This window comes from Pseudoalteromonas sp. ABE4_541 (assembly GCF_056312285.1).
The window spans coordinates 115,343-173,013 of the sequence record NZ_JBSVEM010000002.1 but is presented as its reverse complement, the minus strand read 5'-3'; the positions used below and the strand labels follow the sequence as shown (position 1 = coordinate 173,013).

48 protein-coding genes and 1 pseudogene (2 of these 49 running past the window's edge) are annotated in these 57,671 nt (G+C 42.3%); 21 read left to right on the top strand and 28 right to left on the bottom strand.

What is annotated here, in order from left to right; all coding sequences use genetic code 11:
* Both gcvH and gcvP read left to right on the top strand, forming a co-directional pair.
* Positions 1–50: the end of a glycine cleavage system protein GcvH gene (gcvH, locus tag ACW689_RS03400; protein ID WP_476288495.1), read on the top strand. Its footprint begins 340 nt before the window's first position; only the last 50 of its 390 coding nucleotides appear in the window; its start codon lies beyond the left edge, outside the window; it ends in the stop codon at positions 48–50.
* A gap of 173 nt (positions 51–223) precedes the next feature.
* Positions 224–3,115, top strand: a complete 2,892-nt coding sequence (gene gcvP / locus ACW689_RS03395; RefSeq protein WP_476288494.1) for an aminomethyl-transferring glycine dehydrogenase — start codon at positions 224–226, stop codon at positions 3,113–3,115.
* 342 nt (positions 3,116–3,457) lie between these two features.
* Here the strand turns inward: gcvP and ACW689_RS03390 are convergent, their stop codons facing one another.
* A complete protein-coding gene (locus ACW689_RS03390; RefSeq protein ID WP_476288493.1) occupies positions 3,458–4,198 on the bottom strand; it encodes a hypothetical protein in 741 nt (246 codons plus the stop codon).
* A gap of 206 nt (positions 4,199–4,404) precedes the next feature.
* Here ACW689_RS03390 and ACW689_RS03385 point away from each other — a divergent pair, with 206 nt between their 5' ends.
* The 3 genes from ACW689_RS03385 (at position 4,405) to ACW689_RS03375 (ending at position 6,380) form a co-directional block, all read left to right on the top strand.
* On the top strand, positions 4,405–4,914 hold the full coding sequence (locus tag ACW689_RS03385) for an REP-associated tyrosine transposase (RefSeq protein WP_476288492.1): 510 nt from the start codon (positions 4,405–4,407) through the stop codon (positions 4,912–4,914).
* 181 nt (positions 4,915–5,095) lie between these two features.
* Entirely contained in the window at positions 5,096–5,278 is a 183-nt protein-coding gene (locus tag ACW689_RS03380; protein WP_476288491.1) for a hypothetical protein, read from the top strand.
* 103 nt (positions 5,279–5,381) lie between these two features.
* A complete protein-coding gene (locus ACW689_RS03375; protein ID WP_476288490.1) occupies positions 5,382–6,380 on the top strand; it encodes a hypothetical protein in 999 nt (332 codons plus the stop codon).
* Positions 6,381–6,532: 152 nt separating this feature from the next.
* Here ACW689_RS03375 and ACW689_RS03370 read toward each other — a convergent pair whose 3' ends face one another.
* The 5 genes and pseudogenes from ACW689_RS03370 to ACW689_RS03350 form a co-directional block, all read right to left on the bottom strand.
* Positions 6,533–6,841, bottom strand: a complete 309-nt coding sequence (locus ACW689_RS03370; RefSeq protein ID WP_476288489.1) for a hypothetical protein — start codon at positions 6,839–6,841, stop codon at positions 6,533–6,535.
* Between the two features lie 196 nt (positions 6,842–7,037).
* Positions 7,038–8,864 carry a hypothetical protein gene (locus tag ACW689_RS03365; protein ID WP_476288488.1) on the bottom strand — a complete coding sequence of 609 codons (1,827 nt, stop codon included), beginning with the start codon at positions 8,862–8,864 and terminating at the stop codon, positions 7,038–7,040.
* Positions 8,865–9,252: 388 nt separating this feature from the next.
* Positions 9,253–9,753 carry a hypothetical protein gene (locus tag ACW689_RS03360; RefSeq protein ID WP_476288487.1) on the bottom strand — a complete coding sequence of 167 codons (501 nt, stop codon included), beginning with the start codon at positions 9,751–9,753 and terminating at the stop codon, positions 9,253–9,255.
* Positions 9,754–10,315: 562 nt separating this feature from the next.
* A pseudogene (locus tag ACW689_RS03355) lies at positions 10,316–10,588 on the bottom strand (TonB-dependent receptor domain-containing protein); the annotation flags it as partial.
* Positions 10,589–10,699: 111 nt separating this feature from the next.
* Positions 10,700–11,821 (bottom strand): TonB-dependent receptor plug domain-containing protein, encoded by a 1,122-nt coding sequence (locus ACW689_RS03350; protein WP_476288486.1) that lies wholly within the window; start codon positions 11,819–11,821, stop codon positions 10,700–10,702.
* A gap of 265 nt (positions 11,822–12,086) precedes the next feature.
* Between ACW689_RS03350 and ACW689_RS03345 the strand changes: the two genes are divergently transcribed.
* Positions 12,087–12,215, top strand: a complete 129-nt coding sequence (locus ACW689_RS03345) for a hypothetical protein (RefSeq protein ID WP_476288485.1) — start codon at positions 12,087–12,089, stop codon at positions 12,213–12,215.
* Positions 12,216–12,276: 61 nt separating this feature from the next.
* On the opposite strand, the gene ACW689_RS03340 is transcribed toward ACW689_RS03345, so the two are convergent.
* A complete protein-coding gene (locus ACW689_RS03340; protein ID WP_476288484.1) occupies positions 12,277–14,877 on the bottom strand; it encodes a TonB-dependent receptor in 2,601 nt (866 codons plus the stop codon).
* A gap of 99 nt (positions 14,878–14,976) precedes the next feature.
* Between ACW689_RS03340 and ACW689_RS03335 the strand changes: the two genes are divergently transcribed.
* Positions 14,977–17,076: a winged helix-turn-helix domain-containing protein gene (locus ACW689_RS03335; RefSeq protein WP_476288483.1), complete on the top strand. Its 2,100-nt coding sequence runs from the start codon at positions 14,977–14,979 to the stop codon at positions 17,074–17,076.
* A gap of 5 nt (positions 17,077–17,081) precedes the next feature.
* Here the strand turns inward: ACW689_RS03335 and ACW689_RS03330 are convergent, their stop codons facing one another.
* Together ACW689_RS03330 and ACW689_RS03325 are read right to left on the bottom strand one after the other, a co-directional pair.
* Positions 17,082–18,440 carry a TonB family protein gene (locus tag ACW689_RS03330; RefSeq protein WP_476288482.1) on the bottom strand — a complete coding sequence of 453 codons (1,359 nt, stop codon included), beginning with the start codon at positions 18,438–18,440 and terminating at the stop codon, positions 17,082–17,084.
* Between the two features lie 310 nt (positions 18,441–18,750).
* The gene (locus ACW689_RS03325; RefSeq protein WP_476288481.1) at positions 18,751–21,330 is read right to left on the bottom strand and encodes a TonB-dependent receptor; all 2,580 of its coding nucleotides are present in this window, start codon (positions 21,328–21,330) and stop codon (positions 18,751–18,753) included.
* Positions 21,331–21,735: 405 nt separating this feature from the next.
* Between ACW689_RS03325 and ACW689_RS03320 the strand changes: the two genes are divergently transcribed.
* A complete protein-coding gene (locus ACW689_RS03320; protein ID WP_476288480.1) occupies positions 21,736–21,984 on the top strand; it encodes a hypothetical protein in 249 nt (82 codons plus the stop codon).
* A 110-nt stretch (positions 21,985–22,094) separates the two neighbouring features.
* Here the strand turns inward: ACW689_RS03320 and ACW689_RS03315 are convergent, their stop codons facing one another.
* Entirely contained in the window at positions 22,095–22,547 is a 453-nt protein-coding gene (locus ACW689_RS03315; protein ID WP_476288479.1) for a hypothetical protein, read from the bottom strand.
* Between the two features lie 554 nt (positions 22,548–23,101).
* Between ACW689_RS03315 and ACW689_RS03310 the strand changes: the two genes are divergently transcribed.
* Positions 23,102–24,562: a hypothetical protein gene (locus ACW689_RS03310; protein ID WP_476288478.1), complete on the top strand. Its 1,461-nt coding sequence runs from the start codon at positions 23,102–23,104 to the stop codon at positions 24,560–24,562.
* Positions 24,563–24,667: 105 nt separating this feature from the next.
* Here the strand turns inward: ACW689_RS03310 and ACW689_RS03305 are convergent, their stop codons facing one another.
* Entirely contained in the window at positions 24,668–26,536 is a 1,869-nt protein-coding gene (locus ACW689_RS03305; RefSeq protein WP_476288477.1) for a winged helix-turn-helix domain-containing protein, read from the bottom strand.
* A 171-nt stretch (positions 26,537–26,707) separates the two neighbouring features.
* A complete protein-coding gene (locus ACW689_RS03300) occupies positions 26,708–27,793 on the bottom strand; it encodes an MBL fold metallo-hydrolase (protein ID WP_476288476.1) in 1,086 nt (361 codons plus the stop codon).
* Positions 27,794–27,918: 125 nt separating this feature from the next.
* Here ACW689_RS03300 and ACW689_RS03295 point away from each other — a divergent pair, with 125 nt between their 5' ends.
* A complete protein-coding gene (locus tag ACW689_RS03295) occupies positions 27,919–28,167 on the top strand; it encodes a DUF3297 family protein (protein ID WP_476288475.1) in 249 nt (82 codons plus the stop codon).
* A gap of 36 nt (positions 28,168–28,203) precedes the next feature.
* Here ACW689_RS03295 and ACW689_RS03290 read toward each other — a convergent pair whose 3' ends face one another.
* From ACW689_RS03290 to ACW689_RS03270, 5 genes are all read right to left on the bottom strand, one after another.
* Entirely contained in the window at positions 28,204–28,737 is a 534-nt protein-coding gene (locus tag ACW689_RS03290; protein ID WP_476288474.1) for a GrpB family protein, read from the bottom strand.
* 72 nt (positions 28,738–28,809) lie between these two features.
* Entirely contained in the window at positions 28,810–30,039 is a 1,230-nt protein-coding gene (locus ACW689_RS03285) for a sensor histidine kinase (RefSeq protein ID WP_476288473.1), read from the bottom strand.
* Positions 30,027–30,731, bottom strand: coding sequence for a response regulator transcription factor (locus ACW689_RS03280; protein WP_476288472.1), 705 nt, complete (start codon positions 30,729–30,731; stop codon positions 30,027–30,029). Before ACW689_RS03280 ends, ACW689_RS03285 begins: the two co-directional genes overlap by 13 nt.
* Positions 30,732–30,776: 45 nt before the next feature.
* Positions 30,777–31,610 carry a MipA/OmpV family protein gene (locus ACW689_RS03275; RefSeq protein ID WP_476288471.1) on the bottom strand — a complete coding sequence of 278 codons (834 nt, stop codon included), beginning with the start codon at positions 31,608–31,610 and terminating at the stop codon, positions 30,777–30,779.
* Between the two features lie 338 nt (positions 31,611–31,948).
* Complete coding sequence (locus ACW689_RS03270) at positions 31,949–32,818, bottom strand: LysR family transcriptional regulator (protein WP_476288470.1); 870 nt, start codon at positions 32,816–32,818, stop codon at positions 31,949–31,951.
* Between the two features lie 107 nt (positions 32,819–32,925).
* Here ACW689_RS03270 and ACW689_RS03265 point away from each other — a divergent pair, with 107 nt between their 5' ends.
* Positions 32,926–33,522 carry a LysE family translocator gene (locus tag ACW689_RS03265; RefSeq protein ID WP_476288469.1) on the top strand — a complete coding sequence of 199 codons (597 nt, stop codon included), beginning with the start codon at positions 32,926–32,928 and terminating at the stop codon, positions 33,520–33,522.
* A 65-nt stretch (positions 33,523–33,587) separates the two neighbouring features.
* On the opposite strand, the gene ACW689_RS03260 is transcribed toward ACW689_RS03265, so the two are convergent.
* A complete protein-coding gene (locus ACW689_RS03260) occupies positions 33,588–34,436 on the bottom strand; it encodes a fibronectin type III domain-containing protein (protein WP_476288468.1) in 849 nt (282 codons plus the stop codon).
* 176 nt (positions 34,437–34,612) lie between these two features.
* On the opposite strand from ACW689_RS03260, the gene ACW689_RS03255 reads away from it, so the two are divergent.
* Positions 34,613–34,915 carry a hypothetical protein gene (locus ACW689_RS03255; protein ID WP_476288467.1) on the top strand — a complete coding sequence of 101 codons (303 nt, stop codon included), beginning with the start codon at positions 34,613–34,615 and terminating at the stop codon, positions 34,913–34,915.
* A 66-nt stretch (positions 34,916–34,981) separates the two neighbouring features.
* On the top strand, positions 34,982–35,839 hold the full coding sequence (locus ACW689_RS03250; protein WP_476288466.1) for a DMT family transporter: 858 nt from the start codon (positions 34,982–34,984) through the stop codon (positions 35,837–35,839).
* A 197-nt stretch (positions 35,840–36,036) separates the two neighbouring features.
* On the opposite strand, the gene ACW689_RS03245 is transcribed toward ACW689_RS03250, so the two are convergent.
* From ACW689_RS03245 to ACW689_RS03225, 5 genes are all read right to left on the bottom strand, one after another.
* Positions 36,037–36,828 (bottom strand): calcium-binding protein, encoded by a 792-nt coding sequence (locus tag ACW689_RS03245; RefSeq protein WP_476288465.1) that lies wholly within the window; start codon positions 36,826–36,828, stop codon positions 36,037–36,039.
* A 9-nt stretch (positions 36,829–36,837) separates the two neighbouring features.
* Positions 36,838–37,407: a calcium-binding protein gene (locus ACW689_RS03240; RefSeq protein WP_476288464.1), complete on the bottom strand. Its 570-nt coding sequence runs from the start codon at positions 37,405–37,407 to the stop codon at positions 36,838–36,840.
* Positions 37,408–37,598: 191 nt separating this feature from the next.
* Positions 37,599–39,872 (bottom strand): catalase/peroxidase HPI, encoded by a 2,274-nt coding sequence (gene katG, locus ACW689_RS03235; RefSeq protein WP_476288463.1) that lies wholly within the window; start codon positions 39,870–39,872, stop codon positions 37,599–37,601.
* A 227-nt stretch (positions 39,873–40,099) separates the two neighbouring features.
* On the bottom strand, positions 40,100–43,240 hold the full coding sequence (locus ACW689_RS03230) for an ABC transporter substrate-binding protein (protein ID WP_476288462.1): 3,141 nt from the start codon (positions 43,238–43,240) through the stop codon (positions 40,100–40,102).
* Between the two features lie 228 nt (positions 43,241–43,468).
* On the bottom strand, positions 43,469–44,320 hold the full coding sequence (locus tag ACW689_RS03225; protein WP_476288461.1) for a GNAT family N-acetyltransferase: 852 nt from the start codon (positions 44,318–44,320) through the stop codon (positions 43,469–43,471).
* Positions 44,321–44,627: 307 nt separating this feature from the next.
* Here ACW689_RS03225 and ACW689_RS03220 point away from each other — a divergent pair, with 307 nt between their 5' ends.
* Positions 44,628–45,485, top strand: coding sequence for an alpha/beta hydrolase (locus tag ACW689_RS03220; RefSeq protein ID WP_476288460.1), 858 nt, complete (start codon positions 44,628–44,630; stop codon positions 45,483–45,485).
* 20 nt (positions 45,486–45,505) lie between these two features.
* Complete coding sequence (locus tag ACW689_RS03215) at positions 45,506–46,180, top strand: alpha/beta hydrolase (RefSeq protein ID WP_476288459.1); 675 nt, start codon at positions 45,506–45,508, stop codon at positions 46,178–46,180.
* Positions 46,181–46,230: 50 nt separating this feature from the next.
* On the opposite strand, the gene ACW689_RS03210 is transcribed toward ACW689_RS03215, so the two are convergent.
* Positions 46,231–47,427: an acyltransferase family protein gene (locus tag ACW689_RS03210; RefSeq protein ID WP_476288458.1), complete on the bottom strand. Its 1,197-nt coding sequence runs from the start codon at positions 47,425–47,427 to the stop codon at positions 46,231–46,233.
* A 126-nt stretch (positions 47,428–47,553) separates the two neighbouring features.
* On the opposite strand from ACW689_RS03210, the gene ACW689_RS03205 reads away from it, so the two are divergent.
* Entirely contained in the window at positions 47,554–48,414 is an 861-nt protein-coding gene (locus tag ACW689_RS03205) for a LytR/AlgR family response regulator transcription factor (protein WP_476288457.1), read from the top strand.
* A gap of 65 nt (positions 48,415–48,479) precedes the next feature.
* Here the strand turns inward: ACW689_RS03205 and ACW689_RS03200 are convergent, their stop codons facing one another.
* Complete coding sequence (locus ACW689_RS03200; RefSeq protein WP_476288456.1) at positions 48,480–48,767, bottom strand: YciI family protein; 288 nt, start codon at positions 48,765–48,767, stop codon at positions 48,480–48,482.
* Positions 48,768–48,862: 95 nt separating this feature from the next.
* Between ACW689_RS03200 and ACW689_RS03195 the strand changes: the two genes are divergently transcribed.
* Complete coding sequence (locus tag ACW689_RS03195) at positions 48,863–49,210, top strand: winged helix-turn-helix transcriptional regulator (RefSeq protein WP_476288455.1); 348 nt, start codon at positions 48,863–48,865, stop codon at positions 49,208–49,210.
* On the opposite strand, the gene ACW689_RS03190 is transcribed toward ACW689_RS03195, so the two are convergent.
* Positions 49,203–50,153 (bottom strand): alpha/beta fold hydrolase, encoded by a 951-nt coding sequence (locus ACW689_RS03190; RefSeq protein ID WP_476288454.1) that lies wholly within the window; start codon positions 50,151–50,153, stop codon positions 49,203–49,205. The two genes, ACW689_RS03195 and ACW689_RS03190, sit on opposite strands and share 8 nt — an antisense overlap.
* A gap of 200 nt (positions 50,154–50,353) precedes the next feature.
* Here ACW689_RS03190 and arfA point away from each other — a divergent pair, with 200 nt between their 5' ends.
* Positions 50,354–50,533 carry an alternative ribosome rescue factor ArfA gene (gene arfA / locus ACW689_RS03185; protein ID WP_476288453.1) on the top strand — a complete coding sequence of 60 codons (180 nt, stop codon included), beginning with the start codon at positions 50,354–50,356 and terminating at the stop codon, positions 50,531–50,533.
* Between the two features lie 26 nt (positions 50,534–50,559).
* Here the strand turns inward: arfA and ACW689_RS03180 are convergent, their stop codons facing one another.
* On the bottom strand, positions 50,560–53,625 hold the full coding sequence (locus ACW689_RS03180) for an efflux RND transporter permease subunit (RefSeq protein WP_476288452.1): 3,066 nt from the start codon (positions 53,623–53,625) through the stop codon (positions 50,560–50,562).
* A complete protein-coding gene (locus tag ACW689_RS03175; protein ID WP_476288451.1) occupies positions 53,618–54,703 on the bottom strand; it encodes an efflux RND transporter periplasmic adaptor subunit in 1,086 nt (361 codons plus the stop codon). The genes ACW689_RS03180 and ACW689_RS03175 overlap by 8 nt, the downstream gene beginning before the upstream one ends.
* A gap of 148 nt (positions 54,704–54,851) precedes the next feature.
* On the opposite strand from ACW689_RS03175, the gene ACW689_RS03170 reads away from it, so the two are divergent.
* The 3 genes in view from ACW689_RS03170 to ACW689_RS03160 are tightly spaced (at most 26 nt apart) and all read left to right on the top strand, a layout consistent with a single transcriptional unit that may run on beyond the window.
* Positions 54,852–56,951: a winged helix-turn-helix domain-containing protein gene (locus ACW689_RS03170; protein ID WP_476288450.1), complete on the top strand. Its 2,100-nt coding sequence runs from the start codon at positions 54,852–54,854 to the stop codon at positions 56,949–56,951.
* A 21-nt stretch (positions 56,952–56,972) separates the two neighbouring features.
* Positions 56,973–57,626 carry a nicotinamide riboside transporter PnuC gene (gene pnuC, locus ACW689_RS03165; RefSeq protein ID WP_476288449.1) on the top strand — a complete coding sequence of 218 codons (654 nt, stop codon included), beginning with the start codon at positions 56,973–56,975 and terminating at the stop codon, positions 57,624–57,626.
* 26 nt (positions 57,627–57,652) lie between these two features.
* Positions 57,653–57,671: the 5' end (the start) of an MmcQ/YjbR family DNA-binding protein gene (locus ACW689_RS03160; RefSeq protein ID WP_476288448.1), read on the top strand. The gene runs 362 nt beyond the window's last position; the window shows 19 of its 381 coding nt (coding positions 1–19); its start codon is at positions 57,653–57,655; the stop codon falls past the right edge of the window.

Below are 57,671 nucleotides of genomic sequence, written 5' to 3'. Positions count from 1 at the left end.
AAAATCTTCTAAGCGCTGAAGATTACGCTAACACTATCGACGAAGACTAATCGTTTTACGTCTGTTTAAAGGCCCCATTTATTGGGGCTTTTATTGTTATCGTAGAAATTTTTTTGGCCCATGTGCCATATCGCATGGGCTGATTTAGTTTTGTTACTCTGCCGTTACCAAGGCCATTTGTGACAAACACACTTTTTAATTTGGATCATAGGAATCTGGACTAATGTCAAACGCCAAATCTCTTGAACAGTTAGAGCAAAAGCAAGATTTTATTCGTCGCCATATCGGCCCAAGCCCGGCGCAAGTAACTGACATGCTAAACGCTCTTGGGGTATCGAGTGTTGAAGAGCTGATCGGTCAAACTGTACCTGCGGCTATCCGTTTAGAGCAAGGGTTAAACATCGGTGAAAGCCGTACTGAAGTTGAAACGCTTAGCTACCTAAAATCAGTTGCAAGCCAAAACAAAGTATTCAAGTCGTACATCGGTCAGGGTTATCACCCAACGCATGTACCAAACGTGATTTTACGTAACGTACTTGAAAACCCAGGTTGGTACACGGCATACACTCCATATCAGCCAGAGATCGCACAAGGCCGTTTAGAATCATTACTAAACTTCCAGACTCTTACGATTGATTTAACAGGCTTAGACCTAGCATCTGCTTCACTACTTGATGAAGCAACTGCAGCGGCAGAAGCAATGGCGCTAGCTAAGCGTGTTGCAAAAGCGAAAAAAGCCAACATCTTCTTTATTGCTGATGACGTACACACGCAAACGATTGACGTCGTAGCAACGCGTGCCGAGCAGTTTGGTTTTGAAGTGGTAGTCGGTCCTGCGGTTGACGCTGCAAACCATGACATTTTTGGTGCATTATTCCAGTACCCAAGCACAACGGGTGAGGTAGTTGATGTACAAGAGCTAATCGCTCAAGTACAAAGTAAAAAGGCGATTGCCTGTGTTGCTGCGGATATCATGAGCTTAATGCTACTTAAAGCGCCGGGCAAACTAGGTGCCGACGTAGTGCTTGGTTCTGCACAGCGCTTTGGTGTGCCTATGGGCTATGGTGGTCCTCACGCGGCCTTCTTTGCAACACGTGACGCATACAAGCGTTCACTACCAGGTCGTATCATCGGTGTATCAAAAGACCGTTTAGGTAACGATGCGCTACGTATGGCAATGCAAACACGTGAGCAGCACATCCGTCGTGAAAAAGCCAACTCAAACATTTGTACAGCGCAAGTATTGCTAGCCAACATGGCCGCATTCTACGCGGTGTATCACGGTCCACAGGGCCTTAAAACAATTGCTCAGCGCATTAACCGCCTTACAAGCATCCTAGCGACAGGCCTTAAGTCTAAAGGCGTTGCGCTAAAACACGATACTTGGTTCGACACGCTAACGGTTGTAGCTGATAACAAAGACGACGTAATCGCACGCGCATTAGCGGCAGAAGTGAACTTTGCAACAAACCACGCTGGTGAATACTCAATCTCTGTAAACGAAACAACCACACGTTCTGATGTAGCACAGCTGTTCGACATCGTGCTTGGCGAAGGTCACGGCCTAGACGTTGATGCACTAGATGTACAAGTTAGCAAAGACGACATCACAGGTATTCCTGCAAGCCTCGTTCGCGATGACGAAATTTTAACGCATCCTAACTTCAACTCGTACCACAGCGAGACTGAAATGTTGCGTTACATCAAGCGCCTTGAAAATAAAGACTTGGCGCTTAACCACTCAATGATCTCATTAGGTTCATGTACCATGAAGCTAAACGCGACCGCTGAGATGATCCCTGTAACTTGGCCTGAGTTTGCAGAGCTACACCCGTTCTGCCCACTTGATCAAGCCCAAGGCTACCAAGTGATGATCAACGAGTTGCATGACTGGTTGGTAGACATCACAGGTTACGATGCAGTTTCACTACAACCTAACTCAGGTGCACAAGGTGAATACGCGGGTCTTATCGCAATTCGTAAATATCACGAATCACGTGGCGAAGGTCACCGTAACATCTGTTTGATCCCAAGTTCAGCGCACGGTACTAACCCTGCGTCTGCACAAATGGCCAGCATGAAAGTTGTGGTGGTTGGCTGTGATAAGAACGGTAACATTGATATGGAAGACCTACGTGCGAAAGCCGCTGACGTATCAGAAAACCTATCTTGTATCATGGTGACTTACCCGTCTACACACGGTGTTTACGAGCAAACCATCAAAGAAGTGTGTGACATTGTTCACCAGCACGGTGGTCAGGTTTACATGGACGGCGCAAACATGAACGCGCAGGTGGGTGTAACAAGCCCAGGTTCAATCGGCTCTGACGTATCGCATCTTAACCTACACAAAACTTTCTGTATTCCACACGGTGGCGGTGGCCCAGGTGTTGGTCCTATCGGTGTTAAGTCACACCTTGCGCCATTTATGCCTAACCACAGCGTGATCAACGTTGCGGGTACAACAGAAGGTAACGGTGCAGTTTCAGCAGCACCTTACGGCTCAGCGGCAATCCTACCTATCTCTTGGGCATACATTGCTATGATGGGCAGCGAAGGCTTAAAGCAAGCAACAGAAATGGCGATTGTGAACGCTAATTACCTAACTGAAAAACTAAGTGAGCATTACCCAATCTTGTACCGTGGTCAAAACAACCGCGTGGCGCACGAGTGTATTGTTGACTTACGTCCAATCAAAGAAGCCTCTGGCATCACTGAAATGGATGTGGCGAAGCGTCTGCAAGACTACGGCTTCCACTCACCAACTATGTCGTTCCCAGTAGCGGGCACCTTGATGATTGAGCCAACGGAATCTGAGTCTAAAGTTGAAATTGACCGTTTCATCGAAGCGATGGTGTCAATTAAGGGCGAAATCGACAAGATCATCTCTGGCGAGTGGTCAATCGAAAACAACCCATTAGTATTTGCACCACACACCCAAGCCGACGTACTTGGCAACGAATGGGACCGTGCATACGACCGCTTCTACGCGGCATTCCCAGTCGCAAGCGTAGCAAAAGACAAATTCTGGCCAACGGTAACTCGTATCGATGACGTATACGGCGACCGTAACCTAATTTGTTCATGCCCAGCGGTTGAAACTTACGCAGAGTAAGGGTTGGGTAAAAGCTGAATGTAGATAAAGTTTGGCTTTTATTAGAATTTAAAAACCGCCTTGTGAAAGCAAGGCGGTTTTTTTGTGGTTGGTGCAAAGGATTAACGGCAGCGAACGTAGTGAGTGCGTTTCCTTTACGCAGGTGCAATTAAGTGTAAGAGGTTAGCGACTTGAGCGAAGCGATTACGTTCTTTTTACGCAGGGTGCAACGAGATAGTTTAACGACTGTTACGAGAACCTCCTCTGTCGGATGGCGGCGCTGCGCGCCTTATACCGACCTACGAGTTTGATGTGTAGGTTGGAAAAGCCGAAGGCGCCTTCCGACGATTAGAAGTTACATTGTCATAAAGAGCCACTCTCATACGGTTCATCTTGTTCAGGTACAGTTAGTTTGAAATCTTTCATATCTATAGCATGCGCATATTTTTTGATAATCTGTTTTGCTTTTGCATAATTATCGCCGTGGTTTGTGCTTCTTAATATATGAATATCCTTATCCAATTGAACTCCATCTACTTTTTCACCAAAGTTTGAGGCAAGCATCATTACTTTAGCTATCAATGAGTCAACGTCGCTTTTCGCTTTCAATACTCTTTCCCTAAAGATAGGAACAAGCGCTTCACTGTACTTATTTATACTAGCTAAATCGGCTTCAGAATAACGGGGAGAGTTGATATTTACTCCAATAGATTGAAAGAAGCTCTTTGCGCCATCTTTGTCTTTAACGCCGAATTTTTTCTTGTCTCCTACTTGTTTTTTTCGGAGATCTTGATAGATGGCTAACGAATTGTTTGTACGATTAATGATAAGTTGATGATGAAAAATAGCAGCGAGAGTTTCTAGAAAGTCGGTTGCTTTTTGGTGGGCTTCTTTGTCTAACCAGTTTTTGCTGGTGATGTAGGCAGCAGCCACAAGTAAGAATGTAAAATACGCAATCAATGCGGTACCTAGGGCTACAAGCATATCACTGACACTACCCCAATGGCCATTCTGTACATGGGTATCATAGAAGCAAATAGACCCAAGGATAAGAATGGCGAAAATAATGAAAGACCCTATCGAAATACCAATAAACTTTTTCATCCAGTCCTCTGATTTAATTGTATTATTAATTCTAGTGTAGGTTGGTAAAGCCGAAGGCGCCTTCCAAAAAAGGTGTAAAGGGTTTGCGATTAGGCTCTTTTTAAGCAAGGCACAATGGGCCCATTTAACCATTGCTAAGGGACTCTCAATCGTCGGATGGCGCTTCGCTTATCCGACCTACAAAAAAGCAATCACAAGGAGGTGGTATGCGGTATCGGCGCAATTATGTGGCGGGTGGCACGTATTTTTTCACGGTGAATTTGTTAAACCGCAACAGCGCATTGCTGGTGGAGCATATTGATGTTTTGCGGGAGTCTGTGCGTTGGGTGAAACATCGGCAGCCGTTTGATATTAATGCTTGGGTGGTGTTGCCCGATCATCTGCATGCGGTGTTGACCTTACCTGATGATGATCATGACTACTCTAACCGTTGGCGTGAGATCAAAAAGCGTTTTTGTAAATCATTACCAAAAACAGAACGGCTAACAGATTCACATAAACGAAAAGGCGAGCGGGGTATTTGGCAACGACGTTTTTGGGAACATACCATCCGCGGTGAACGTGATTATTGGCACCATGTTAATTACGTTCATTTTAACCCCATGAAACATGGTTTGGTAAACCGTATTATTGATTGGCCGTATTCGAGTTTTCATAATGCGGTAGCGCAGAGGATGTATGAGCCAAACTGGTGTGGTGAGGGGTTAAAATTGTAGATTGGAAAAGCCAAAGGCGCCTTCCAACGGGAATGTAAAGGGTTAACGACAGCGAGCGAAGTGAGTATGTTTCCTTTATACAAGGTATAAAGAGCCCGTTTAACCATTGATAAGGGACTCACCATCGTCGGATGGCGCTTCGCTTATCCGACCTACAATAAAGCAATCACAAGTAGGTGATATGCGGTATCGGCGCAATTATGTGGCGGGTGGCACGTATTTTTTCACGGTGAATTTGTTACACCATAACAGCGCATTGCTGGTGGAACATATTGATGTCTTGCGGGAGTCGGTGCGTTGGGTGAAACATCGACAGCGGTTTTATATTAATGTTTGTGGTGAGCAATTAAAGCTTAAGTTATAACTTGAAAAAACCGAAGGTACCTGTCAATAATTGCTTTAGGGTTTTGCCAGAGAGCACTATGCTTATTTAAGCCAAGGAACAGATTAAAAACAAGAGAGCGGAAATGGAATCTTTACTAAATATATTTGAACCGATATTAGAAAGTTATGAGGTTTTGGGTATCGGGATCACGCTGATTTTGGGTTTTTTAACTCAGTTCTTCCCTATTACTAAAGAGGTTAACACCGCAGATGGTGACACTAAAAGACGGCTCACTCCTTGGGGTTGGAGTGTTGTTCCTTTAATGGTGGTTTCAACGCTTTTGGCCGTGAAGGCACACATAGAGGGCGAACAAAAAAAAGACCAAACTAGTTCCGAAGAAACAGAACGAGATAAAACAATGCGGTTGTTAATTTTAAACAATGGTATTGAGTCTAGAAAACATCTTGAAGAGAAGTTGGCTATGACTGAAAACAACATTGCGATGCTTGAAAGTCACACCAATGCTGTGTTGCAAAGGTTAATTGGCATGAGTGAAGCGGTTAGTAAATTAGCCAATCAAACAAACACGGAGAAAGAAAGTGGCGAGAATGAAGAGGCACTAAAAACTTTGGTTGCGCAAGCTAATAAAAATAAAGAACTGCTTGAGCAACTTAAAAAAGCTAACACTGCGCCTGATAAGTACAACTATGTGGCACAATATACATCATTTGATATTTCTAAGTGTGTGAACTCACAAACCAAGGGAATCTATTGGGACTTGGCGATTAATGGGTCGCAATTTGATGTGGTACAGCCGAGCGAGGCTAAGGCTACATTGAATAATAATAACGGAGCAAAGCAGTTTGCAATTAAACAAAATGCGGCCATTGAAGTAAAAGACGTGGTATCCGCATCACAGCAGTTTTTATTTTCTGGATATATTAGAGAGTATACAGGGCGCAGTTTTTTTAAACGCAATTATTTGTATCGATATCCTAGTACATTTAATCAGATAGTGCATTTCAATATGCCTGATAAACCCAGTGGTGAGCCTGTTGAGCAGTTGGTACCAATAAATTTAATCGCTGATGATTCGTGCCAAATTAAACTTATGGCAAAAATCACACGCACCAAGTTGTAGGGGATGTGGCCTGCCAACAAAGTGCTAAGGGCTAAACTTGAGCGAAGCGATGACACTCAATTTACGTAAGGAGATAGCGTTATTTTAACAACCTCAAGTAACGCCCCTTTAGGATGGCTAAACCGCCTACGAACTAGCCGGCCTACAGCACTTTAATCCTCAGGCCCTTGCAACGTAAACGTTAAGTGCTTGCGCATGTCTTTTAAAATCACGCCTTTTTTGAGCATCGCGGCGCTTAAACGTTTTTGCCATTTGAGTAAATCGGGTTTGGCGGCCTCTAAAGTTTGCTCATCTTCAAACTGAAAACACAAAAGCAATGAACCTGGGAACAGGTGATACTCCACATCAAACCAGCATTGCATCATACCAGGGATCTCGCTACGGGCTTGCTCTTCGAGCATATCGGCGACATTGAGTACCAAATTTTGTTGTTTTTGTTGAACTTTGGAGAGCTTCTTCATGAGTGTTCCAAATTAACGGCTAAATACAGCGACAAAGGTGAATTATAACCGAGCACTTGAAGGTGTGGAAAGTAGTAGGTTGGAAAAGCCGAAGGCGCCTTCCAACAAAGGGGCAAAGGGTTAGACGAAGACGCTGTTAAAGAAAGAAGCTGCATTAACAGCTTCTTTCAATTTTGAAGCAACTTAATAGATGACGTTAGTCACGCTTATCTAACTCAATTGTGTATATTCTTTGTGGAGCGTAAAAGGTGTAAACAATGGCAAGATGCGAGTCTATTAGCTCAATATAAATATCACCATCTGCGAAAATCTCCCACGCAAAATCGTTTGTGACCAGATAGGCTTCATCTGTGCCTAGTAACCACAACTGCCCCCTTGATTTTATTGATTCATTTTCACCAACATATACCAATAGAAAGCCCTGATGAGCATGGATAGGTGTGATCTGTTTGGCAGGTTGACCTTGTGCGTACTTAAGTTCAAGCAACGAATTGTTGTAGTTTATATAGATGGGAGACTGCGTATTTAGGCGTTTTTTAAGTTGCGCTTCATTTTGCACTTTATCACCCTGTCGTAAATATTCGAGTGTTGCAAATTCCACAACTCGGTTTTTTTCCTCATTTACCTTGAGTGTTTGCTCATGTTTTTTGCCTGCAATAAGCAGCTTAAGATCACCGCCAATCCAGTCAGGGGAAAGCTTGTTAAGCTCAGTGGTGTCAAATGCGTTTGACGAGCCCTGTTGTGCAAATTGGTTTATCCCATCGGAATTACTGACGAGCAAGTACTGATTTTCATTGTGCTGCCATAGGGTGGCACTTGTGACATCGGCAAGCGTTGTAATTGCCCCGTCGCGTTCTGCCAAAAGTCCATCTAAGTTATTGACGACTAACTGGTTGTTAATATCAAAACCGAGAGCATAATTGTTGTTGTCAAACTTAAAAAGTGGGGTGGATGCTGGGCTAACAATCGCACTGCTTAACGGTTGAGCATGAATATCGCCGTCTTCAAAGGTAACATAGGACAATTGTTGCGGGTCATGTTTATCGGCAGTAACAAGATAGGCGTTGTCATTGTTGTGTATGATATCGCTCACAATGATTTGTTCAACGTCGGTTTCACGCTCACCTTTGTAAAAATTGACACTTTCCCAAGTTCCTTCGACCAATTTATGGATTTGGTTGTGAGTGTAAGACAGGGCATATAATGTATCACCATTAACCAGTAAACTGCTTGCGTTAATATTATACTGTTGGAAATTACTGCCATCGATTGCCAAGATAGAATGCAGGTTATTTGTTACTTCGGCGGACTCGATAAACCAAATTTTATCTTTAAACCATAGGTAGTACGGAGAGATTGCGATCCGTTCTCCAGTTACTTCTTTGCTATCGAAAATAAGCTTTTTATGGTCTTTGTTATATACCTTGAATAGCTTTCTGTCAGAGTAAGCCACGCTGTAAGGTGTGCATTTAAAACCAGTTACACCTTGTGCTTCACTTGCTTCACAATCTTGTGGCCCACCAAAAGATACAATTTCATAGTCGCTTGATGGCGTTTGTTTTACCGTATGTATGTTGTCCGCGAGTGTAAATGTTTCTTCACCATATTTAACAGTAATGGGGTACATCAGCTCAGTTGCTTGTGTAAATGCAATATACCCATCATTGAGTTCACAGCTGATAGTATATCGGTAACTTGTCTCACTTGTGTTTGTTAGTGTGCCGCCACAAGTCATATTGTTTGGTGTGTTATTGAGCGTTGGTTCTTCGAACTTGGTAGCGTGCTTTGAAAGCGTCACTGCCTCACTGTTAGCCAAAGATAGAGTTGTTCCCATCCAAGAGATAGCGGTACCTTTTGCTAAAAAGTTAGACTCGATGTTTAAGGTATAGCCGGTCTCTTTGTTTGACTCAGCGCCAAGTTGCGTATTTGCGTCAGTTTGCGTGTTCGTTTCTGTTGAAGAAGAGCCACCGCATCCATTCAAAAGTATCGCCAATACGCCAACAAGCAATGTTCTATTTTGCAAAATAATTCTCCTATTCTTATTTGCATGCAATGGTGTGTTTTAGAGTAAATACACCAGGGGCGCGGATAGTAGCGTGTAGATATATGGTACGCAAATTAAACAGGTTTAAAATCACTCAAAATTAGATGGGTTCACTAAAAAGTACGATAAAGCGCTACTTTATTTGTTTTTAAAATGATCTTTTTGGTTCTTTAGTATGATTTTATAAGGTTCGGAACGACTAAGTTCATACTTAAGGTGCGTTAATTGAACAGCGCTTTTGTAAGGTTTACTTGTTGTACAGCTGAGTTGAACATTTGGTTTTTTGTTAGAAAAATAACACGACATTATTTGTTAAATCGGTACAAAGCCAAAGGGGAAGGGTTAAAAAAGAAGTGAGTAGCAGTACCTAATTTGAGCTTACTGTCACAGTAATGGTGTCGGAATAAGTGCCAGCGTCGTCTAAACCACTTGTTTGTGGTGTTATTTTAAGCGAAGTTTCTTTCGTGTCACCTGACAGGCCAGTGCCTGCTGCGGTTGCAAGATGGGTATATGCGCCTGCTTGCAAGTCAATATCGGCGGTATCACCAATATTCAGTGTATAAGCAAGTTTGCTCCTTTGAGCATTGTCAGAAACTAAATAACCCCCATTGGCTGATGTGTACTGCGTGGTGGCATTTTGTCCAGTGTTACACCAAACATTTAGTACGCCAATTTCTTGAGTTTGCGCTGTCGCATCAAGGTTTAACCCGCTTATATTATTGGCGCCACTATTTGTTTTACATGCGGGTTCAACGGTACCTTCAAATGAAAACTTAGCTTCGTTACTTGCAACGTCAGTTACCGCTGCTAAGCAAGGCAGAGCAGTAGCAAGTGAGATGGTCAGTAGCGATTTCATTAGAGTGTTCATGGCGTCCTCCTGCCATTAAGTACAGCACTTGTATTCTAATTTGCAAGGTATAAAGAAACAATCAGTCAAAAGTCCTGCTTCACATCATTAATTTGTGTGATTGTTGAGCTTTATGAAGTGAATGGAGGCTGGTTAGTCACAAAACTAGAGTAGCGGTTTAATACCTATAATTAATAGATAAAAAAATACTGAACCCTTCGCGAGCGGGTAGGGTGTTTAGAGGGTAAAACACAGGCGTATCATTGGGTTGATAAACGTTTTCATTTAAGAGATTTTTCAACTCAAGCGATAGATTTAACTTGTCATCATTAAGCACAAACTTGCGCGTAACTTTGAGCGTTAGCCAATCGTAGCCATTGGCGGGTGGATTGACTAACTCTCGGTTTGAGTCAAACTAAATGTTGTCGTGATACTTTGAATAACTGAGCAAGTAAGTGCCAATTTGCCATTGAGTATCGTGATAGGCTAACCCCATCTTAATGCTGTTGTTGGGTGATAAATTAGTATTGTGAGTATTTGCTTTGTCTTTATTGCGCTGGTGGCTGGCGGACAACTCCGCATACTAATTTGCAGCGAGCTGGTGTTTATACTCAAACTCAACACCATATGAAGAAATTTCCCCACTATTTTTATTTTCTAGTGCGAAGTTAGGATCGTCTGAAGGCCTGAGTAAGATCAAATCATGCTCTTTACTTCTATACATCGTGGCCGTGAAAAGTCGCTCAGCGGTTTGATAGAAAAGCTGTGCTTCTATTGTGTTTATGGTTTCCGAGTTTAAATCAGGCGTCCCTTTTTGAATGCCCGGTGTTTCAATTGTGCGTTCGCCAGAAGACGGGTGCCGAAATGCTTAAGCGTGACGCAACTTAATACTCCACTCATCATTTAAATGGTAGCTCAACCCAAATCTCGGAATAAAGTCGGCTTGATCATCAATATTGTTGATCAGTTATATGGAGGTTACATACTGCCCACCCAGTTTCACACTCAATTTCGGTGTGACATCGTATTTAAGTTGCCCGTAGATGCTGGCATAGCGCTCTTTGGCATCTGGAATGGTGCTAGCACCGTACACACGACGATGCTCATGAGTGCTACCAATCAATAATGTGGCATCATCACTAAGTTGGCCCGTTAGGTTAAATTCAAGGAGCCGAATGTTCAAAGGCGAGCGAATGCGTATCAAACTATCTGCAACACCATTACTGCTCCATTCCATTGTTTTTTTGATATTGGTGTAATGGCTATCAAGCTGCCAATTATGATTAAGCTGATACTGATAACTTAAGTTGGTAAGGGTAGTCGGATGACGTTTTGACCAAGGAATATATCGCGCTTCTGGACCATCCCAAAAATTGGCAAACTTATCCTGTACGTTTCTGAAATGAGAAAAAGAGAGTCCTTGATAGTCTAAATTGACATGAATTGTTTTATCTTCTTGAAACGCTTTTTTACTGTATGTTGCATGCGTGATTGGATCGGTGGTTTTAGCATCCCAACCTTCTGTATCGGTATAAAGTAGGTGTATTGCGGCTTTAAATTCATTGTGTTGGTATAGGTAACTACCATCAAGCTGTTGCGTGGCAAAACTACCCCATGTGATATTTTGCTGTGCTTCCCAACCATTCTCGGATGGTTTGCGGGTAATGATGTTAAATACGCCTTGATAAGCGTTGGTGCCATATAGCACAGAACCTGGTCCACGAATGTATTCTATGCGTTCAATTGATGAAAGTGGCACGGAAGTGTAGAGGCTGTGTGCACCTGATAAGTTTCCAAAAGGCCTGCCATTAATCAGTCCGAGGTGTTGCAATAAGCCTGTCCAAGGTTTACTTCCTCTGGTGGTGATCGCGGTAAGTACACCATAATTGCTATTTACAGACGCGATACGTTCAAGTACTTCATATAGGTTTTGCGCGCCAAACAGCGCAATTTGCTGGCGAGAAATGACGGAAATACTGGCGTTGGTATTACGCAGTGACTCGGCTTGTTTTGAAGCGGTTGTTATTTGCATGTTCAATAAATCTTCCAAAGACAGCTCAAAAAGTGCATCGGCGTTATCATCAGCCAACGCACAATTGCAAAGTAGCGTGGTAAACAGTAGGGAGTAGGATGGAAGCCTTAAGGAATTGAACATGTGGATTAATATAAAAAATAAGATGCTTAGACAAAGGTAGCAGAGAATATAGAGGCTTCAACGTCTTACAAGCGTGTTTAATATTCAATGACAAAGCATTTTACATATTGTGCATACTTTTTATGCGGACTATGAACTTATTCATATGTACCTAAGTTAGATTTTTTAAGGGTTTTTAAACTAACGATAAGGAAATAAGATGAAATCAAAAATCAGCCAATCAAAACTCATTGATATGAAGCAATTAAAAAAAGTCTGTGCGGGTTCAGGTAGTGGAGATGGTTTACAACCGCTAAATTCTGGTGGGTCAGGCGGTCAGCCTCGCTAGCAGCACGTGGGAATGACTGCATTCCTCCACAGTAATGTTGTCTAGGGCTGCGAAAGCAGCCCTAAAACTGATACCTTAACCCCGCGTAATAACGCCTGCCATTTAAATAAAGCCCAGTTGGCGCATATTCATTTCTGTCAAAGGTATAGACCTGTTCATTGGTCATATTAATTAGCTCAAACTGAGCATTGATTTGGTTAGTCAGTTTGAATGTAAAGCTGCCATCCAGTTGCCCATAATCGTCCATCATGGTTTCGCCCACACCGGTGGCAAATCGAGTGCGGTAGTTATAACTTAAACGCGTACTAATTAAATGATTCTCATAGTAAGCGGTTAGGTTGGTGCTGTGTTTTGATGTGCCGGGCACTTTGTTTTTTAAATGGCTGGTGGCGTGATCACGCTCACCATCAACAAAGGTATAATTGGCGATAATACCAAATCCGTAAGCGAGGGCTTGTTGATAGCTAAGCTCGATACCTCTAATGCTACCACCCGCGCCATTATTGGGTCTGTCGATAGACATTAAAATACCTTCGTGATGCTCTAATTTGCGCTCAAATTCAATGAATGACTCAACATCTTTGTTAAAAACCGCAATAGAAGCAAGGCCTGCATCGGCAAAATACCATTCTAAACTGGCATCGAATTGAGCGGCACGATAGGGGTCTAGATTGGCATTACCACCTTGCCCTTGTGCTTGCGTGACGTTGTAGTTGGTTGATGGCATTAAGTGGTGAAATTGTGCCCGAGACATAACCCTTGCCATGGCAAAGCGGCCGACGAGCTCATCATTAATATCAATCTTAACGTTGGCGCTGGGTAGAATATCTGTATAGCCTCTTGATTCTCTTAGCCACTTGTAACTGTCGGGCGATTCAATGGGCGAGGCGATACGTTTAAATGCGCTAGAATCTTGATTAGTTCTAACTACACGTACACCGATGTTCGCGGCAAATTGTGTTCCTGATAATTGTAATTGACCATAGCTTGCCCAAGTTTGTTCACTGATATTAAAACGGCTCGCTTTTTCAACTTGTTGTTTGAAGTCCAACTTATCAAAATCACGGGCAAGTATATTGAAGTCAGCAAAGCTGTATTGCTTTAAGGTTTGTTCATTGCCAATACCGTCTAAGTAGTTCTTTACAAAAGGTGCTGGGTAGTCTGCCAGTGTTGAGCCAAGTTGACCTGCAAGGCCGTCCAGTCCTGCATTTACTGAACGGTGACGAACAAAATCTCGTTGGTGATCTTTAAGTTTGATACCAAATTTAACGCTTTCAATCTTTTTATAGTTAAGATCGGCAGTAAAATCAGCTTGCGCAAAGTAGGCTTTGTCTTCTCCATTTTGGCTGTCATTTCTGGCTTGCGTCAGAAGCCAACGGTTTGCTTCTAAAGGGGACGTTGCGTAGTTGGCTATGATGTTACGTTTGTGGGAGGTATTGACGTAAAACTCAGTATTGGCCGAAAATTGCGAGGTTATGTCTGACTTTGTGCCGCCATCACCCTGACTAACACCAGCTTGAAATTGACTCGACCAATAGATGCCATCGTATGTTAAATCAAGGTGCACGCTGTTGGTACTAAGCTGAGAGTCACGCCAAATGGCTTCCATACTGGTATTAAAGGCGCTCTTGGCTTTTAGATACTGAGCACTGACGAGGGTATTATCTCGCACACTTAAATTGTTTATGGCCCCACCTAAATCAATAGACTTTGCGCTTTGCCATAAAAAATTTTGATTGGTGTTATCAGCATCAAGGCGCGAATAAAGTAAGTGAGTATTGAGTCGCCAGCGTGGTGCAAGCTGAAAAGCACCATCAAATGTATAGGCTTGCAATTCTCTTTTTTGTTGGAATACCGCTGAGCCACCGCCACCTGGAAACCATAGTGTTTGATGCGGATTGTTATCAGCTTGAGGCGTTGCAAACCAGTCTCCGTTATCACTTTGGTAGAGCGTTCTGTCATGCCAACCCCAAGATTCTAAACCATCTCTTCGAAGGCTGCGTTCTCGCCGAGTCGCTGTAAATAGCAAGGCGTAATTGCCGTTGTTGCCATGGTAGTTATAAATGGCGGAAAGCTGTGGATCGAGTTTGTCACTTAGATCGTTATACTGCAGCTCGCCAGTTACCACACCGTAGCCGGGTGGGGTTAGCAGTGGATCGCGCGTTTCGATATTAATTGCCCCACCTAAGGACCCTTCATCTTGGGATGCTTGTGGCGTTTTAAACACCTCTAAACGGGAAACGATTTCGCTGGGTAATAAGGTAAAATTAAAACCTCTGCTAGGCAGGCTTGAAATCCACCAGTCGGCAGAAGCGAGATATTGGCCGTTTAAATAGGTCCTATTTTGTTCTGGCGTTGTGCCTCTAACCCCGATGCGCTCTCCTTCACCTTGTGCTCTGGATAAAGAAATACCCGTAATACGTTGTAACGCTTCAGCAACATTTTTGTCTGGAAACTTGCCTATATCTTCAGCACTGATAGTATCGGATACTTGTTGCGTGTGGCGTTTAATGCTGAGAGACTTGACAACGCTGTCACTAAAGGCGCGAATTTCTATACGTTCAAGTGTATTTTCTGTACTTTGGTTTTGCTCAGTAGCAAAACAAGAGTTCGTAATAACAATTGCGCTACAAGAAATTGTTCTAAATAGAAGTTTTGACATACTGTTCAACTTAAAATACACGCTAGTTACCTTTAGTTGATACTCATAATACGCTTTTATTACAAGCCTAACCACAGTTAGACACAGTTTTAATTATTGATGGTTGAGAATCTAAGTAATCGCTTTTTAATCAATGAAATAGTTGTCGATTTGGACAATTTATCATTGCAAGTTGATGGACAAGCTAGAAGCATCGAAGCGAAGCATGCAGCCTTGCTGCGTCTGTTGATTTTCAATAAAGGGCGGGTGGTGACGCGAGAAGAAATACTCGACTCCATTTGGCCGGGTGTTGTGGTGAGCGATAATTCCGTCAGTCAACTAGTAACACAGCTTCGTCGCTTGTTAGACGATAGCTCCTCCACACCCCAAATTATAAAAACGGTGCCTCGCTTGGGCTATCAGTGTATTGCTCAGGTTGAAAATGCGCCGACCTTGTTAGAAAAGGTCGAGCAATTGTCACGAGGTCGGGGTTTGCAGTTCGCTTTGTTGGGCTTTCTAAGTGGATTCGCGATAACGTTGATGAGTGTCATAGCCATAAATTACTGGCAAAGCCATTCAGAATTTAAATATTTAAGTGCAACACGGGCGACGTCTTCTCCAGGGGCTGAAGTATTTATTCGTTTTTCTCCCAATGGCAAGTATTTGGTTTACAGTTATCTGGCTGAAGGAGCAGACCAATTTGATTTAGCTGTGTATGACATCGAAACCAAAGTGACTCACACAGTCAAAAGTAGCGGTTATAGTGAAGAGTCTGCGAGCTGGTCGGCGGACGGTAAGTGGTTAATTTACTCCCGCTCTGATCCGGTATCTTGTGAGGTACGTGTATTAAACACCGAAGGCCCAATTGAAACTTGGCGTTTAGCCAAAGATTGGGTGTTAGATAGTTGTAATAGTGCACAAGACTCCGCGCCATGGCTTGAATATCAAGCTGGCCGTTTTGTAACAAAAGCATGGGACAAGCACGGATCTTATTTGCAGTCAGTGCAGTTATCTTTTGAACAGGATATGCCGCGTATTATCGATAAGAAAAAGTTGCCGTTAAGAGGCATCATGCATTATCACATCAGCCACAATAACTTGCTTTACCAAACACAAGAACAAGGCGTATATCAAGTCAGCCTCAATAAGTTAGAGCAAGCTGATATGTTTGCGAAAAAAATTTCAAAACAAAGCTATGCGGCGATAAGTCAAGGTTACCTAGAAAATACCGCTATGGTTGCAGGGCAGCACGTTGCCTTGTTGCAAGGTGATAATGAACAAGTGTTTTATGAAGGTTATGGCTCAATCTCTGAATTAGACGTCAGTCCCAAAAAACGTATATCGGCACATACTGAGGGGGTGGCGGAAGTGAACTTTTTTGAACTTGACCTCACTCAATCAGAACCAAGCACGCAAAAGCAGCTAACGTCGCCTGCAAGAATGGATGTAGTGGCGACACTATCGCACGATGGCAGTCACTTCGTATATGCTTCTGTTAATACCAATAATATGTCAGCTCACCAATATGAGCTATGGCATAAACCCGCTTTTCGTCCTACTTCTAGCTTACTTGGCGTGCTACCTACAGGTGAAATTCCGACGCTTTTGATGATGTCGCCTAATCATGACTTTTTAGCCGTTTTGTCAAAATCGGAAAAAGTATTTTTGGTTAGCGCGTTTACAAAAGAAGTAAAAAAAGTGATTGATGGTTTTGACCAAGTCGCCAATATTTATTGGGCGGAGGATGGCAAGACGCTGTTTTACACAGCCAAGGTGATAAGTGATGATGATTGGCAAAATTGGCGATTTGATTTATCACAAGGGCGGAGTGAGCAAGTCGAGCTGAGTACGCACCAACTGGTGAAAGATTTGGTCATGCAAAACGCGAGTTTTACAGAGTATGAATCTCGTATACAAGAAATGCTGGTATCTGCACTGGCAAATCAATTTGATGTAGAGCAGCTGCGCGTTTCTATAGCCTTATACCAACCCGCAGTTTATCAGCATGGGATCTATTTCGTTCTTAAAAATGGCCATCAACTTGTTCTTTATCGTTATATTCATAGTGAACATCGGGCGCAAAGGGTACAGTCTATCGGGCTAAACCTATACTCTGGGATGACACAGTTACAGGTCTTGGCTAGTTTAGATGGACAGAAGGTCATTTTTAATCGAGTTAACAACGTAGAAAGTGACATTGTGTTACTGGAATATGAGTAGTTTGACTAATCTGAATCGCTTTTTACAGTTTCATTTGTTTTATTCAATGCATTTAAGAAAGTACTAATTTCTTGGGTGTTCCAGTTTCTTGCTTTAGCAGAGTTCAGTGCTTGGGTGGCAAGCGTTTTAGCTTGCTCGTTAGACGGTGCAAGTTTTGCGGAAAGAAACAGCAAATGTGGGTGCTTTGCGTCTACTTGCAATCCTTTTTCAAGCCAGATAGTTGCCTGTGACAAGCGTTTAGTATCTGAAAAGTGCGTATTCACTAGGGCGATAATTGAACGTAAATGACCCTCAGAAGCGGATTCTTCAAGAAGCTTAATGGCTTTAGCGCGTGATACTGTGTTGTTTTTTTCAAGCAACACAGTGGCAAGCCGGTATTTTGCCACATTGATTGTCTCAGAGGCGTGCTCTAGCCATAACGTTGCTAAAGTGTTCGCTTGCGTGTTGAGTAGTCGATTTGCGATACGATACTGAGCGAGCGGTGAGCCGTTTTTAGCTGCGGCGAGTAAAAGATCATTGGCAGGGTACTCAGAGCGCCAGTGGTAGCGTAAGAGTTGATAAGCATTGTAATCTTTCATGCTGAGCCAATTGGCTATTTTATATTGCACCTGTGCAATACCTTGCTCTGCCGCACTGATACTTTGTTTAAGCTCAGATTCGTAACTCTTTTTTTGTGTTGCGAGTGTTTCTTTGTATTGTTTACCTTTATAGGTGGTGAAGTGATAAATCAAAGTATGGTTTTGTTTTTGGCCGCTATAGCGCCATTTTTCCACTGCGTTCAGTAAGCTGGCGGTAAAAACGTGTTTTGGATAACTATCTATCACTTCAATATTGGTTGCTTTACCACTGCCATCCACGTCAAATTCTAGCCAGACCCATCCTTCAATGCCTTGACGTACTGCTTCTTGCGGGTAGTCAGGTTGCACATCGTGTATTTTTGTTAGAACAGAGGGACTCGGTTTATGAGCAAGCAAGCTTAGGGTGGGAGTTAAGGCATAGGTTGCTTGCAATTGCGCTTTTCGTGCTTTGAGGGCCGCTTTTAATTGTTTGGGCGAGCTTGATTGCTGAAATACAAGGTGTGCAGTTTGTGACGCTTCTTCGATACCGAATTCGCTCGCCAGCGATAACCAAATAAAGGCGTCAGTGATGCTTTTTTCGATGCCCTGACCATACAGGTGCATAACGCCTAAGTTAAACATGGCATCCGCATTGCCAAACTGAGCAAGGCGCTTAAATTGTTGATAAGCAGTGGTGAAATCTTCATTTTGATAAGCAAGAGTCGCGCTATACAAGTCTGCACGAGCAAAGGGGCTTAGACTAACGAGTAAGAAACAAATAAGCCGTGTAATGAGGTTATTTAGCATTTTGTAATGGCTCATCCTGTGGCTTGTATCGTTTTGAATATGATGGAGTTAGGGGGTTATATAACCATACTATCAGCAGAATTAAAACAATACATGTGCCATTTAACTGTGTCCTTACACAGGCGCGCATTTGTGTGTGTAGGCAAAATGAAGAAAGCTGATAGCAATGGCTACCAGCTTTGAGCACTCCGGGCAGGGAGTGCATTAAGTCGAACCTGTGTTAGCACGGATGCGACTTAAAGCTGTGTGATGACACGTTCACTTTTGTCAAAATCTACATAATTAAAGACTCTGAGCTTACGAGAAAGTTTCAGAAATTAAATCTAATACCTGCACTGTAACGCCTTCCATCCGCATAGACACTTGTAAGTGCTTGTTCGACGCCTTCTTTTTGATAGCTGAATATGTGCTCGTCAGTCAGGTTGATGGCTTCAATAACCAATGCGATGTGTTCATTGTAATTGTAGGTGAAGTTTGCATCTACTTGACCATAATCGTCGATGTAGCCAGGCCAATCGCGCCCAGTGTCATATCCGGTTCTGAAGTTGTATGAAATGCGCGTGCTAATGAATTCATTTTCATAGTAAGTGCTCACATTGATAGTGTGCTCAGAGTTACCAGGAATCGTAATATCATTGCCTTCGTTGTCTTTGGCTTCGCCATCGACATACGTGTAGTTGGCGGCCACGCCAAAGCCTTCATACAGTTCTTGTTGATAACCAAATTCTAGCCCTTGAATACGACCCGCCTTACCATTAACTGGGCGACTTATCAGGATCTCTTTACCTTCATGAACTTCAAGTGCTGGTTGGCTTTCTATAAATGATTGAATGTCTTTGTAGAAAAATACTGCTGAGAATAAGCCTGCATCACTGAAATACCATTCAATCCCAGCGTCAAACTGCGTTGCTCGATGCGGGTCGATATTTGGGTTACCACCCGTGCCAGTTTGCGTTTCAAGGTTATATGATGTGGATGCGGTCATATCGGCATAATCTGGACGAGATATGACTCGTGCAGCGGAAAAACGCATGAGTAAGTCGTCATCTAAATCAATCGCTAAGTTGACGCTTGGCAATACATCAAAATAGTCTTTTTCTTGCGTTGTCCAGATCTCAGCACCAGATTCTCCAGCATACGCAGAAGAGGTTTGCTTGGTGTTAACTAGGCGAACGCCTAAATTACCGCGTAATCCGTCTGCATCGAGATTGGCTTTGACATAAGCGGCGGTAATTTTCTCATTGATGTCGAAGGTACTGGCTTTGAGTACGCGATAATTCCAGCCCAATGCATCACCTTGCTGGCGGACTTTATTCGAATCTGTGATTGCGTAGCTGCGCGTTGTGCCATTTGAGCCTAGACCAGAGAGGTAATCTGATGGCATTGTTTGCGCGTAATCGGCTAGGTTCCAGTTTAAGTCTGTACGGTTGTCTGTGGTATGTTTGGTATTAAACCGGCTGTGGTCGCGGTATTTTACGCCCATTTTAAGTTGGCTAAAAATGGCGACATCAATCGGCCGTTTAAAATCGGCTTGAAAGTAGGTCTCATCGTCTTTTGCATCATTAGAGTCGTAGCGCAAAAAGCCTAAGTTCCATTTTTTACCATCGTTCGGAGCGGCGCTGTAGCTCGTGCGTATGTCTTCAACGTTTGATGCATCAAAGCTGTGTACATAGTTTCCTACCCAACCTACCGAGCGATCTGCTTGAGAGCCCCCTGTACCTTCTGTGTAACCAACATGATATGACGATGACCATAGTTCGCCTTGATGCTCGACTTTTAAGTCATACGATTTTGTTTTGATTTCAGAATCGCGTATTTTGGTTTCGTCAAGAATATTATTACCATCTGGCGATAACCCCATTGTGCCGCCAACGACTAACTTGCCGACCGAGCTGTGATCAATAATGGTGATATCGCGATATTTTGAGTTGTTATTTTCAGGAAGCCAAAGAAAGTTCTGGTTGGTATTGTTGGCCTCTAATGTTGAATCTAAGGCATTAAATGCGATATCTAAATTGTCATTAGGACGATATTGTAGGGCGAGGTTCACCCCAGTGCGAATTCGCTCTTGTGTAAACATGGCAGAGCCACCGCCGCCAGGACTATAGACTTGTTTGTGTTCTGTACCATCTTCTAAAGTAATATCACGGTATGTCCATGACCATGCCTCAATACCATCTCGGCGCAGGTTGCGCTCTTGTCGTACAACAGAAATGAGTGCACCAAAAGACTCATCGTCTGTTTTGAAGTTATACATGGCTGAGAGCTGCGGGTCGGTCTTACCAGAAATTTCGCTGTGCTGAGCAATGACGGAACCGGCAATTTTATTTGCGTCTAACTCAAGTGGTTTACGTGTACGAACAATAACGGTACCACCAATAGAGCCTTCATCAATGTCTGCTTCGGGTGACTTGTAAACTTCCAGACCGGAAATGATCTCAGAAGGCAGCATGGTATAGTTAAAACCACGGTTGGCGGCTGAGTTGGTCCACCAATCGGCAGAGCCAACGGCTTGACCGTTGAGTAAGGTGCGGTTTTGGCTTTCTCCGGTACCACGGATACTGACTCTCTCACCTTCACCATACTGACGTGTGATAGAGACACCGGTGATACGTTGCAGCGACTCAGCAACGTTTTGATCTGGAAATTTACCAATATCTTCAGCCGTCACCGCATCGACAATTGCATCTGAATATCTTTTGGTATTGAGTGATTTGACGACGCTGCCGCGAATACCTCTTACTTGAATGACTTCTACTTCATTGCTATTTGCATCGCTAGCTTGGCTATTATCCTCAGTGGCGAATGTATACATAGGTGTAATCAGGCTAGAGCTGATTAATGCTTGGCTGATTAGCACAGCGAGCTTTTTCTTTTTATTGCGGAACATGTTATCCCCTTGGGTGCTTAGAAACTTTTGTTGTGATTGACCACGCTAAAAATTAAACACTGCGAAGAGTTGTTAAATCTTGAATTGCTATGAATAGTTGTGATTTGTCTTTTCTCTGTGTTTATAAAGGTTTAAGTATTTGATTTTTAAAAATATAAATTTTATTTTTGGTTTGGTTTTACGCATTAAGTTAATTTTACTTATCACGTGGATAGATTTTTTTGTTTACATTCACAAGTGCAAAGGTTGGATACTTTAGTGAATCAGCAAAAAAGAAAGTGTTTTATTAAGTTGTTAAGCCAACAAATAGAACCGGTTGCCCTTTGGTTCGTTTGAACTTGATGATTCAACCACATGCAAAAAATTGCTATTCTTAGCGTCTTATTTGAATTTAGAGCAAATAACATGATTAACGATAACGACATCATAAATACTCTAGAAGAGCTTGAGTCTTTTTTACGTTTGGTTGAAAACGGTGGTTTGGGTTTGCAAAACGCAGCAGGTGTAGCATTAGCAAAAAACAATAGCGATGGGCGCCCATTCGTTGCTGTTCTTGATGATAATCACCAGTTGCTACTGGGACGCTGGGTAACACAGGAGGTGTTTGATAATGGTAAGGATTTAGTGCGAAATGGGGTGAAAACGTCTCATTAATGGCGCATGGAAAGAGAATAAATATCATATGATGTTTATTCTCTATTTTGATTTACTGGTTTTTACAGTACTCTAACCTTAGTGTGCTAGCTTGCTTTTATTTGGTTTTCCTAGCATCCAGATGTTTCTATAACAGTCGTCACGTCTTTGACATTACCGAGTTTAGCAAAGTTAAAGAGTAGGTAGTTTTTACCTAGTTCAGCTTTAAAGTCAAATAAGTTTAGAGACTTTGGAGTGCGCTCAAATAAAAAAGACCCTTCTGAGCGTGCAAAAATTCGACTTCCATTTAGGTAAACTTCAAGTTGCGTGCCATCACTTTGCTGATACGTACCTGTGTACTGTTGCAACTGCTTTTGTGTGAACGGGTCAGGTGTGGCAAAGTCAGACTCAAGCACTAACGCAATTTCCTCAGATAACCATTTTTTAGATGTTTGATAGCTCTCAAAACTTAAAAAAATGTGTTCAATAACTTCATCTTCAGCGATTTGCTCAGGGGCCATACCTTGTTGATGTAGCGTTGCTATACGGTTGGTGTAATCAATATGTTTTTGTCTAATTGCCAACAGTGTTTTTTTGTCGCTTAAATAAAATTGAGCGTTTTTTGAAGTGTTAGCACTTGAGTGTAAGCTTTCTCATAGCGCATATTTTCATGGGATATGATGGCCGCCCCTCGTTCAGCGAAATAACGGTTAGCATGGTGATTATATGGGTCTGAGTCACTATTGATCACATATTTTCTGGGCTATCAGTAATTTTTTTATTTGTTGTTATCGTTAGATGAAAATCCGTCCAATTAATGCGCTCTTAGCATGGTTATATACAGTTTACAAATCGCTTTAGTTAAAAGGAAATGAACAAGAAAGTATCACCAATAGCTGGAATGTCACTGTTGCGATTCGGGTCAAGTAAGTCTCTTTTATATGATTCTATTGTATTCGATACGATTGAAATGGTGCTTGGTATAATTTTTCTAGATAATATTGGTAAGTTTATTTATTAAAATCAACTAGTTAAATTTATTCATTTTCTATTCTTGGACTAATAGAAGATGAATAAGACTTTTCTTTCTCACGCTAGTTACGCTCACACTTGATTCTAAAATTAAGTGGAGACAAAGATGATAAACAAAATTCCCCCCGTCATTTTCTGGTTTTTAATCCTGCTCAATGTGCTGATGACTTATAGCCACGCAAGTACAAATGACCCCGATGAGCTGATCAAGGAAGTGATTAGTGCTTATGGCGGAAAAACTTTAACGCAAGCTCACAGCTTAAAAATTATCGATCACAACAAGGGGCCTTGGCCCGGAGAAAGTGAAAACCCTGGGTTGCCTGAGATTTGGCGTATTAATGAAGAGCTCACTATTGATTTTAAGCAAAAGCGAAAAAGCTTACTTTCTTATCGAGTACCTAGGACAACTTTGGACCTTGAAAAATGGATTTTTGATGGCGAAGCAGGTTTTAGCTACGACATTTTTCATGAGAAATATGCACGAGAAGACTGGGTGTCTTTCAACATTCTAGGTGGGTCAATTGTGCGTTCTAGTGACACTATGCACGCTAAACACTTGCACAGTGAGTTAAAAGAAGCGACCTATGTGGGTGATGAGTATTTTCGAGGAAAAGTACATCATAAGCTAACCGCTACATTCAACTTTGGTGAAACGTTCACTTATTATATTGATAAGCAAAGCAGTTTAATAAGCAAAGCCCGCTGGCATCACCCTGCGGCTGATTTAATCTACGTATTTTCAAATCATCAAGTTAGTGATGGTTTGCATTACTCGAGTGATATGAACTTTTTTGTGAACGGTAAGCTGCGCCTCACTTCTGTTTTGCGAGGGTTGGAACTGAGTCCAAACTTAGCCGAGGCTTTTAGAAAATTTGATAGCTTTAAGCCTTGGGGTGAAACTTATGATAATCGCGATTTTACAGTAAGGAAAATCGCGAAAGGTGTTTACCAATCTGGTCAAGGCCGCTCCATGACCGTTTTTATAGAACAAAAAGAGCGCTTTATTGCCATAGGTGGCGCAGATGCTCTAAAGGATAATTTTGCACAGATGAAAGAGTTTTCAAATAGCAATAAGCCACTGGGCTATTTTTTGGTTACTCACCACCATAGGGGAAACTTAAACGGACTTAAAAACCCTTTAGAGCTGGGTGCAAAATTAGTTATAGCCAAGGCACATCAAGAAACTGTTGCTGAGTCATTATCGCAACCCCTGTCTGATCAGCAACTTGTGATTATCCAAAACAGAACACCTTTTATGCTTGGCGACTTAACTATTTTTGATATACCAACAGCGCATTCACAGCACTATCTCTTAGCTCATTTGCCAAAGCAGAAAATAGTGATAGCTGAAGAGCACTATGAGACAAATCTAAAAACCGCCAAACCACGCATTTATAAAGATATGAAAATATTCGGTAACGTTTTAAGTGACTTGAACTTAGAAATTGACTACTTAATTGATATTCGCAGTTGGCGGACAATCAAAATGGCAGAATTTACACAGTGGATAGCTGACTTTAAGGAAAAAAGTTGTCCTGCGGGCTATGCAATTTGCGCTAAGGGTTAATTATTAATTAAGAGCGCCGTTGCACTGTGTTTATGCACATTAAAGTAAGAGTAAGTGCCCAAACATGCCAGATAGGAAGTGTCTGGCATGTTAATTAGGTTTGTATTACTGGTTATTTATAGAAACGTGGTTTTCTTGCAGCCACCGCTCATTTGCATTTGTTTCTAGATAAGCGAGATATTCAGCTTGCGCTTTAGGGTTATTATTAGAAAGCCTATACAAGGCAAGTGCTGATTCAATAGCGGTTCTTGTATCGTAATCTATTCTCGCTTGCTCAAAAGCACGCTCATACAACTCAATAGCATCTTGGTTTTTGTCTTGAGCAAGCAATACACCAGATTTTAGAAATAACTTTTTGGCGCTCATAGTGCTTTTGCTAAATAAAGCATTGGCTGCTGTAAAATTATCATTTTCAATATATTGTTTTACCAATAACTCCATGGCGGCATCATGTATCCAGAAGTTATCGGCTGTACGCTGTAACTCCAGTATTCTTTCTAAATAAACGACATAGTTATTTGGTGTTATGGTTTGAGATTGCTTCAAAAAACCTTCTTGCTCTTCATACTGAGAAAATAACGCTAAATGATAATAAACAGCCGAGAGGTTTGAATCGTCTAGCTTGTGTCTGAGTAGCAAAGCTTGTGCTTGATTTAAGTGGTAATATTTTTTGTCATGATTGGATGCTTTTTGCGCTAGTATTGAAGCCAAAATATGTAGCTTGAACTGCATGAGAGGTTGCTTGTTATCTCCTGATTCAAAATGGTTTAGCCCATTATTTAGGGTTTGATACATAACCTCATAGTCCATTTCATCAAAAGCCAACCAAGCTTTGGTTTTTACATATTCAAAATGCAATGGTGCGACTGCAACATGCTTTAGCGCTTTTGACATGGCACTCAAACTATTATGTGATTGTAAATGTTGTCCTCGCATTTTGTAGATTTTGCCGACTAGCCAATGAGCTTCCGCTTTGTAGGGGCTTGCCTCATACATTGAGTCTGAACGAATAAGCTTTTGTAAATAGCTCAGAGCAACATCATCTTGGCCTGCATATTGGTGATACTTTGCAGCTAACAGCATTAAGTCTTTATCGTTGGGCATTTCTTGTCGCATGGAGCTTATTTTACCCCAGTCTAATTTGCTGCTATGAGGTGTGAAAAGCCCCATAGAGTATAACTGCTGTAATCGTTCAGAAATTGCGTTAGGTAGTTCAGTCAGAGACTGAGTTTGAATATAACCTTGCCACTGCAGGGTTTGATTTGATAAACCATAGTGAAAAATTGCGTATTGTTTTGATAGGTATAATTTCCCCCATATGTGCCATTGTTCTGGAGGGGCATTTAATTGCTTCACTGCCAATTGAGGCGTAGAAAAAATTTGACTAATTGATAGCTGGCTTACTTTACTTTTGACAGTGAATTGCGCGCTTTGCGACAGCGCTTTTGTCAATATTTCATTGCCTTGTGATTGATTTTCTACATACTTAGAAATAAGCAGGTTGACTTCAACTTGCTCGTTACTTAGCTTAAATGGTTGAACTATATATACCGTCATTATCAAGGCGAAAAATGCAGCAACCATAATAAAAAAAACTTGTGGCTTCGGAAGTCGCTTGCGCGTTGTTTTTGATGGCAGGGCTTGTTCATTGGTTAAGTTATCGGTTTGCGTAATGACAGGTTGGGTTAAAACCTTTAGCTCCCATTTATAACCCTTTTTTGTAAAGGTTTTTATGGTATCTGCACCCAAAATAGCTCTTAATTGGCTGATGGTTTGAAATACAACTTGTTCAGACACAACTTGGTTGCCCCAAACTGCATTTAAAATCACTTCTTTACTGTGTATTGACTCCGTATCAGATAGGAAAAAATCAAGCATGGCAGCCTGATTTCTTTTTAGTGGGATTAACTCTTCAGCCTTATACAATAACTGTTTTTCAGTATCATATCGAAAGTTTTCAAAATATAAGTACATGCTCTGTTCAAAAAAGTGTTTAGTAAAAAATGCCTACAAGCGGAATCATTTTATTAAACCGTCTTTCCCTAATTTGAGCAACAAAATCTGGGAAGTCTAAATTTATAAGGCCCATATCACTCTCATTGAACAGGCCTTAATGACTCAATTTTTTATGATGTTTTGTCTTGGTTAGAATTGAATGCTTTCGCCTTCATTCATCACATGCAAAGGCACCTTGGAATCCATTTTTTTATACATATGCAACAAGCGGAACAACGCTGAATGTGAAGTGCGGTCACCCATTTTCCAACTTGAATTGCCGTAGCCCCATGGGATCATCGTTTTGCACCCTAGCTCATTGGCAGCGGTGAGCGCGTCTTCGGGTGTGGTATGTACTTGGCGATACCAATCAGGGTATTGCTCACTAAAATAAGAGGCGATGGGTAAAAGGCAAATATCCATGTTTCCGTACTTGGCAGCGATATCTTTAAAATGCGGTGAGTAGCCGGTATCACCTGCAAAGAATAGTTTTTTACCTTGATATTCCAATACCCAACCACCCCATAAAGTGGCGTTATTATCTTCATATAAAAACGGCACCCATAGGCGGTTGCTAAAATGGTGCGCGGGTACGAAATGAGCGGTAACTTCACCCACTTGTTTACTGGCATACCAAGCCATCTCGGTGACTTTGTAGCCATTGTTAGGAAAGTGCTCGGCAAAACCAAGAGGTGCCAAATACTGGGTTTGGCTACCAATCGTTGCAATGTCATCTTTATTAAAATGATCGTAATGGATGTGAGAGTACATCACGGCATCTGTTTTTTGCAGTTCCAGCGCTGTCAGTGAGGCAGGTGGCTGGCGATTAAAACCTTCTTTTAACCGAAACGCCCAATTCACAGGCCAATCGAACTGCTCAGAAACAGGGTCAAATAGAAATTGCTGACCGTTTTCGGTCGTAATTTTGAAGCTAGCGTGGCCGTACCATTGCACATTAAACCCTGTGTTGAGGAAAAGTTGAGGATGAGGGCCTGTGTATTGGCAATCTTCCATATCTGCTTTACACGCAATTTCCTTCGTCGGTGGGTAGCAGTGAGCGTCACAGGTTATGGGGTAATCTTTAATGTCGCGATACAGATTTGTATATCTATCTTCATATCCCGCAGTGCTTGCATGCTTAACTACGGATGACTTGGGCGTTAATTTTTCTACATCGTTGCTACTGCATCCTGCCAACGCCAAGGTCAGCGCGCATAGCCATGGTAATTTATTCATTGTTTATCCTGTTATGATTGTGCCTCAAAGTGTAACAATAATAAAAATAACGATGCAATCTGCGCTTGAGCGTTTTATCACTATTCCCTACAATAGCCGCACTTAATTTTGATAAGAAAGACATTATGACAGACACAACTTCAAGACCAGACATTCCAGATCAGTTGTCTATTAATCCACGTAGCCGCTTTTACAATGAAGAAGTGTTGAAACACGAAATTGGTGTTCGCATTAACGGTAAAGAGCGTAATGATGTTGAGGAGTATTGTATCAGCGAAGGTTGGATCAAAGTGGCGTCTCCAAAAGCGCTTGACCGTCGCGGTCAACCATTACTGTTAAAAACAAAAGGCACGGTCGAAGTTTTCTATCGTTAATTTTGTGTGGAGCAGACGCCTGTTTGCTCCATCTGTTCAGATATAGTTCTTAGCCGCTTTCCACGCTAACGCTTTCGCTTCATACTCTTTCACAAAGCTATCTTTATACTCACAATACACATCAATATCATGGTTGCACATTGCTGCGCCTTGTTGCTTTAGCAAGCCGTATTCAGTTGCCACTTTTGGATGGGCGATGAGATAGTCTCTAAAGGCAAGATGTCTTTTGGCGGCGTGGGAGCCATGCAAAAAAGCATGAATTTGGTGGGTTCTTTGCTCGTCACCTTTTTGAAAATAGCGCCTGCCAGCTATCCCGTATTCACCTTTTGCAACATAGCCTATCAACGCCATCTGATGATTATCATCATCGAGTGCGTCTAGGCAATTCACTTCAATTAAAATATCAATAATGGGCTTTGCACATAACCCTTTTACAGAGGTGCTGCCGATATGGTGAATGGCGATGATGTTTTTCATATTCAACATGCATTCTAATTCGGCTTTTTCTTTGGCAAACATATCATTCCAATTGGGCTGATACTCACTAATTGTGATAACTCTAGAAGCCATTTTATTCTCGCAGGTAATAAAGCAATAGCTTATCGCACTTTTAACTAAGCGAGCATCTTAATTTCTTTGTTTTTATGCTTTTACGTGTTCACTAAATAAAACAGTAGATGAAAAGTCTGTTTCGGTTTGCTGAAAGTCAAAGTGCCAATTCTGTTGCTCGTAAACTCTTTTTACAATCATAATGCCTAATCCGAAGCTAGGTTCATTTGCTGGCAGGTGATTATCATGCGCCCGTTTATTGTTAATGTGACAGTACCCCGCACAGATTGTGATATTGATAGTGTCGACTGAACCATGCTGGATGGCGTTTTTTATTAAATTATTGAGCACCATTTCTAGTTGCGCTTTGGGGTAGGTATGCTCGTTTAACTGTTTGGATGCAACCTTGATAAATTGTTTTTTTAACTTCGCTTTTTCTTGCCACAGCTCAACAACACCGTCTATTGCGTCAACGAGGCTAATATATTCACAATGCGTGTGATTTTGCTCTCTGGCTAAGTTGAGCAGGGTATCTATCACTTCCTCCATATTGGCTGTAGCACGCTCAAGCCGAGCAAGAGGTTTGCTTAAAGGGTCGCTTGTTTTAACCTGTAGCCTTAATAGTTCAATGGCACCTTTACTCACCATAACAGGGGTACGCAGTTCATGGCTGGCAAACTGGCTGAACTCTTTTTCTCGTTGAATAAACTCTGATAGGCGTTTGCTGTACTGCGTGATGGTTCTATTGAGCAGGCCAATTTCATTGTCTTGCAGTGGTGGCAGTATTAGAGGGGCGTTTGGTGTTTTTGTATGCGCAGATAGGGCCCTTATCAATTGATACATTGGCGTAAGGGAGCGTTTTAATATAGTGCGCATAAACAGGAGCGTGCATAGCATTAAAATTAAAAAACTTACGAAGATGGTATGCAGTAGCTGTCGCTCAATACTTTCGTCTAGTTCAAGTTCATGCACATTGTAAAATAGGTAGGCATTTCCTGTATCTCTCGCAATAACCGCATAGTGATAGTCTAATTCACCAGGGGGCTCAAGTTCATAAATACCAGGCTCAGTTGCGCTAACGTATTGAGCAATTTGGGGGTCAATGCTTTCTTTATTTAGGTAGAGTTTATAGGCTGTGGGGAGTGCTATGTCATTTCTTGATAAATCTAAGTACTTTAATTGCGCGGCGAGTTGCGCCTCGAAGATATAGTCTTCGGTCATCTTACTTGCAGCAAAGATCATGACTAAACTAATGGCAATGAGTGTGCAAAAGCTGACTATAAAAGCAAGCTTGACTCGCTGACTTAAATTTAGGTTGCGCATAATTGTTCATGCTCTTTAATGACGAGTTGATATCCACGCCCATGGCGAGATTCAATAACGACTTGGCTGGTGCATTGAGACAAGGATTTACGTAAGTTATAAATATGACTGCGTAAAATATCATTGTCAGGTACTTCATTAGGCCACAGGGTATGTTGTAGTTGATGTTTAGGTACTAGATCTGGAAATTGCTGAGTTAACTGCCACATAATTTTGAATGTAGTTGGGTTGAGGTTCAGTATGTTATTGTCGATCTCTGCTTTTTGCTGCTTTTGATCGAGAGTTATGTTGTGTAGCGTCAATAAATGGTTATAACGCTTGCGGTGACGTCTTATCAACGCGTTCATACGCGCATATAATTCAGGCATCGCGAACGGCTTGATGATGTAGTCATCAGCGCCACTGTCAAATCCAAGCAATTTATCGTCTAAGGTATCTTTTGCCGTCAGCACAATGATTGGAATATCCAGTAAATGCTGTTCTCTGAGGGTTTTTGTTGTGCTAAGCCCATCGAGCTTAGGCATCATAATATCCATGATAATAATGTCATAATTGTTAGTCGTAATAAGCTGTATAGCCATTTGCCCATCGTAAGCAAAATCTACAATATGGCCATGTAACATTAGGTAATCACTGATGTTTTCAGCGATGTCTATATTGTCTTCTACGAGTAGAATGCTTAGTGGACCCATGACTACCTCAGCTTACTTTTACGTGTCAATATCATACGTTAGTTTCTAAAATTTATACACAATAGTCAGGCCCGCTTCAATTTCAGTATCACTGCCTGCTTTAATTAAAGGGCTATTTGACACTTTGCCACTGTATTTTTCATAATCAGCCGAGATATTGATTAACCAACTAGGATTGGGGAGGTACAATACACTTAGTCCGATCCCGTAAGACTTGACGCCTGACGACAATTGATAAGCTGAGTATTTAGTTGTATTTGCTTGTTTGTCGGTGATCCCAAATTCAGTTTGCATATGGTCGCTATTTGCAAAGCTCACATCGGCATTGAACTCCAAAGTGTAGAAATCGTCTTGTATTAATTTGTAGTGCATAGTTACAAATCCGACATGTCCTTTATCGGGTTTACCACTTAGGTAAGTTTGTCCATAAAGGCCCAGATTTAGTCGGCTATTTATATGCCAGTTTAAGCCACCACCGAGTTCTAAAGCACTCTCAATGTTGCCCATACCTGCTAGCGTGTTATCTGTGGCGTCGCTCATATCTCGCCCCTCTTCATGGTTAAGCCAAGTTAGGGTGGTTATATTTTCACTTGCTTGATAGAACAACTTATTGCTAAGCAGATTAGATTGAAACTCCCATTTTTTGGCTCGATAGGCGGCTTCCACATAAAGGTCAGGCTCAGTAGCTTGTTTCTTTGAGCCATGATATTGCGCCTCAACTTCTGCGCCAATACCGGCGGCAAAACGCCAACCGAGCTGCTGATCAATGTATGCGGTGGGGCCTGCAATTTGGATTGGTAGTTTGGATAAATTCAGCTGCTCTGCTTGTGTACTGAATACACATAGCGCAGCAGCAAGGCTGATATAGTTAGGCTTCATGGTGCTTTTCCATCTTAGTGAATGATAGGTTTAAGGTAACGCTTTAAATGTCACTGAATTGTCAATGCAGCATCAGAGTCACTGTCTTTTTAGATATTTTGTGTAGGCTGTTAGAAAAGCAATAACAGTGCTTATGGCGAGCTAGTCTGGGCTTTGGGATTGCTGCTCGTGTTGTTTGCTAGTGGCAAACTCAATGCTGATACAGGCACAAAAGGGAAGATGCCATCACAGCAAGACATATTTTTCTTTGCTGCCAGTATGTATGCTACGACTCTTTACGCGATAGAAGTGTCACATTTCAAGTCTGCGAGTTCTAGGCTATTGAATGTGAAAATAAATTAGTCGAAGAACGCTAAAAGTCGTTTCACCAATCCAAACTGTGGCACATTATTAGGCCATGTGGCGTAAAGCGGAATGTCGGTGACTTGCCATTGTGGAAATAGATGAACAAGTCGCCCATTTTTAATCCCTTCATTCGCTAAATAATCTGGCGGCGTTGCCACGCCAATACCGGCTATACACAGCTGTGCCATTGCTTCAACGCTATTAACGCTAAAGTGGCTTTGATAGTCAATTTGCACTGTTTGTGCGTTGTCATTGTGCAAAGTTCGTGACTTGGGGAGCATGGCTAAGTTAATCCAATGCCATTGACTCAAGCTTTCGGGCTTTTTGGGTTCGGGTTGTGATTGATAGTACGCTTTTGAGCACACCATAAGACGCTTTATCGCGCCAATCTTTTTCGCTTTCAGGTCGCTATTGGGCATGTCACCGGCACGTACGGCCAAATCGATCCCCTCAGAAATTATGTTACTGCGTTCATCTTTATATTGCACATTAAAGCTTACAAGAGGATGTTGTTGACTAAATTGTGCTAAGCGCTGAGTGAGCGGTGCGCGGATCAAAGCGGTAGGTAAGCTAATAGTGAGTTTACCTTTAAGTTGTTCGCTATTTTGATTGATCTCATCTAAACCACTTTGCGCAGCTGCCAACATATGTTGCGCATGTTGATAGAGCTTCTCGCCTTCATGGGTAAGCGACAGTTGTCGTGTGGAGCGATACAGCAAAGCGACACCGAGTTTTTGCTCGAGTTTACTGATTTGATAGCTCACCACCGATGGAGATAGCGTCAGTGCAGTCGCTGCCCCTCTAAATGACTTGTATTTCACGGTATGCGCAAAAATGGCGAGGGCTCGTAGGTCGTCAATCATACTTTTAATGGTGAAGATAATAGAACAGTTAAATCTAATTGTGCTACCTAGTTTGGTTTATGTCTACCTCGGTACAATGCAATATCACTGTTTATTGAGTTTCTGTTATGTCACAGGTATTAGCTATGTGCTTGTTTTCACTTTCCATGTCTATATCGCCGGGTCCGGTGAATTTGATCACATTATCATCGGGTGCTAATCATGGTGTGGCGCGAAGCGTGCCATTCATCAGTGGCGCAACCATTGGTTTTACCGTATTACTGTATGTTGTTGGTGTGAGCTATCAATTTGTTGCGCAGCAGCTAGCAGGTTGGGTTGAGATACTGGGTGTGGCTGGCAATCTGTTTATTTTTTACATGGGATATCGGTTGTTTAGCGCCAACGTAACGCTTGAGGTAAAGGCACAGTCTATGCCTTCCTTTTTGCAAGGTGCATTTTTGCAATGGTGTAACCCCAAAGCTTGGATCGCTTGTATGGCGGGTATTTCGGCATTTAATTTATCAGGTTCTTACTCGCTATTACTGATGTTTGTGAGTATATACTTTGTGATTTGTTACGCATCTATTTTTGCGTGGGCAGTACTTGGCAACAAGATTGCGTTACTGCTGAAAAGCTCTAGGCAAGTGAGGATATTTAATCGGGTGATGGGCGCAATGTTGATGTTAATTGCTTTGTATTTGATGGTTTCACTTTTTTCAAAGTGAAGTTAGTTGTATAAAAAAAGCAGCCAGATGGCTGCTTTTGGTACTTCTAAGGGAGTGTCTTTTAATTAGTTACTGCACTTTTTGCCTTTGCATGGTTTATCTGGTCCGCCGTTGTTATCGGACACCGTCACTTCTTGCCAAGCGCTCCATTGTGAAGCGTTTACATGGTTAGTTGCTCGCACTCGGTATCTAAACGTACCGGTACCACTGCTATCTAGGAAATTGATACTATCGGCATCAAGGAGCGCGACTATTTGTGTGTCGCGCCAACGGCCACTTTTGTGCATTGACTCTCTTTGAATTTCAAAAGATTGCTCATTATGGCTGTTGTCTTGCCATGATAAAGTAGCCGTGCCATCTTGACCATCAATGAGCGTTAAGTTACTCGGCGCTGCTGGTGGTTCAGGTTGTGGTTGTACAGCATGTGTGGATGCACAATGTTGGGCTGATGCGACAGTGATATTTGCACTTAAATCGCGGGCTTGCACGCTAAAGCAATACTCAGTCGCACTTGCTAGTTCGGTTGCGGTATACATAGGGCTTGTTTGCCAGTCACTACTATCACAAGTACCGGTATCTCGGGTACAGGTAAATAGGTAGCTTACAGTACCGCCGGAATCGTCAGTTGCTGTGTTTGCTTGCATCTCAATTTGCGTATCATTGAGTGCGGTAGGTATTTTCGCAAAGCTCATGGGGTTCGGATCGGGTGGAGTTATATCAGGCGTTGTTGGCGTAATACTGCCAGTCAAGTAGAAATGTCCTTGGCTTGCATAATCATTTGCATAGGGCCCTGCATCGCCAAAAACCTCCAACAAATGAATGCCTTGAGCAAGGGTTATTTGTAGTGAAGCTTTGCTATCACTGTTGTTACTGCTGGTGGCAAGTAATTGACCGCTGCTGTCATAAAGTCGCATACCAATATCTAAGTTGGCACCTCGTCTATATTTGCACGCTTTTTGATTTTTTATATTATTTTACAAAGACTTATTGTTTGTTCTATAAAGTTTAACGTAATTAGTCTAGAAAGCAGAGTGCATTTATGTATAATTTGTTCCTTAAACAGGTTTTTGGTTTGATTTTAGGATAAGCTATGAACAGGGACGACATAGATAGTCACATTGCACTTTTACACATGAATCGTAAGCAGCGCTTAGAACAAGAGTTTGAGCTGCTTCGTTCTCAGCCAAAAAACCATATTTTGCGAAGCATTGTAATAGCTGCATTATCTTATGTTGTAATGACGTCTATGTTTTCAAATAGCACGCTTTTCAGCCAGCCCTATTTACTCATATTGTTTGTTATTTCGCTGTGTTTAGGGGCGTATTACGAATGCCACCGTGTGGATAAACGCTTAGACACACTATACAAACTGTTACAGCATAAAGAGCAATAAAGCGGATAAGTTCGCCTATTTTGACATGATTGTGTAGCATAGCTATTTTCTAAAGATTTATTTTCTATGCTTTACCTTATCTTCGTTACTTTGCTTTGGGCATTCTCTTTTAGCCTGATTGGCGTCTATTTAGCTGGTCAAGTTGACGCTTGGTTTAGTGCATTAATGCGCATAGCACTTGCTGCCGTTGTTTTTATCCCTTTTTTGAAACTGAGATTGTTGCCGACCGCGCTAATAATTAAATTGATACTTATTGGAGCAATACAAATTGGGGTGATGTATGGATTTTATTATCATTCATTTTTGTACTTGAGCGTACCGGAAGTCTTGTTATTTACAGTCATGACGCCGATGTATATCACTTTGTTGAATGACATCCTTGATAGGCAAGTACACCCAAAGTTTTTACTCTCGGCTTTGATTGCCGTGCTGGGCGCTGTGGCAATTCGCTATAAAGGCATTGATGGCGATTTTCTTGTTGGGATGTTGATGGTGCAAGGTGCAAATCTTTGCTTTGCAACCGGTCAGGTTAGCTACAAGCGCTTAATGCAGAACAGTAGTTTTGAACATCACACTGTTTTTGGTTGGTTTTTTATCGGTGCTTTACTCGTTGCGGTGAGTTGCTTTGCGCTATTTGGCGACAGTGCTCGTTTGCCAACAAGTATGACTCAGTGGAGTATATTGGTTTACCTAGGAATAGTCGCTTCAGGGCTTGGATATTTTGCGTGGAATAAAGGCGCAACACAAGTTGATGTTGGATCACTTGCGGTGATGAATAATATGCTGATCCCGGCAGGGATAATCGTTAATGTGGTGATTTGGAATAGAGACGCGGATATTATTCGGTTATGTATTGGTGGTGCTGTTATTATGTTTGCTCTTTGGCTTAACCAAAAGCTAAATTTACGTCGCCAAGAGGCTTGAAGATATAATAAAAAAGCCCCGCTTTAAAAGGGCAGGGCTTGTCTTTCATGAAACAGAGAAATTTATCGGTTTACTCGCAATCAACCACATTACCAGTTTGGTTGTAACAAGTTTCTACTTGCTGAAGAACATGTCTGCACATGTAGGCTACGTTATTTTCCATACAGTTGAAGTAAGTGCCAATACCGCAGAGCCACTCACATTGTAATCAACGCGCCACTCATAGTATGAGTAGGGAGCTGTGCTTTGATTTTCCAACCAACGTTTAAAGACACTGCTTGAAACAATATCGTAAAGGGTCGTTGGACTAACACTGAAGCTCCGCCAACCATTATTAAAGCCCGTGTATGAACCCGACATTTCAACGGCCGCATTGGCTGCTTTGTAGTAAGGGTTGCTGAAATTACTTTTTTATCCACTTTTGATAGCAGACCTTGCCAATCGTCTACCCAAGTAATGCCTTCACAGCTATCTAAAAAGAGCACGCCTTTATCATCACCTTTACCGCAACTACCTTGCGGCAGCGCATCGGCAGTCCAAATATAATCGGAGTTTTTGCCACCTTCAATTTTTGCTTCGTATTCTGTTGAAGAGGTGATGCTCACATCATTGCCGCTACCACCATGCTGTTGCGAATTTTCATGGTAAGTAAATAAAATATCGTCACCACCATTGCCATAGGCTTTATGCCAACGCACGCTATTTATTTCATCATCGCCACTTTCGAACAGGGCATCATTGCCGTTGCCGCCATAGAGCCTATCTTCTCGGCCACTGTTGCCTGTTAGATAGTCGTCACCATCATCTCCATAAAGTTTGTCATTACCAGTATCACCATTGAGCACATCATCTCCCGCACCGCCATAAAGTGTGTCGTCTTTATCATCATGACTGTTACAGCCACTTTGTTCATAGATGTAACCATTCCCCGCATTAGCTAAACGACAGCCGCCACCTAAATAATCGTTATCTGCGCCACCAGAGAGCATGTCTTTGCCTTATCCGCCCATGAGTAAGTCGCCACCTGCGTCACCCATTAAAACGTCACCGTTACCCTCGCCAAATAATTGGTCATGATGGTTACCACCACTGAGCTGGTCATTACCGGCACCGCCATGAATGACGTCATTACCGTCTTCACCTAGGAGGCGATCATGACCGCCATTACCTGATATTGTGTCATGCCCTGCGCCACCATAAATTGTGTCGCCCTGACTACCAGATATGAGCGTGTCGTTGCCATTCTCACCATAAATCATTTGTTGCACGTCAATGCTTTTTACATCAAAGCTGTCGTTACCATTGCCCAATTTCGCTTGGATCATGCGTACTTGGCTTACGAAAAATGATTCGCAACTTGAGCTGCTTCCCACTTTTCTAGAGACCGTCAGGTCATCCGCAGAACTTGTTAGTGAGTAATTTTCGCTATCACTCGAACCATTAATTATGAGTATCGGTCCTTCAAGATAGACGGATGCACCGCCAGAAATACCATTACACGATGCTATTGCATAGTTTGAGAGGCCAAGCGAGAGCGCAAGACACAGAGAGTTTAATTTAAACGTCATTGTTTGATCCTTAAAATCGTTTTTTGTTTTTTTGAATACCAAAAAATCTCAATGGCGTTAGGCTAAAGGTGAAAATTGCAAAAAATATGGAGTATTAATGGGAACATCCAAAAGAAGTGCTTTATGGCAGGGAAGGTCAATATCAATATAAAAACGTAGAGCACATACGTACTCTACGTTCATTACGGTTATTATCTATCTAAGTTCATGACTTTAGTCCACGCTTTGACAAAGTCATCAACAAACTTCTGTTTAGAGGTGTCAAAGGCATACACTTCAGCGACTGCACGCAATTCTGAGTTAGAGCCAAACACTAAATCGACGGAAGTCGCAGTCCACTTCTGTTCACCGGACTGGCGGTCAAAGCCATTATAAACGCCTTCTTCTGAGGACTTTTTCCACACAGTTGACATATCCATTAAGTTAACGAAAAAGTCATTGTTGAGCGTGCCCGGATTGTTGGTGAGTACGCCGTGTTTCGCACCTTGATAGTTTGCGTCGAGTGAGCGCATACCACCGATAAGAGCGGTCATTTCAGGTACGCTCAGGTTTAGCTGATCCGCTTTATCGACTAACATCTGCGTTGGAGATTTGTAACTTTTGGCTTCATCGAAGTAGTTTCTAAATGCATCGGCATGCAGCTCTAACAAATTGAATGCATTCACGTCGGTTTGAGCTTGTGTCGCGTCACCACGACCCGGTGTAAAAGGCACTTGGATTTCAAACCCTGCATCGGTAGCTGCTTTTTCAATTGCTGCTGCACCGCCCAGTACAATTAGATCGGCCAAAGACACTTGGCTCTTATTAAAAAAGCCACTATTAAAGTCTTCTTGAATTGCTTTTAATGTAGTGAGAACCTTATCTGTTTCTTTTGGGTTATTGACTGTCCAGTCTTTTTGCGGCGCTAAGGCTAAGCGCGCACCATTTGCACCACCACGCATATCAGAGTCGCGATAACTTACGGCTGATGCCCACGCTACGCGAACTAGTTCTGACACACTTAAACCTGAGTCTAAAATCTTCGCTTTTAATGATTGCACATCGTCATTGTCGATATTAGAGATGCTGTTTGAGTCGATCGGATCTTGCCAGATCTGCACCTCGTTTGGCACCTCTTTACCTAAAAAGTTTCTTGCAGGGCCCATATCTCTGTGGGTGAGTTTGTACCACGCTTTGGCAAATGCGAGACGATATTCTTCTGGGTCGGCTAAAAAGCGCTCTGCAATTTTACGATACTCGGGGTCATATTTGAGAGCCAAATCAGCAGTGGTCATGACTGGCGCATGAAACTTGCCCTCAACATGCGCATCGGGAACTGCATTTTTGAGTGATTCATCTGTTGGGATCCATTGAGTTGCACCTGCTGGGCTTTTAGTTTGCTGCCATTCAAAGTTCAGTAGGTTGCTTAGATACAAAGATGTCCATCTGGTTGGTGCTTGCGTCCACGCGCCCTCTAGGCCACTGGTTACTGTGTCTTCTGAATGGCCTTTTCCGCATTTATTTTTCCAACCTAAACCTTGCGCTTCAATGGCTGCCGCACCGGGTTCTTTGCCAACGCAGTCTGCTGGTTTATGTGCTCCGTGCATTTTGCCAAAGGTGTGACCACCAGCGATCAATGCCAATGTTTCTTCATCGTTCATTGCCATTCGAGAAAAAGCAACGCGGATATTTTTTGCAGAGCCTAGAGGGTCTGGCACACCACGAGGACCTTCTGGATTGACATAAATGAGGCCCATATGTGTGGCACCTAGAGGACGTTGTAACTTGCCATCTTTTTCGTGACGATCGCTGGCGAGCATGGCCACTTCAGGGCCCCAATAAACGAGATCGGGCTCCCAATCATCGGCACGACCACCCGCAAAACCAAACGTTTTAAAACCCATATTTTCGAGCGCCACATTACCTGCCAGCACCATTAAATCCGCCCATGATAAGGCTTCACCATATTTTTTCTTTACAGGCCAAAGTAAACGACGAGCTTTATCTAAGTTACCGTTATCAGGCCAACTGTTAAGTGGATCGAAGCGCTGTTGGCCACCACCAGCGCCACCACGGCCATCAAGGGTACGGTAAGTCCCCGCACTATGCCATGTCATACGAATAAAAAACGGCCCATAGTTGCCGTAGTCCGCAGGCCACCAATCTTGAGATTGAGTGAGCAATGCGTCAATATCTTGCTTTACTTTATCCAGTTCGAGTGTTTGAAACGCTTTTGCGTAGTCAAAATCAGCGCCATAGGGATTTGAACGGGTATCATGGTCGCGCAATGGAGACAGGTTTAGTTGGTCGGGCCACCAAAACTGATTGCTTTTCGCTTCGCCCATCTGCGTCATGCCACTGCCCATCGCACCTTTAGGTTTGCTGGTTTGGCCTTTTTCGTGGGTGTCAGCAAATGCTGTCGTCGTAAATAACAATAGGCTGATGGCACTGGCGAGCACGTGCTTTTTGTGGTTATGCATATTCATCAAATAGATCCTTAACTAATGTAAGCCGTTTTAATAACCAAGCACATTGAGTGTATGTTTACCTCTAAATACAACCAATGTCTTGTAAATGAATTGTTTATGAGTATAGAGTGGGAAACTTACTATTGCTGGGAATTAAAACGATTAGAGTCATCGGTAAATTCGATAGATTTTTGGGTATAAATAGCACTTTATAAAATTCGTTAAAGCGCTCAATCACGATGTGATTAGTGCGGCAACTCTACTTGGAGATTATTGTTAAGTAAGGTATTAAACGCTTCAAATGACATGGGTTTGTAAAACAAATAGCCTTGTATTTTATAACAGCCTAAATATTTCAAAGTGCTGAGCTGTGTTTTAGTTTCTACGCCTTCAGTGATCACATCAAATCCTAAAAAGTTGGCAAGACTAGTGATAGTGTGAATGAGGATCGGGCTGTTTTCGTCCACTTCAAGTTTATCAACAAAAACTTTATCTATTTTTAGACAGTTGATTGGCAAATCAAGTAACTGATTAAAGCAGGTGTAGCCAATACCAAAGTCATCAATGGCGATCTTAAAGCCAATATTGCCAAGTTCTGCAAGTACCTCTTTAACGTGGACTTCATTTTTCATGATCGAGGTTTCGGTGATCTCCAACAAAATATGTCGTGGGTTAATGGGATATTTACGTAGCTCAGACTTTATGAATTCCAAGAATCCTGAGTGACATAGTTGTCCATTGGAAATATTGACAGAAACATATTTGAGGCGTCCAGATTCTATGTGATGAGAAATACCTTTAAGCTGTTCAAAAGTTTGTGTGATCGCCCATTGACCAATGACGTTAATCAGTCCAATAGATTCAGCTATGGGAACAAATACCGCGGGCGAAATAGGCCCTTTTGCTGTGGTACAGCGCAGTAGCGCTTCTCCAGCAATCACTTTATTTGATGACAAATCCACGATAGGTTGAATGACCATTGAAAAATGATTATTGTTAATAGCCTCACGCAACTCATAGGCAATATCAAATTTGCTTTTCATTTCCTTATCAAGTTGTGGATTGTATTCCAAAATTGCATCGCGGCCTTTTTCTTTTGCTTCATACATGGCAGTATCCGCTTTGCGAACCAATGTGTTTGCAGCTTCACTTGCGCCATGCCCTAGAGAGTATCCAATGCTACAACTGAGATAAATAATTTGCCCCATCACCTCGAATGGTTCCTTGAGGCACTGATTGATTTTATAGGCAAGCACTTGTACTTGTTCTGCGTCATCAACGTTGTCACATAAAATTACAAACTCATCGCCTCCGAAGCGAGACAAAGTGTTGCCGGGATCAATGGTATCTAGCAGTCTACTGGCTGCACAGACTAACAGCATATCGCCAAAGTCATGGCCAAAAATATCGTTAACCGATTTAAAGTGGTCTAAGTCGATAAACAGCAGGGCCACCTTGGCATTTGTAACGGTTGAGCGTCTTAGTGCAGCCGAAAGCCTACGGTGAAACAATGAGCGGTTAGGCAGGTGAGTCAGTGTATCGTGGTTTGCTTGCCACTCTAATTGCGCTTGTTGTTCTTTTTGGTCAGAAATATCAACTATTGTGACGGTGAGAACACTTTTTCCGCCTGAATTCGCTTTGGAAATGGAAGCTGTGGCAGGAAACTCGGAGCCGTCTTTTCGATAGCCTGAAATTTCTTGCCGAGCGCCCATTTTTCTCTGCTCATCTTTTGACTGCAAAAACTGCGCAAAGTACAGGTCATGCTTTTCTCGATAACGAGGAGGAATTAAATGTACTATATGTAAACCAATTAACTCTTCTATGGGATAGCCAAATAACAACGTTGCTGATTCATTGGCAACGAGAATATGCCCAGATTCATCGGTTGCAATCACGGCAATGTCGGCTTGAGCGAGTACTTGTTCGGTGAGCTGGGGTATAAAGTCGCCCTTTGACTCATAAACGGCTAAATCGGTATTTTCTTGGCCAGATAAAGGCATGACTTTAACGCGAAATTGTAAGCCATCACTTGAGTTACCAATGAGGTATAAAGGTTCTTTGTTGGCGATATGGCTCGTTAAAGTATCTAAATTATTTGTTAAGCTCTCGAATATGTAATCGGGGAGGTCAGGGATCGACACTTGATGGCTTAAATTTTCTAAAAAGTGTTCGGCTGGATACATTTGTATGAGCTTCCAGCTAGCAACATTCAGTTTGGGGTTATCAGATACAACAAAGTGCGCCATTTCTGACTTTTCGAAGTGATGTTTGTATCGAGGCGGAATAATTGGCTCAATTTGTCCAAACGATTGAATGATCTCAAACTCACCAAGGTCATTGCAGCGGCTGAGGTAGTTATTTACATACGCGTGATGTGTCGCGGCATCCATCTTAACATGGCCTTGCGGGCTTTCTACCTCAACGTGTTCAAGTGCATGTATTAACGCTTCGGGCTCCACACTTTGTGCCTGATTAGCTGCTTTGGCAAATGCTTTCACGCATAAATAGGTGCCTTCGCCAAAGTTAGTGAGCCCGCCATTGCCTGTTGGTAACAAGCCATTAATTGATTCTAGGCGTTGTAGCCTTTCAAGGTAGTGCTGGTTTGCGGCTGTCGGTACAGACATAAAATAACTGTTACTGGAATAAAAGCCACTTTTTATGTTGTTGGGCATTGCAGAGGCCATCACTTCATCAAAATGACCCATCACAACAGCTATCCTATCTTTCAATCCCATTTCAGCAAATTGTGTTAATAAGTTGACTTGATCAACGCCTGCAAAGTAGGGCACAAACACATCAGCGCCAGATGTATATAGGCGATAGAGCATAGATCGAAAATCAGTGTTACCTTGTGGTAAATATTCTTCTCCGACAATTTCACCGCCAATCTTATTTAAAACGTGTTTGGCCGCATCAATTGACCCTCTTGGCCATTCATAATTGGCGCCAGCAAAGAAAAACTTCATGCCATGACGTTCGGCCATATAGGGCACCATTTTTTCTATTTGCTGATTAGGTAGTGCGGAGAAAGAGAAAAAGTAATGGCCTTTTATGGAGCCTTCATAAAATGAGAAGTTGAGATAAGGAATTTTTTCAACTTCAGCAACATCTAAATTAACGGCAATACGCGAACTTGAAAGCAAGTTACCAATAATGGCATGACAGTAGTGTTCGTGAACTAGGTTTTTGGCTGCAGGTACCGCAGTTTGGGGCACGCTGCCATCATCAACAATAACGAGTTTGAGCGGTCTTCCAAGTATACCGCCAGCTTCATTTATCTCCGCACATGCAACTTTTGCTGCGTTCGATATTTCCTCGCCATAAAGCGCAACCACGCCACTTAGCGGAGCGAGTAAGCCAAGGGTAATGTCTTCCTGTGATCCCATTATTCTGTACGACCTTTTTGTGTTTTTCACTCTACCAAGTTAAGCGTAGACACTAGATGTGATTCTGACAAAAAAGTCGTAATTTGTGATTTTACGTTGCTAAATCAAAGACTGAGAGACGCGTGGACAGGGTTGATGAAACGTTTGATTCATTGTCTGAGTATCAGTTCAGGTCTAATACTCTGCTAGGGCCCTAGGTAGCACTTAAGGCCTTTTTTGATTATCGTTTTAGCCAATCTCAAATGACGTGACACCAAAAATGCGTGTCAGTGGCAAATCTGGTTTTTCACCTGTATACATTCGGGCTGTTTCAAAAGAAGGTAGCATCTTGTGACGTTGAGCAAGTGATACGGCATCTAGGTTCACCTCTGGCACATCGAGAAAAATAGCTTCGTTCGATGGAACTTTTGAGCTTAAAGCTAAGAATAAAGACTCTGCAAACTCACTGCTATCGGCAAATAGAGGACCAATTTTATACCCTGAGCGGCACGGACGTATCACGCCATATCCTGCCAACCTTCCTTCGTGCAAAATCCCTAGAGCGTGGCTGTTCGGTTGTGTTATCCATTGCTGTAAAAAACGCTGACGGTCCGCTGGAAAAAAGTCAGACTCGTATTGACTGATTTGTTCAAATGTCAGCTCTGATAGCGCAACCACATTGTCGTCAGTGGGGGCTGTATTGCCACCTTGACCCTCGTAGCGGATATTGCTGTACGCAAGTTTAAAGCCCGACTTTTTGTAGTTATCCTGTTGTGCGACCACCCCATCAAGGCCGATATTACAACCCTTTAGATAATCAAGCCCCGCTTGCCATATTTGCCAACCATAGCCTTGACTACGATACTGTGGTTTGACGATGTAAAACCCTAGAAAGCCGAAATCACCTTGGTATTTAACCACGGAAATTGACGCGATGGGCTCATCATCCAAATAGCCCATTAAAAAGCCATTGGGGTCGGCTGCATAGTAACATTCTGCGTCGCTATTGCCGGGGTTCCAACCTTCTTGAGCTGCCCAGTCCACCGCTATATCTAGCTCGGCTTTGCTCATGGTTTTAATGGTAAATTGTTTGCTTCGCATGATGTTTCCTTAATCGGCTTAGGTGGGCATTGATGAGCATACTAACAAGTCGGTTTTCTTGTGCATAGTCTAAAAAGTAAGCCTGATGCTGGTCACAGAGCTTCAAAGCGTGACCAACCCGTTTATTGACACATATAAACAAACGCACACGCAGAGTTTTAATGAAGCATATTGAAAGTACTTTGGGGCGGTTTTTATAATAACCTTAAGAAATTTAACTGCTTATATGTTATGTTGGTTAAGGCTAGCTTCACAGGTACATGTTAGCCTGTTTTTAATTTGTCCAAAACAATATATAGGGAAGTAAATGAATAGTTTGATTCATCGTTTTGCCGCGTTACTGACAAGCTCATTAATTCTATTTTGTTCATATGTACAAGCTGATAATGGGTCTTTTGAAATTCCCAGAAGCCATATCGTGGAGTTGCAAGACAGCCAAACACAGCATGTCTATCCGCTTTTCATTAAATTACCGCGCAGCTATCAAAAAAATCCAAATAAACGTTATCCTGTTATCTATCTCACCGATGCTTGGTATAGTTTTCAAATTGTATCTGGTGCAACGCGTTTCCCGATGAATACAGGCAAAATGGCTGAAGCCATTATTGTTGGTGTATCGTATTCCAAAGGGTCAAAAGGCAGTGAAAGCCGGGTACGAGATTATACGCCGTACAAAGCAAGCGACTGGAAGTTAGCAACAGGGCAAGCAAAGCAGCACCTGCGCTTTTTAGAACAGCAAGTGTTTACCTACATAGACAAAAATTTTAGAACTCAGCCTTCGCAGCGTACTTTTATGGGCAATTCGTTAGGTGGGTTATTTGGTAGCTATATTCTCACAACTAAACCCGCTTTATTTAGTAGTTACGTACTGGGCAGTCCATCCCTTTGGTATCAAAATAAAGCCATTTTCAATGAAGTCGAAAAGCTCAGTAACAAAGGTGTGAAGGAGCATACTAAGGTTTTTATTGCCGTTGGCGCACAAGAAACCAAAGCCCACATGAATAACGACATGGTGGGGGATGCGCAAGCTTTTTACGCTCTGCTACAAAATAAGAAAATAAGCACTCTGGAAACAAAATTACTGGTGATCCCAGAGGCAAATCATGAAACGGCATTCCCAACAACAGCCATACAAGGTTTGTATTGGATTTATAAAAATAATTAATAACACAAAAGAAGTACAAGATGAAAAACCGCTCACTTATTTTTGGCTTATTTGGTGCGATGGCGTCATTTAACACTTTAGCTGCCACTATTCTCGATGCCATACCTGAATCGGCATCGGCAAACGATAAATTTGTTTTTTATTCCCACGGCTTCATAGTGGAAGGCGATAACCCTAAGCCGGTAGAAACAAAAAATGGTTGGGGAGAGTATGACTTTCCCGCTGTGAAGCAAGCGTTGGCGGATGATAGCTACACGCTTATCGCGCATCATCGAGCTAAAAACACAGATCCATTTGACTATGCCTACGAGCTAAATAAGCAAGTACGCACTTTGGTTGCAAAAGGCGTTAAGCCCGAGCACATTACTTTGGTTGGCTTTTCTCGTGGCGCATTTATTACCGGACTGACGTCAGATAAGTTATCTGATTTAGGTGTCAATACGGTGATCTTAGCCGGTTGTGGACGTTTGGTGTGGAAAAAGCACACGGATATTAAAGTGTATGGTCACGTGTTATCGGTTTATGAAAAGTCGGACAAGTCGCAAAGCTGTGCCTTACTTGATAAAAAAAGTACGCAAACGTCTTCATTTGCAGAAATAGAAATAAATACAGGCCTGTCACATGGCGCGTTTTATCGACCGCTCAAACAGTGGGTTGAGCCAGTTAAAGCATGGATAAAAGCGCACTCCAACTAACGCGAGTTAGAGGTTTAATGTGGGCATGGCGATACGCCAGCCCACATTGATCAAGCCGTTTGTTTTAGCATTGACTTCTGAGCTTTGGAGGGGATTTTCTCCGCTTTTATACCAAATAATCCTGCCAAGAGCGTGTTGCGTTTAATAACTTCAAAGCTAAGTACACATGCGCCAATGGTCAGCACAATCACAAGCAGAGCCTCAATCCTAGGGTGTAGTTGCAGCGCCTTCAAAAACCAGGCAATTATGATGATCAGCGTTTGATGTAGCATGTAGTAGGGCAAAATGGCGCGATTGGTATAGCTAAAAAAGCGGCTTGGTTTGTTGAGGTAAAACCCGGCCATCCCCACCATAGTAAATATCCATAACCAGTGGTTTGCACTATGAACTAGCCCATAAAAGAGCTTCACGAAAGCGTTTGAGTCGTAGAGGCTTGCCAGTGTTGACCAAACACCGTGACGGTCGGCGATAATAAAGGCATAGCAGAGCAAGGCGATGACGAATGTGGCTCGGTGATGTGTGATCACAGCTCGCCACCAGCTTTTTTGCAGCGCGAAAATATAGCCTACGATAAACACTAAAAAGTACTTACCATGGTTGTACCAATCGTTGATAAGGTCGTGCGTTGTCGGGAATGAAGTACGTAACATCCACCAGACTAGGATTAGCATAACTATACATGCGGCGAGCATCATTGGCAGTGGTACTTTAGCTACTGTTCTGGATTGTGCTACACGGCTAAGCAGCGGTTTGATTGCAATGGTAATTAAGCAATAAGCCCAAACATACGGCAAAAACCACAGGTGATTCCAAGTTAATAAGCCGATTGGACCGTGATGTTCCGCCAATAAATGGGTATTTGGATTGATATATGCGAGCCAAAATTGCCAAAAGCCCGGTTCAATGATGTTTTGACTCAGCGCCTCAAAATAAACCTGTGGGCTGACAATCACAAACATACCAAAGACGAGTGGTACAAACAGGCGTATCGTTTTGAGTTTAACGAGTGTGAGCGCTTTAAATTTATGTACTGATAATGCTAGCGCTAATCCTGAGATAAAAAACAATAAGGACATACGCCAAGGGTTGGTGAGTATCATTACATCTTGGAGCCATTCATAGGTGAAGGCACTTTTTATATGCCAACCCCAGTCGGCGACATAATACATTGCAGTGTGATATAAAATAAGTACAGCAAATGCTAAAACGCGAAGTGCATCGATGTCGTAGCGTCGTTCATTTTGCATGATAATGACCTTGCATTAGAGTTGAATTGTGCACAAAGCTTGGCAAATAAATAACCCTGAAAATATAGCTAAGTGAATGATAGGTAGGCTTTTAGTGATAAACGGTGGAATAGAGGGATAAGCAAAGTGGAATTGAAGCAGATTGATAAACATAAAGGCATATTTATCTATATAGCCGTCGCTTTATACTTGTTTATCAATAACGGAATTAATGCGCTATCTGTTTGGAGCGAACATACCCGTTCAGGAGAACCCAGTATTCAAATGTGGGAGCCTTTTGCATGGGAATACACCAGCGCGATGAGCGTGTTAATTATTATTCCCTTTATGTTTGCTTTTTTTAAACGCGTACCACTGAACTTTAATCATATAAAGAAACAATTTGTTTTGCATGTATTCGCCAGTTTTGTGTTTACGGTGTTACATATCGGGTTAATGGTCGCCCAGCGAGAGGTGATCTATTTTCTGGCACAAAGCGATTACAACTTTGGGCCGATCCCTCGAGAGTTTTGGTATGAGTACCGTAAAGATGCTTGGGGTTATGTACTTTGGCTGGTGGTGTTTAACGTGGTCAGCGCAGGATATGCGAGGTTAAAAGGAGAAGCGAGCGAAATTGCATTAAACGAGGATGATGCGCAAAGCAATTGTTCAACGCAAATGGCACCAGAGCATTTCTTAGTTAAAAAACTGGATAAAGAGTTTCTAATCAAGGTAGCGGATATAGAGTGGTTAGAGTCGGCAGGCAATTATGTGAATTTACATAGCCAAGGGCGCATATATCCACTTAGAGCTACACTGGGACAGTTGTCAGAGCGCCTCGCTGAGAAAGGATTTAGCCGCGTGCACCGTAGTTATACTATCAATCATCATGTTATTGACAGCATTAGCTATCAACCCAGTGGTGATGGCGAAATTACGCTAAAAACAGGTAAGAGACTTAATTTATCTCGACGTTATAAAGATGAGTTTAAAAAGCGCTTAAGTTGATATTTTTCAGCTTAATCGCTTGATATGTGGAGGGAGCTTATACTTTAACCTTAGTTACGGATAATTTAAGCAAGGAGCTGAATAAAATCGTCATTTGCCATCACTGGATGAAATTCGGTAATAGAATAAGTTACTAAACTACTTTGGATAAACGGGTCGCCATTGAGTACTTGTCTTAGTTCATCTTCATTGTCATGTTGTGACAGAAGTATCCCACCTGTTCTTGGTTCTTTTCGCCCACCAAACATCAATTTTTTGTTTTCGTATTGTGTTGCTAGGTAATTGCGATGCTGCTGAGTTAACTCAGGTGTGATTTTTTCTACATCAATAAATGTCATATCAACCAAAAACATAGTTTTTTCCTTTTGCCGATTTATGTATAGTGCTACTCAATTAGTAGCATGTTGTGGCGGTACTCTACCGCTACTTTTTTAGAAGCGCAAGAGTTATGTCAACACCTTTACCTAAAAACCCAGTGCGAGGCTCAACCACTGGTGTCGCCATTATGGCTGTTTTTGACCTACTAGGTCGAAAATGGAATATGAGAATTTTATGGGAGCTTAACGAGTCAGGCCCCTTGAGCTTTAGAGCAATACAGGCCAAGTGTGATGGTATGTCGCCATCAGTACTCAATACGCGTATAAAACAACTCTCACAGGCCAAGTTGGTGGAGAAACATGAAGATGGCTACCAGTTAACGGAGCTTGGCTGCACTTTAATCACTACGCTTCATCCGTTGAGAGCTTGGGCAAAACAATGGGAGCAATCTCTAGATGAAAATACACCATCTAATTAACGGTAAAATCGACACTATGTGCCTTACGTGATTTTTTTTCTAGCCGCTTGCGTTCGGCTTTTTTAACGTGCTTGCTTATCCATTTTGTGAGTTTTTTCATGAGCTCAGGTGGAAAATCATGCCCCATGCCAAGCACAATTTTTAGTTTGGCTTTACGTATTTGTTGCGCTGTTTTTTGCCCAGCAGACAGCGGAAAAATAGGGTCTGCGCCACCGTGGATCACTAAGGTGGGTGCTTTGATTTTGCTGATCAAATGGTCTCGCGTACCGCCATGAGTGAGCGCAACCAGTTGGCGTTTGAAGCCACTTGGGTTGTGGGCGCGCTCCACATTGAGACGGGCTTGCTGTGTTAGGGTGCGCTCATCCTGTGGAAACTCGGGACTGCCTATGAGTTGATTGAGCTTTACTAGATAATCAATCGCAGCCTCTTGTGAATGGGCCGTAGATTGCAAGCGCATCAGTTTAAACATGAGTTTTAAGTTCCCAGGTGATAATCTCGGTGGTGAGGAAGAGGACATAATAGACGTGAGGCTCAGTACCTTTTTTTTATATTGTGCAGCGAGCCGCTGAGCTATCATGCCACCCATCGATGCGCCGACAAGGTGTGCCTTTTTAATTTTAAGTGCCGCCATCAGTGCCAGCACGTCGCTCCCCATATCATCAAGCGTGTAAGGGACTGAGCCAGACAGTTTTAAGCGTCTTTTCAACCAAGTCGTTACTAGGTTGGGTTTACCGTGATGATCGAGTTGGCTTGAGAGCCCTGTATCTCTGTTATCAAAACGAATAACGCGAAAACCTTTGTTCACCAAGCCATAGTAAAATGAGTCTGGCCATACGGTCATTTGTGCACCTAGCCCCATAATTAAAATAATTGCAGGAGCCTTTGCATCGCCTTCGTCTTGATAATTAATGGTAATGCCATCTTGGGTCTGGATTGTGGGCATAGTAACACGAGTCTTTGCCAGTTTCTCATCGAAGCGATAAGTATAGTCATAGCTGTGTGTAAATTTGATAACATGAAGTAAAAAGTCGTTGAAATTTAGTACTAAAAAAACCTCAAAAATGACTTGCCAGTGGGCTTAGCTATCTACATAATAGCACGCCGCACATTGGTGGTAATTTGCACAATTTATAAGGAAACGCAATGAGTAAAAAACGCTCCGTCCATGCGCATCAGCGTGGTGAAATCAAAGACAATGCACTTAAAGCGTTGGTCACAAGCCCATTGTTTAAAACGAAAGTTGAGAAGTCGAAAAAAGGAAAAGGTAGTTTTAAACGCAACGCAAAACATAAAGGCCAAGAGCCTTACCTTAAGGCAGCATAAGCAAGCTTTAAGATAAGACTTTTATATTACGCCGCCACGGCGAGTTTTGTCGTGACGGCTTTTGCCGAAAAACTTTTTAACGACAGCACTGCCGCCATAAAACTTAGGCTAAATAAAGCGCTAAAAGTCATTCCGCCAATAATTACGGCCGCTAAGCCACGATAGATTTCGGCCCCTTCAGCGGGGTTGAGCATCAAAGGTAGCATGCCAAAAATACTGGTGCAGGTACTCATGTAAATCGCGCGTTTGCGACAGTGAAGAGCGTCAACAATAGCATCTAATTGTGCCATACCTAAATTCATATTCGCTTGGAATTGATTGGCCAACAAAATGGCATTGTTGATAACTAGCCCCATTAGAATGATAAAACCAATCATGGTGATCATATCGAGATTTTGTGCAACAAAAACATTAAGTAAGTTAAGGAAAAGCATTCCCCCAGCCATTGCCAAAGGCATACTGGCGATAACTGCAGCGGTCAATTTCCACGAGTTGAGTGTTAGCCACAGCAAGAACATTAAGATCACCATCGACAATGCAAACATATTCATAAATTCTGTTAAAAAGTGATTGAGTTTATCTGCGCTGCCGCGAAGCTTAATTGACAGTCCTGAAAGCGGCTCTGAGGTTTGTTGTTCTTGAATATACTGCGTGACTTGCTCAAAAAACTCGCCCACGGTTTGCTCCGGTGGTGGTGTAAGGTTGAGTGACACACTCGCTTGCTGATTTATCCTGAGCAAGGTTGAAGGGGCCAGAGTAAACGAGGCGTCGGTTAGTTCAGATAAAGGCACCAAACCAACGGATGGGATCATGATTTGGGTAGCCAGCATATGTTCTAGATCGGTATTGTCTTGCGACTTCAAATAGAAAGGGAGGTTTTCTCCTTCACTCGCAAAACGGCCAAGATAAAGGCCTTGACTTAAGAGTTGAAGATGTCGTGTCAAAAAGTCACTATTTACGCCAAATCTAAGCAGTTGTTCATATTTAGGGCTAAAAGCAATTCGAGCATTTTGGTTGGCAAGTTCGGTTTGTGGCTCAATATTAGCATTAGGAAATCGTGACTGTAGCTTTTGTAATAACGTTTGGCCTTGAGTTTGTAAAATCTGCAAAGAAGCACCTTGTAGGTCTAATTGAGTTTGTCGGTTATTCGGTAGTGCGAAGCTCAATAAGTTACCTTGACTAATGTGCACCTTAGTGCCAGCAATATCATGGGTAACATATCGGCTTATCCAATTTTTAAAGGCTGGATAGTCCCAACCTTCAGGGGGGTAAAAATATAGCAAACAAGCACCTGGAAAGCAGAACATGCCAGTTATATCGTACAAAGGTGCATCGGGTTTATTCTTTTGTGACTCTATACGTGACAAAATTGGTGTTGCAATGTGCTTTTCAACTGCTGGTAGAGACAGGGGATCTGAGTAACTAATATAGGCTAAGGCGACACGACTTTTTGGATTAGGTAATACATCCAATGAGGGGCTTGATGCAAATACAATGAAAATAGCGATAGGCAGCCCAAGCAACAAAGAAATTGTGCGCAGCCATGATTGGGTCGCAGTGCGAGCTTGCCATGTCGTTTTTGCTGCACTTGATATTTTCTGCTTGAACGCTTTGATAACCAGATACCTTGCCAATACGGGTATCAAGAGCAGAGCAACTAATAAGGAGGCGATAAGTGCACTTGAAATGGTAAAAGCCAAATCTTCAAATAACTGTGCTTGTGCGCCGGAAATTAACAAGACAGGGATGAAGATCACAATACTTGAAAAAGTTGAAGACAAGATCGCACCTTTTACCTCTCTCACTGCCTGTAAAATACGTTCTAGCTGGCTACCAAGGTGAGGTTGTTGCAGTTTTTGTTCAATACTTTCTACAACAACTATTGCTGCATCCAGTAATAAGCCAACCGACAATGCCATCGCTGCCAAAGAGATCACATTTAGGCTATGACCAAATATGGCCATAGCAACTAATACGATAGCCAAACACACAGGAATACTGATAAAAATTAGGCTGACGGTTTTTAAATTGCGCAAAAAATAAAACAGGATTAGCGTTGAAAGTAGCACCCCTACAACAAGCGCGATATAAACCTGCGAGATTGCATTGTTGATGGCTTTGGAATCATCTCGGCTGAGCGCTAATGTCATATCAAACTGCTTTAGCGTGCCTTGGTTGAGTCGTTCAATAGCAAGCTTGATCTTTTTAACGGTTTCAAGTGCGTTGGTATCTTTACTGGGGCTAAATCTAAAGTAAAAAGCTCGATGGCCGTTCATAGATGCAAATGACCACTTTTGCTCGAGTCGTTTTGTAACTGTGGCGACATCTCGCAGCCTGACGATATGGCCTCCAGTGTCATAGAGCGGTAGGTTATTTAAGTCGCTTAAACTAAGCTGACCGGAGAAATGTAGTTCATACTCTCGCTCCCCTAACATGAGGCTACTACCAGAACGATCAGCTAGTAAACGTAAGGGAGCAATGAGATCGGCTAATGGAATTTGCAGCTGTGCAAGCTTTGCGCTATCTACCTCAATATCCACTTTTTTATTAGTTGGATTGCTAGTAGTCGCAATGCTTGCCACACCTTCTATGTTAATCAATGCTGGGTAAACAATATCGTTAAATACACGAGCATATTCCAGTTTTGATACAGGCTTGGTCGCATAGAGCATTGCGGTTGCAAGTGTAGCGCCTGAAGCATTGGCTTGGTTTTGCACAAACGGTGCAGGTACGTTGGCGGGCCAATTGGGAACTTGCGATATACTGGTGAGAGTTTGCATGTATGCCTGGCCCATATCAGTGTTGGGTTTGAACACCAAACGCGTCGTGGCCATACTGTTGCTGATATTGCTTTCGATGAGAATATTGTTGGCCAGTCCAGATAAAGATTCTTCTAATGGCGCGACCAATGTTTGTTCAATTTCTTGCGCGGTTTTACCAGACCAATTGGTGTAGATAGTGATTTCAGGTCTATCAATCGTAGGTAGAAGCGCATTGGGTAATTGAGTGCCTACAATAGCCCCTAGTAAGCAAAGTATTAGTGCTATTGCAATAACGACAGAGCTGAACTTTTTAACGATTAGTTCAATCATAAGTCACCTTTTCTGTTTGCTCCTTGCTGGACCCCAGTAACGGCGTAACGCTCATGTTCTCTGTCAGTGTTTGTTGGCCTAAGCTCACCACATGATCTCCAGCTTTTAGTGATGACTTAACTAAAAAGGAATTGGAAAGGTTTTTGATAATTTCCACCGATTGTTTACGCACTTTTGACTGGCTATCTAGTTGCCAAACATAGTTTTGACTTTGCGCAAGTACGACTGTCTGTGCGGGTAAAACAAATAGGTTATCGGCACTCGAGCGCATGGTGATCTGCACACGCTGATTTAAAGGATATTTAGATAAAGTATCACCTTCATTTTTAAAAAATAATGCTAACACTTGGCTTGCTGAGTCTAGTGATGCACTAGTGCGGGTTAGAGTCAAAGGCGTGGCATCTTTGAGCAAAAATGTATTGTTTGCTAATGCTTCTTGATTTTGTGCAAGCCAGTTGGGTAATTCACATTTGAGCTCTTTGCTTGGGTCGGCAACAAACATAAGAATTGACTGGCCATTGGCGACGAACTGTCCGGGTGTGGTTTGTACTTGAGTAATATGACCATCACTCGGTGCATGGTGTGAAAGGGCGCTGAGTCGAGTTCTCAATTCTTGAATTTGCAACACCAACTTTTCATGATTAAGTTCCGCGGTATCTCTTTGTTGTGCCAATTGATTAAGTTGTGACTCTGAGACATGTTCACGACCTAATTGGGATAAACGCTCAAACTCAGTCTGCGCATAGGCCAATGTACGTTTTTCAACTTCTTGCTGGGTTTGCAATTGCTGGAGTTGATACTTTAAGTAGGTACCATTTTGTAATGCGATCACTTCGCCCTGCTTGGCTTTACTTCCTTCAGGCAAAATGAAATCTAGTTTTGCATCTACTTCACTCGAAATCGTGAGCGGAAATGGCACTGTTATCTCGCAGTTAAGCAAGTTTTCTATGCCTGTATGCCAAGGTTTCACAGCTTCAACTTTGACAAGTGTTTCACTACAGTATCCCAAAAATGGCATGAGCGCTGAGAGGAGCGTGCAAATAAGTACACAGATCGTCTTTAGAATGGTTTGGTTCATCAATGAGGTCCTTGTTAAACTTTTGCTGTGAGCACAATCATTCATTTTTATGCATGATTAGCCATGGACGGATAATGAACTTAACGGTACACTGGATTAGTCATAAAAAGTCATACATATAACTTATTGATAATTAGGTTAATAAAAATTGAATTTCGCAAATGAACGTGATTACCAAATAGCAGATAAGCAGGTGTTCTTTCGTACTGGTTTGGTAAAGGACGGCGAACGAACAACTAAATTAGAGCCTCTCCCTTTGGCTTTTTTACACTACTTGGTACATAACGCGGGCAAAGTGGTGGCTCGAGATGCGCTGATAGAGCATGTTTGGTGTAATCGCTATGTGAGTGATGATGCAATTAGGCGCGTTGTTAAAAAACTAAGAGCCGCGCTGGGCGACGATGCTAAAGAACCTAAATTTATCAAAACAATTCCCATGCAAGGTTATGTGCTGATTGCATCACCATTACTGCTTGAAGAAGTTGAAAAGCAATCTAGCGCTAGTTTTTCATGGCGATTCGTACAATGGTTAAAAGCGAATCAATGGCTGGGTTTTGCGCTGTTGCAGGTATTTGTGCTTTTATCCGTATTGGCTTATCTTGAGTTACGGCATAGTCAGGGTGCTCAAAGTGGCACAGCTTCCGATTCACCAGTAATCACCTTGCTGACGCAAATGTCGGGCTCAGAAATAAACGCGACTTATCATCCAAAACATGACACTGCCTTGTTTATCCACCGAGAAAATAATGACAGTCCATTTTCGTTGGTTAGAAAAAACCTAACTACTGGGCTTGTGCATAAACTGACATTTGATGCCAATAATTACTTGTATGTTATTTTCTCCAAAGATGGTGATTATGTCGCTTTTTCCAAAGATACAGCTAATGGTGTGAAAAGTTATGTTGCGGAGTATCGTGATTCTGGTTTTAGCAATATTCAACCGTTATCTTTAGGCTCAGGTGACGCTACTGTTTTGTCATTTGGTCAAGATAACAACACCCTGTATGTGGCAGCTCAATCGTCAGGTCATAAAGAAGGGTTCCAGAATGCAGTCTATAAATACTTGATTCGTGATAAGCGCATGCAGCAAGTGACATTTCCATTTGTAAAAGGATATGGAGACTATGCGGCTAAATTGTCTCCTGATGGACGATATTTAGCGATTGCTAGGAATGTTTCAGAACGTCGTTATCATTTGTTGATCCATGATTTGCATCAACAAAATATTGTCAGTGAAATCAATTTAGGCTTTTTTGCATCCAATTTAGTGTGGGAAAAAGAGCGTTCTGACAAATTAGTGATCACGAGTTTCAAAGGCGATATGTATTACTTTGATTTACGTACTGAACAGTTACGAGAACAAGCTGGAAGTGGGCCTGGCCTTAACGATGCATTTTATTCTTGTGGTCATAAATGCGTGTTCATGCGCCAACATCATATGAACTACAAAGATAATGTTGAGTTGAAAAATCCATTTAGTCAATCTGAGGTTACTCAGCTTTCCTACTTTGCAAATCCGAATGCCGATTTTAGTCCAATTTATAATCCTGCTGGAAATGGCATTATTTATGCCAGTAAGTCGGCTGAAAAAGGGGAAATAAAGTCTCTTGATCTTTCAGGTCATGAGCAGGTGCTATATACCTTTAACCCAAGACACATAGTCACAGATCTTTCTGTTAGCCCACTGAATGACAAGCTATTAGGGAAGCTTGAAGAGCGGCTATTTGTGTTAGATCTGAACTCAAAACAGTTTACACAAATGAGTTCAGTGGAAGAGCAAGTTGATATGCCTATGTGGAATAGCAGCGGTACTGGGTTTTATTACACCCGCATAGAAGGAACCACAGATGTACTCTATTTTTACGATGTGCTCAGCGCACAAAAACAAAAAGTGGAAGAAGGGATACTCGCTCGCAAGGAAATAAACACTGAGAAGAGCTTTGTGCTGGATAGCCAATACCAGCTTTGGTTAGAAACGAGCCAAGGAAAGCGAGAAAGGCTTGTTCAATTTAAACATCGAGGCCAGTTTAGTTGGCATGTTCATAGTGATTATGTTTATTGGACCGAGCAAGACAAGTTAAATGTATATTTAAATCGCGTTGATGTGCATAGCAAGCAGGTGGAACGGCAAGTGTTGTTTGAAAATAGCTGGGATCTGGAATTTAGTATGCACCCACAAGGCGATCGACTACTCGTTTCCCACTCATTGTTGGCCAACAGTAATTTGGTCAAGGTGCAATGGCCTTAATGTTTATCGAGAATAATAATCATGAATGAATTTGCCACTATGTTTCAACAAGCTGTTAGTGGCTTTCAAGCAATGTCCGCTTGGGAGTACTTGGCAGCAGGGCTCTCTATTGCATATATGTTGCTTGCGATGAAGCAGAGTGCTTGGTGCTGGGTTGCCGGAGGGATCAGTACCTTGATCTATACTCTGCTATTTTTCAATGGCGCATTGCTCATGGAGTCATTGCTGAATTTGTTTTACTTAGTAATGGCGGTGTACGGTTGGTGGCAATGGCGGCAAGGGGCTTTATTGGGTGATAAACTTGCACTGGTCGAGCAAAGTGCATTACCGATAGTGAGCTGGTCGGTAAAAAAGCATATGTGGTTAATTTGCACCACCTTGATTATTTCAATCTTGGTGGGCTACATCATGGATAATTACACTTATGCTGACTTTGCATACTTAGACTCGCTAACGACATGCTTTGGGGTTGTGACTACCTACCTGTTGGCTAAAAAAGTGTTAGAGAACTGGCTATATTGGGTTGTGATTGATGCGGTTTCAATTTACCTTTATGTAAGTAAAGGATATTTCCCAACCACCGTATTGTTTGTATTTTATACGATCCTTGCTGCAGTTAATTATGTGCAATGGCGAGCTGCGTTAAAGCAGCAGACTGTGAGTATGATAAAATAAGTTTTTGACTTAAAAGGATATAAGCTATGGATCATTTACAAGCGC

What these genes read in the sequence shown, in the direction of transcription:
- ACW689_RS03360 (WP_476288487.1), bottom strand. Translation starts at nt 9,753, where the DNA reads ATGAACACTCTAATGAAATCGCTACTGACCATCTCACTTGCTACTGCT.
- ACW689_RS03255 (WP_476288467.1), top strand. Translation starts at nt 34,613, where the DNA reads ATGAACAGGGACGACATAGATAGTCACATTGCACTTTTACACATGAAT.
- ACW689_RS03200 (WP_476288456.1), bottom strand. Translation starts at nt 48,767, where the DNA reads ATGTTTTTGGTTGATATGACATTTATTGATGTAGAAAAAATCACACCT.
- ACW689_RS03340 (WP_476288484.1), bottom strand. Translation starts at nt 14,877, where the DNA reads ATGTCAAAACTTCTATTTAGAACAATTTCTTGTAGCGCAATTGTTATT.
- ACW689_RS03175 (WP_476288451.1), bottom strand. Translation starts at nt 54,703, where the DNA reads ATGAACCAAACCATTCTAAAGACGATCTGTGTACTTATTTGCACGCTC.
- ACW689_RS03195 (WP_476288455.1), top strand. Translation starts at nt 48,863, where the DNA reads ATGTCAACACCTTTACCTAAAAACCCAGTGCGAGGCTCAACCACTGGT.
- ACW689_RS03285 (WP_476288473.1), bottom strand. Translation starts at nt 30,039, where the DNA reads ATGCGCAACCTAAATTTAAGTCAGCGAGTCAAGCTTGCTTTTATAGTC.
- ACW689_RS03390 (WP_476288493.1), bottom strand. Translation starts at nt 4,198, where the DNA reads ATGAAAAAGTTTATTGGTATTTCGATAGGGTCTTTCATTATTTTCGCC.
- ACW689_RS03265 (WP_476288469.1), top strand. Translation starts at nt 32,926, where the DNA reads ATGTCACAGGTATTAGCTATGTGCTTGTTTTCACTTTCCATGTCTATA.
- gcvP (WP_476288494.1), top strand. Translation starts at nt 224, where the DNA reads ATGTCAAACGCCAAATCTCTTGAACAGTTAGAGCAAAAGCAAGATTTT.
- arfA (WP_476288453.1), top strand. Translation starts at nt 50,354, where the DNA reads ATGAGTAAAAAACGCTCCGTCCATGCGCATCAGCGTGGTGAAATCAAA.
- ACW689_RS03210 (WP_476288458.1), bottom strand. Translation starts at nt 47,427, where the DNA reads ATGCAAAATGAACGACGCTACGACATCGATGCACTTCGCGTTTTAGCA.
- ACW689_RS03215 (WP_476288459.1), top strand. Translation starts at nt 45,506, where the DNA reads ATGAAAAACCGCTCACTTATTTTTGGCTTATTTGGTGCGATGGCGTCA.
- ACW689_RS03310 (WP_476288478.1), top strand. Translation starts at nt 23,102, where the DNA reads ATGATAAACAAAATTCCCCCCGTCATTTTCTGGTTTTTAATCCTGCTC.
- ACW689_RS03270 (WP_476288470.1), bottom strand. Translation starts at nt 32,818, where the DNA reads ATGATTGACGACCTACGAGCCCTCGCCATTTTTGCGCATACCGTGAAA.
- ACW689_RS03275 (WP_476288471.1), bottom strand. Translation starts at nt 31,610, where the DNA reads ATGAAGCCTAACTATATCAGCCTTGCTGCTGCGCTATGTGTATTCAGT.
- ACW689_RS03330 (WP_476288482.1), bottom strand. Translation starts at nt 18,440, where the DNA reads ATGCTAAATAACCTCATTACACGGCTTATTTGTTTCTTACTCGTTAGT.
- ACW689_RS03220 (WP_476288460.1), top strand. Translation starts at nt 44,628, where the DNA reads ATGAATAGTTTGATTCATCGTTTTGCCGCGTTACTGACAAGCTCATTA.
- ACW689_RS03295 (WP_476288475.1), top strand. Translation starts at nt 27,919, where the DNA reads ATGACAGACACAACTTCAAGACCAGACATTCCAGATCAGTTGTCTATT.
- ACW689_RS03260 (WP_476288468.1), bottom strand. Translation starts at nt 34,436, where the DNA reads ATGCGACTTTATGACAGCAGCGGTCAATTACTTGCCACCAGCAGTAAC.
- ACW689_RS03245 (WP_476288465.1), bottom strand. Translation starts at nt 36,828, where the DNA reads ATGCTCTCTGGTGGCGCAGATAACGATTATTTAGGTGGCGGCTGTCGT.
- ACW689_RS03180 (WP_476288452.1), bottom strand. Translation starts at nt 53,625, where the DNA reads ATGATTGAACTAATCGTTAAAAAGTTCAGCTCTGTCGTTATTGCAATA.
- ACW689_RS03290 (WP_476288474.1), bottom strand. Translation starts at nt 28,737, where the DNA reads ATGGCTTCTAGAGTTATCACAATTAGTGAGTATCAGCCCAATTGGAAT.
- ACW689_RS03375 (WP_476288490.1), top strand. Translation starts at nt 5,382, where the DNA reads ATGGAATCTTTACTAAATATATTTGAACCGATATTAGAAAGTTATGAG.
- ACW689_RS03345 (WP_476288485.1), top strand. Translation starts at nt 12,087, where the DNA reads ATGAAATCAAAAATCAGCCAATCAAAACTCATTGATATGAAGCAATTA.
- ACW689_RS03320 (WP_476288480.1), top strand. Translation starts at nt 21,736, where the DNA reads ATGATTAACGATAACGACATCATAAATACTCTAGAAGAGCTTGAGTCT.
- katG (WP_476288463.1), bottom strand. Translation starts at nt 39,872, where the DNA reads ATGAATATGCATAACCACAAAAAGCACGTGCTCGCCAGTGCCATCAGC.
- ACW689_RS03230 (WP_476288462.1), bottom strand. Translation starts at nt 43,240, where the DNA reads ATGGGATCACAGGAAGACATTACCCTTGGCTTACTCGCTCCGCTAAGT.
- ACW689_RS03280 (WP_476288472.1), bottom strand. Translation starts at nt 30,731, where the DNA reads ATGGGTCCACTAAGCATTCTACTCGTAGAAGACAATATAGACATCGCT.
- ACW689_RS03325 (WP_476288481.1), bottom strand. Translation starts at nt 21,330, where the DNA reads ATGTTCCGCAATAAAAAGAAAAAGCTCGCTGTGCTAATCAGCCAAGCA.
- ACW689_RS03380 (WP_476288491.1), top strand. Translation starts at nt 5,096, where the DNA reads ATGCGGTATCGGCGCAATTATGTGGCGGGTGGCACGTATTTTTTCACG.
- ACW689_RS03250 (WP_476288466.1), top strand. Translation starts at nt 34,982, where the DNA reads ATGCTTTACCTTATCTTCGTTACTTTGCTTTGGGCATTCTCTTTTAGC.
- ACW689_RS03300 (WP_476288476.1), bottom strand. Translation starts at nt 27,793, where the DNA reads ATGAATAAATTACCATGGCTATGCGCGCTGACCTTGGCGTTGGCAGGA.
- ACW689_RS03225 (WP_476288461.1), bottom strand. Translation starts at nt 44,320, where the DNA reads ATGCGAAGCAAACAATTTACCATTAAAACCATGAGCAAAGCCGAGCTA.
- pnuC (WP_476288449.1), top strand. Translation starts at nt 56,973, where the DNA reads ATGAATGAATTTGCCACTATGTTTCAACAAGCTGTTAGTGGCTTTCAA.
- ACW689_RS03240 (WP_476288464.1), bottom strand. Translation starts at nt 37,407, where the DNA reads ATGACGTTTAAATTAAACTCTCTGTGTCTTGCGCTCTCGCTTGGCCTC.
- ACW689_RS03370 (WP_476288489.1), bottom strand. Translation starts at nt 6,841, where the DNA reads ATGAAGAAGCTCTCCAAAGTTCAACAAAAACAACAAAATTTGGTACTC.
- ACW689_RS03305 (WP_476288477.1), bottom strand. Translation starts at nt 26,536, where the DNA reads ATGTACTTATATTTTGAAAACTTTCGATATGATACTGAAAAACAGTTA.
- ACW689_RS03335 (WP_476288483.1), top strand. Translation starts at nt 14,977, where the DNA reads ATGGTTGAGAATCTAAGTAATCGCTTTTTAATCAATGAAATAGTTGTC.
- ACW689_RS03190 (WP_476288454.1), bottom strand. Translation starts at nt 50,153, where the DNA reads ATGCCCACAATCCAGACCCAAGATGGCATTACCATTAATTATCAAGAC.
- ACW689_RS03385 (WP_476288492.1), top strand. Translation starts at nt 4,405, where the DNA reads ATGCGGTATCGGCGCAATTATGTGGCGGGTGGCACGTATTTTTTCACG.